Source organism: Streptomyces mirabilis (assembly GCF_039503195.1).
Taxonomy (GTDB): Bacteria; Actinomycetota; Actinomycetes; order Streptomycetales; family Streptomycetaceae; genus Streptomyces; species Streptomyces mirabilis_D.
The window spans coordinates 9,783,365-9,840,065 of the sequence record NZ_JBCJKP010000001.1 but is presented as its reverse complement, the minus strand read 5'-3'; the positions used below and the strand labels follow the sequence as shown (position 1 = coordinate 9,840,065).

48 protein-coding genes and 6 pseudogenes (2 of these 54 cut by a window edge) are annotated in these 56,701 nt (G+C 71.0%); 29 read left to right on the top strand and 25 right to left on the bottom strand.

Translation table 11 applies throughout. The features are described 5' to 3' along the window. Positions 1-1,205 carry the 3' portion of a cytochrome bc1 complex cytochrome b subunit gene (gene qcrB / locus AAFF41_RS44775; protein ID WP_343325873.1) on the top strand. Its footprint begins 343 nt before the window's first position, so only the last 1,205 of its 1,548 coding nucleotides appear in the window; its start codon lies off the left edge, out of view; its stop codon occupies positions 1,203-1,205. Here qcrB and AAFF41_RS44770 read toward each other — a convergent pair. Continuing rightward, positions 1,116-4,214, bottom strand: a complete 3,099-nt coding sequence (locus AAFF41_RS44770) for a glycoside hydrolase family 2 TIM barrel-domain containing protein (RefSeq protein WP_319750759.1) — start codon at positions 4,212-4,214, stop codon at positions 1,116-1,118. The two genes, qcrB and AAFF41_RS44770, sit on opposite strands and share 90 nt — an antisense overlap. A gap of 254 nt (positions 4,215-4,468) precedes the next feature. Here AAFF41_RS44770 and AAFF41_RS44765 point away from each other — a divergent pair, with 254 nt between their 5' ends. From AAFF41_RS44765 to AAFF41_RS44755, 3 genes are all read left to right on the top strand, one after another. Continuing rightward, a complete protein-coding gene (locus tag AAFF41_RS44765; protein WP_319750760.1) occupies positions 4,469-6,853 on the top strand; it encodes a SpoIIE family protein phosphatase in 2,385 nt (794 codons plus the stop codon). A gap of 98 nt (positions 6,854-6,951) precedes the next feature. Then, positions 6,952-8,208 carry an arsenic transporter gene (locus tag AAFF41_RS44760; protein WP_319750903.1) on the top strand — a complete coding sequence of 419 codons (1,257 nt, stop codon included), beginning with the start codon at positions 6,952-6,954 and terminating at the stop codon, positions 8,206-8,208. A 35-nt stretch (positions 8,209-8,243) separates the two neighbouring features. Next, on the top strand, positions 8,244-8,777 hold the full coding sequence (locus AAFF41_RS44755; protein WP_319750761.1) for a universal stress protein: 534 nt from the start codon (positions 8,244-8,246) through the stop codon (positions 8,775-8,777). Here the strand turns inward: AAFF41_RS44755 and AAFF41_RS44750 are convergent. Next, entirely contained in the window at positions 8,698-9,663 is a 966-nt protein-coding gene (locus AAFF41_RS44750) for a helix-turn-helix domain-containing protein (RefSeq protein ID WP_319750762.1), read from the bottom strand. The two genes, AAFF41_RS44755 and AAFF41_RS44750, sit on opposite strands and share 80 nt — an antisense overlap. Positions 9,664-9,727: 64 nt before the next feature. On the opposite strand from AAFF41_RS44750, the gene AAFF41_RS44745 reads away from it, so the two are divergent. After that, positions 9,728-10,546, top strand: a complete 819-nt coding sequence (locus AAFF41_RS44745) for a phytanoyl-CoA dioxygenase family protein (protein ID WP_343325872.1) — start codon at positions 9,728-9,730, stop codon at positions 10,544-10,546. A gap of 2 nt (positions 10,547-10,548) precedes the next feature. Here AAFF41_RS44745 and AAFF41_RS44740 read toward each other — a convergent pair whose 3' ends face one another. From AAFF41_RS44740 to AAFF41_RS44730, 3 genes are read right to left on the bottom strand one after another with little or no spacing between them, the layout of a single operon-like run. After that, a complete protein-coding gene (locus AAFF41_RS44740; protein WP_343325871.1) occupies positions 10,549-13,332 on the bottom strand; it encodes a helix-turn-helix transcriptional regulator in 2,784 nt (927 codons plus the stop codon). Then, positions 13,329-14,252: an alpha/beta fold hydrolase gene (locus tag AAFF41_RS44735; RefSeq protein ID WP_319750765.1), complete on the bottom strand. Its 924-nt coding sequence runs from the start codon at positions 14,250-14,252 to the stop codon at positions 13,329-13,331. The genes AAFF41_RS44740 and AAFF41_RS44735 overlap by 4 nt, the downstream gene beginning before the upstream one ends. A 21-nt stretch (positions 14,253-14,273) precedes the next feature. Continuing rightward, positions 14,274-14,879: an NADPH-dependent F420 reductase gene (locus AAFF41_RS44730; RefSeq protein ID WP_343325870.1), complete on the bottom strand. Its 606-nt coding sequence runs from the start codon at positions 14,877-14,879 to the stop codon at positions 14,274-14,276. A gap of 302 nt (positions 14,880-15,181) precedes the next feature. On the opposite strand from AAFF41_RS44730, the pseudogene AAFF41_RS44725 reads away from it, so the two are divergent. Both AAFF41_RS44725 and AAFF41_RS44720 read left to right on the top strand, forming a co-directional pair. After that, a pseudogene (locus AAFF41_RS44725) lies at positions 15,182-16,035 on the top strand (endo alpha-1,4 polygalactosaminidase). 114 nt (positions 16,036-16,149) lie between these two features. Beyond that, a complete protein-coding gene (locus AAFF41_RS44720) occupies positions 16,150-17,841 on the top strand; it encodes a phospholipid carrier-dependent glycosyltransferase (protein WP_388412904.1) in 1,692 nt (563 codons plus the stop codon). Between the two features lie 10 nt (positions 17,842-17,851). Here the strand turns inward: AAFF41_RS44720 and AAFF41_RS44715 are convergent. Then, positions 17,852-18,384, bottom strand: a pseudogene (locus AAFF41_RS44715) (flavoprotein). Positions 18,385-18,433: 49 nt separating this feature from the next. Beyond that, complete coding sequence (locus tag AAFF41_RS44710; protein ID WP_319750769.1) at positions 18,434-18,892, bottom strand: nuclear transport factor 2 family protein; 459 nt, start codon at positions 18,890-18,892, stop codon at positions 18,434-18,436. A 124-nt stretch (positions 18,893-19,016) separates the two neighbouring features. On the opposite strand from AAFF41_RS44710, the gene AAFF41_RS44705 reads away from it, so the two are divergent. Beyond that, the gene (locus AAFF41_RS44705) at positions 19,017-19,598 is read left to right on the top strand and encodes a TetR/AcrR family transcriptional regulator (protein ID WP_319750770.1); all 582 of its coding nucleotides are present in this window, start codon (positions 19,017-19,019) and stop codon (positions 19,596-19,598) included. A gap of 118 nt (positions 19,599-19,716) precedes the next feature. Here the strand turns inward: AAFF41_RS44705 and AAFF41_RS44700 are convergent, their stop codons facing one another. After that, complete coding sequence (locus AAFF41_RS44700) at positions 19,717-19,911, bottom strand: ferredoxin (RefSeq protein WP_054234301.1); 195 nt, start codon at positions 19,909-19,911, stop codon at positions 19,717-19,719. 19 nt (positions 19,912-19,930) lie between these two features. Then, entirely contained in the window at positions 19,931-21,118 is a 1,188-nt protein-coding gene (locus AAFF41_RS44695) for a cytochrome P450 (protein ID WP_319750771.1), read from the bottom strand. A gap of 405 nt (positions 21,119-21,523) precedes the next feature. On the opposite strand from AAFF41_RS44695, the gene AAFF41_RS44690 reads away from it, so the two are divergent. Both AAFF41_RS44690 and AAFF41_RS44685 read left to right on the top strand, forming a co-directional pair. Then, a complete protein-coding gene (locus AAFF41_RS44690; RefSeq protein WP_319750772.1) occupies positions 21,524-22,153 on the top strand; it encodes a LysE family transporter in 630 nt (209 codons plus the stop codon). 107 nt (positions 22,154-22,260) lie between these two features. Next, the gene (locus AAFF41_RS44685) at positions 22,261-22,704 is read left to right on the top strand and encodes a nitroreductase family deazaflavin-dependent oxidoreductase (protein ID WP_319750773.1); all 444 of its coding nucleotides are present in this window, start codon (positions 22,261-22,263) and stop codon (positions 22,702-22,704) included. Positions 22,705-22,770: 66 nt separating this feature from the next. Here the strand turns inward: AAFF41_RS44685 and AAFF41_RS44680 are convergent. Continuing rightward, positions 22,771-23,756: pseudogene (locus tag AAFF41_RS44680) on the bottom strand (cation diffusion facilitator family transporter). Positions 23,757-23,867: 111 nt separating this feature from the next. On the opposite strand from AAFF41_RS44680, the gene AAFF41_RS44675 reads away from it, so the two are divergent. Then, a complete protein-coding gene (locus AAFF41_RS44675) occupies positions 23,868-24,185 on the top strand; it encodes a DUF4235 domain-containing protein (RefSeq protein ID WP_343325869.1) in 318 nt (105 codons plus the stop codon). 44 nt (positions 24,186-24,229) lie between these two features. Here the strand turns inward: AAFF41_RS44675 and AAFF41_RS44670 are convergent, their stop codons facing one another. The 3 genes from AAFF41_RS44670 to AAFF41_RS44660 all read right to left on the bottom strand — a co-directional run bounded on the left by AAFF41_RS44670 (position 24,230) and on the right by AAFF41_RS44660 (position 25,921). Then, positions 24,230-24,622, bottom strand: a complete 393-nt coding sequence (locus AAFF41_RS44670) for a VOC family protein (protein WP_054234255.1) — start codon at positions 24,620-24,622, stop codon at positions 24,230-24,232. Positions 24,623-24,695: 73 nt separating this feature from the next. Next, positions 24,696-25,157 (bottom strand): pyridoxamine 5'-phosphate oxidase family protein, encoded by a 462-nt coding sequence (locus AAFF41_RS44665; RefSeq protein WP_319750776.1) that lies wholly within the window; start codon positions 25,155-25,157, stop codon positions 24,696-24,698. Next, the gene (locus AAFF41_RS44660) at positions 25,154-25,921 is read right to left on the bottom strand and encodes a TetR/AcrR family transcriptional regulator (RefSeq protein ID WP_319750905.1); all 768 of its coding nucleotides are present in this window, start codon (positions 25,919-25,921) and stop codon (positions 25,154-25,156) included. The genes AAFF41_RS44665 and AAFF41_RS44660 overlap by 4 nt, the downstream gene beginning before the upstream one ends. A 197-nt stretch (positions 25,922-26,118) precedes the next feature. Between AAFF41_RS44660 and AAFF41_RS44655 the strand changes: the two genes are divergently transcribed. Together AAFF41_RS44655 and AAFF41_RS44650 are read left to right on the top strand one after the other, a co-directional pair. Beyond that, a complete protein-coding gene (locus tag AAFF41_RS44655) occupies positions 26,119-27,612 on the top strand; it encodes an APC family permease (protein WP_343325868.1) in 1,494 nt (497 codons plus the stop codon). 12 nt (positions 27,613-27,624) lie between these two features. Further along, a pseudogene (locus AAFF41_RS44650) lies at positions 27,625-29,291 on the top strand (amidohydrolase). 60 nt (positions 29,292-29,351) lie between these two features. On the opposite strand, the gene AAFF41_RS44645 reads toward AAFF41_RS44650, so the two are convergent. Continuing rightward, on the bottom strand, positions 29,352-31,073 hold the full coding sequence (locus tag AAFF41_RS44645; protein WP_343325867.1) for a fatty acyl-AMP ligase: 1,722 nt from the start codon (positions 31,071-31,073) through the stop codon (positions 29,352-29,354). Between the two features lie 347 nt (positions 31,074-31,420). On the opposite strand from AAFF41_RS44645, the gene AAFF41_RS44640 reads away from it, so the two are divergent. From AAFF41_RS44640 to AAFF41_RS44630, 3 genes are all read left to right on the top strand, one after another. Then, positions 31,421-32,743 carry a PucR family transcriptional regulator gene (locus AAFF41_RS44640; RefSeq protein ID WP_319750780.1) on the top strand — a complete coding sequence of 441 codons (1,323 nt, stop codon included), beginning with the start codon at positions 31,421-31,423 and terminating at the stop codon, positions 32,741-32,743. 262 nt (positions 32,744-33,005) lie between these two features. Beyond that, positions 33,006-33,368 (top strand): DUF1304 domain-containing protein, encoded by a 363-nt coding sequence (locus AAFF41_RS44635; RefSeq protein ID WP_319750781.1) that lies wholly within the window; start codon positions 33,006-33,008, stop codon positions 33,366-33,368. Further along, the gene (locus tag AAFF41_RS44630; protein ID WP_343325866.1) at positions 33,365-33,919 is read left to right on the top strand and encodes a TetR/AcrR family transcriptional regulator; all 555 of its coding nucleotides are present in this window, start codon (positions 33,365-33,367) and stop codon (positions 33,917-33,919) included. The genes AAFF41_RS44635 and AAFF41_RS44630 overlap by 4 nt, the downstream gene beginning before the upstream one ends. A 4-nt stretch (positions 33,920-33,923) precedes the next feature. Here the strand turns inward: AAFF41_RS44630 and AAFF41_RS44625 are convergent, their stop codons facing one another. Further along, the gene (locus AAFF41_RS44625) at positions 33,924-34,778 is read right to left on the bottom strand and encodes a hypothetical protein (protein ID WP_319750784.1); all 855 of its coding nucleotides are present in this window, start codon (positions 34,776-34,778) and stop codon (positions 33,924-33,926) included. 112 nt (positions 34,779-34,890) lie between these two features. Then, the gene (locus AAFF41_RS44620) at positions 34,891-35,838 is read right to left on the bottom strand and encodes a GlxA family transcriptional regulator (protein WP_343325865.1); all 948 of its coding nucleotides are present in this window, start codon (positions 35,836-35,838) and stop codon (positions 34,891-34,893) included. A gap of 69 nt (positions 35,839-35,907) precedes the next feature. Here AAFF41_RS44620 and AAFF41_RS44615 point away from each other — a divergent pair, with 69 nt between their 5' ends. Next, positions 35,908-36,858 (top strand): NADP-dependent oxidoreductase, encoded by a 951-nt coding sequence (locus tag AAFF41_RS44615; RefSeq protein ID WP_319750786.1) that lies wholly within the window; start codon positions 35,908-35,910, stop codon positions 36,856-36,858. A gap of 70 nt (positions 36,859-36,928) precedes the next feature. On the opposite strand, the gene AAFF41_RS44610 is transcribed toward AAFF41_RS44615, so the two are convergent. Continuing rightward, entirely contained in the window at positions 36,929-38,035 is a 1,107-nt protein-coding gene (locus tag AAFF41_RS44610) for an NAD(P)-dependent alcohol dehydrogenase (protein ID WP_343325864.1), read from the bottom strand. A 32-nt stretch (positions 38,036-38,067) separates the two neighbouring features. Further along, positions 38,068-39,525 (bottom strand): aldehyde dehydrogenase family protein, encoded by a 1,458-nt coding sequence (locus tag AAFF41_RS44605; protein ID WP_343325863.1) that lies wholly within the window; start codon positions 39,523-39,525, stop codon positions 38,068-38,070. 105 nt (positions 39,526-39,630) lie between these two features. Between AAFF41_RS44605 and AAFF41_RS44600 the strand changes: the two genes are divergently transcribed. Together AAFF41_RS44600 and AAFF41_RS44595 are read left to right on the top strand one after the other, a co-directional pair. Then, on the top strand, positions 39,631-40,068 hold the full coding sequence (locus AAFF41_RS44600) for a MarR family winged helix-turn-helix transcriptional regulator (protein WP_319750789.1): 438 nt from the start codon (positions 39,631-39,633) through the stop codon (positions 40,066-40,068). 164 nt (positions 40,069-40,232) lie between these two features. Continuing rightward, the gene (locus tag AAFF41_RS44595; RefSeq protein ID WP_319750790.1) at positions 40,233-40,613 is read left to right on the top strand and encodes an anti-sigma factor antagonist; all 381 of its coding nucleotides are present in this window, start codon (positions 40,233-40,235) and stop codon (positions 40,611-40,613) included. A gap of 44 nt (positions 40,614-40,657) precedes the next feature. Here the strand turns inward: AAFF41_RS44595 and tuf are convergent, their stop codons facing one another. Together tuf and AAFF41_RS44585 are read right to left on the bottom strand one after the other, a co-directional pair. Further along, on the bottom strand, positions 40,658-41,851 hold the full coding sequence (gene tuf, locus AAFF41_RS44590; RefSeq protein ID WP_319750791.1) for an elongation factor Tu: 1,194 nt from the start codon (positions 41,849-41,851) through the stop codon (positions 40,658-40,660). Between the two features lie 114 nt (positions 41,852-41,965). Further along, entirely contained in the window at positions 41,966-42,919 is a 954-nt protein-coding gene (locus AAFF41_RS44585) for a ribose-phosphate diphosphokinase (protein WP_054234269.1), read from the bottom strand. A gap of 329 nt (positions 42,920-43,248) precedes the next feature. Here AAFF41_RS44585 and AAFF41_RS44580 point away from each other — a divergent pair. The 5 genes and pseudogenes from AAFF41_RS44580 to AAFF41_RS44560 all read left to right on the top strand — a co-directional run. Then, positions 43,249-43,417 (top strand): annotated as a pseudogene (locus AAFF41_RS44580) (GNAT family N-acetyltransferase); the annotation flags it as partial. Between the two features lie 59 nt (positions 43,418-43,476). After that, positions 43,477-43,614, top strand: coding sequence for a hypothetical protein (locus AAFF41_RS44575; RefSeq protein WP_319750792.1), 138 nt, complete (start codon positions 43,477-43,479; stop codon positions 43,612-43,614). A gap of 206 nt (positions 43,615-43,820) precedes the next feature. Further along, the gene (locus AAFF41_RS44570) at positions 43,821-45,305 is read left to right on the top strand and encodes a UDP-N-acetylmuramoyl-L-alanyl-D-glutamate--2,6-diaminopimelate ligase (RefSeq protein WP_343326452.1); all 1,485 of its coding nucleotides are present in this window, start codon (positions 43,821-43,823) and stop codon (positions 45,303-45,305) included. Positions 45,306-45,696: 391 nt separating this feature from the next. Beyond that, the gene (locus AAFF41_RS44565; RefSeq protein ID WP_319750793.1) at positions 45,697-46,005 is read left to right on the top strand and encodes a hypothetical protein; all 309 of its coding nucleotides are present in this window, start codon (positions 45,697-45,699) and stop codon (positions 46,003-46,005) included. Between the two features lie 21 nt (positions 46,006-46,026). Then, a complete protein-coding gene (locus tag AAFF41_RS44560; protein WP_319750794.1) occupies positions 46,027-46,503 on the top strand; it encodes a hypothetical protein in 477 nt (158 codons plus the stop codon). Positions 46,504-46,851: 348 nt separating this feature from the next. Here the strand turns inward: AAFF41_RS44560 and AAFF41_RS44555 are convergent, their stop codons facing one another. Together AAFF41_RS44555 and AAFF41_RS44550 are read right to left on the bottom strand one after the other, a co-directional pair. Next, positions 46,852-47,256: a nuclear transport factor 2 family protein gene (locus AAFF41_RS44555; protein WP_319750795.1), complete on the bottom strand. Its 405-nt coding sequence runs from the start codon at positions 47,254-47,256 to the stop codon at positions 46,852-46,854. A 212-nt stretch (positions 47,257-47,468) separates the two neighbouring features. After that, positions 47,469-47,877 (bottom strand): annotated as a pseudogene (locus AAFF41_RS44550) (alpha/beta hydrolase); the annotation flags it as partial. Between the two features lie 297 nt (positions 47,878-48,174). Here AAFF41_RS44550 and AAFF41_RS44545 point away from each other — a divergent pair. From AAFF41_RS44545 to AAFF41_RS44535, 3 genes are all read left to right on the top strand, one after another. Then, positions 48,175-48,729: a hypothetical protein gene (locus AAFF41_RS44545; protein ID WP_319750796.1), complete on the top strand. Its 555-nt coding sequence runs from the start codon at positions 48,175-48,177 to the stop codon at positions 48,727-48,729. A 544-nt stretch (positions 48,730-49,273) separates the two neighbouring features. Further along, positions 49,274-50,005: an SDR family NAD(P)-dependent oxidoreductase gene (locus AAFF41_RS44540; RefSeq protein ID WP_319750797.1), complete on the top strand. Its 732-nt coding sequence runs from the start codon at positions 49,274-49,276 to the stop codon at positions 50,003-50,005. A 478-nt stretch (positions 50,006-50,483) separates the two neighbouring features. Further along, positions 50,484-52,373, top strand: coding sequence for a hydroxysqualene dehydroxylase (locus AAFF41_RS44535; RefSeq protein WP_343325862.1), 1,890 nt, complete (start codon positions 50,484-50,486; stop codon positions 52,371-52,373). Between the two features lie 128 nt (positions 52,374-52,501). On the opposite strand, the gene AAFF41_RS44530 is transcribed toward AAFF41_RS44535, so the two are convergent. The 3 genes from AAFF41_RS44530 to AAFF41_RS44520 form a co-directional block, all read right to left on the bottom strand. After that, on the bottom strand, positions 52,502-52,705 hold the full coding sequence (locus tag AAFF41_RS44530) for a hypothetical protein (RefSeq protein ID WP_319750799.1): 204 nt from the start codon (positions 52,703-52,705) through the stop codon (positions 52,502-52,504). A gap of 357 nt (positions 52,706-53,062) precedes the next feature. After that, entirely contained in the window at positions 53,063-53,854 is a 792-nt protein-coding gene (locus AAFF41_RS44525) for a class I SAM-dependent methyltransferase (protein ID WP_319750800.1), read from the bottom strand. A gap of 93 nt (positions 53,855-53,947) precedes the next feature. Next, the gene (locus AAFF41_RS44520; protein WP_319750801.1) at positions 53,948-54,502 is read right to left on the bottom strand and encodes a transposase; all 555 of its coding nucleotides are present in this window, start codon (positions 54,500-54,502) and stop codon (positions 53,948-53,950) included. 413 nt (positions 54,503-54,915) lie between these two features. On the opposite strand from AAFF41_RS44520, the gene AAFF41_RS44515 reads away from it, so the two are divergent. After that, positions 54,916-55,515 (top strand): MepB family protein, encoded by a 600-nt coding sequence (locus AAFF41_RS44515; protein ID WP_319750802.1) that lies wholly within the window; start codon positions 54,916-54,918, stop codon positions 55,513-55,515. Between the two features lie 494 nt (positions 55,516-56,009). Then, on the top strand, positions 56,010-56,701 hold the 5' portion of the coding sequence (locus tag AAFF41_RS44510; RefSeq protein ID WP_319750804.1) for a trypsin-like serine peptidase. The gene runs 163 nt beyond the window's last position; only the first 692 of its 855 coding nucleotides appear in the window; the start codon lies at positions 56,010-56,012; its stop codon lies beyond the right edge, outside the window.

Genomic DNA, 56,701 nt, shown 5'->3' with positions numbered 1-56,701 from the left:
ACTGGGCCGCGCTGGTCTTCCTCGCCGCGATGCTGACGCACATGATGCGGCACTTCTTCACGGGCTCGTTCCGCAGGCCCCGCGAGGTGAACTGGGTGTTCGGCTGGACCCTGCTGCTCCTCGGTCTGTTCGAGGGCCTCTTCGGCTACTCGCTGCCGGACGACCTGCTGTCCGGGACGGGGCTCAGGTTCGTGGACGGGGCGATCCTGTCGGTGCCGGTGGTCGGCACGTACCTGTCGTTCTTCCTGTTCGGCGGGGAGTTCCCCGGCCATGACATCGTGGCCCGCTTCTACTCCCTGCACATCCTGCTGATACCGGGGATCATGGCGGCGCTCGTCGTCGCCCATCTGATCCTCGTCGTGTACCACAAGCACACCCAGTTCGCGGGCCCGGGGAAGACCGAACGCAACGTCGTGGGCACCCCGTTCCTGCCGGTCTACCTGGCGAAGGCGGGCGGCTTCTTCTTCCTTGTGTTCGGTGTCCTCGTGCTGATCTCGGCGGTCGCGACCATCAACCCGGTCTGGTCGTACGGCCCCTACCGCGCCGACCAGGTGTCGACGGGCGCCCAGCCGGACTGGTACCTGGGCTTCGCCGAGGGTCTGGTGCGGGTCATGCCGGGCTGGGAGATCAGCGTGGCCGGGCACACGCTCGTGCTCGGTGTGCTGATCCCCATCGTCGTCTTCCCGCTGCTTCTGGTCGCCATCGGTGTGTACCCGTTCATCGAGTCGTGGGTCACGGGAGACCGGCGCGAGCACCATCTCCTCGACCGGCCGCGCAACCGGCCGGTCCGTACGTCGATCGGAGCGGCCTGGATCAGCCTCTATCTGATCCTGCTCGCGGGTGGCGGCAACGACATCGTGGCGACGCGCTTCCACCTGTCGATCAACACCGTCACCTGGGCGGTACGGATCTCCCTGTTCGTCGTCCCGGTCGTCGTCTTCGTGGTCACCCGGCGCATCTGCCTGGGGTTGCAGTTGCGCGACCGGGAACTGGTGGCGCACGGCCGTGCGACCGGCGTCGTCAAACGCCTGCCGCACGGCGAGTACGTCGAGGTGCACCGCCCGCTCGGCCCGGCCGAACTCCACACGCTGACCGAGCACGAGCACCGGGACCGGTCAGACCACCGGGACCTCCAGACGGCTGATCCGCAGCCCGCCCTCGACGGCGCCGGGGTGCCCGCTCGCCATGAGGAGCCGCAGCCGTGAGCCGCGCACCCCGTCGAAGGTGATCACGGTCGGTGTGTCGGACGCGGTGGCCCAGTCGACGGCCGTTCCCTTCACCGGCACGTACCGCTTTCCGTCCCACACCGCGACCTCGACCGACGCAGGCAGGGTGTGCGTCGCGTCGACGGTGAAGGAGACCTCGACCCGGTCGACCGCGCGGGGGCGGGCCCAGGTGACCGAGACCCAGTCCTCGGGGCGGGCCCCGCTGAAGGCGGGCAGCAGGGCCGTCGCCGACTTGTAGAAGGCGTTGGACCACCCCGTGGCCGCGTCACCGTCGAGCATGGCGGCGGGCGGGGTGTCCGGGCGGCCGGAGTAACTGGCTTCCGCGAGCGGGTCGTTCGGGGCGCCGGGACCCGGGTCCGGCCGGAAGACCGCGGGCGGGGTGGTCGCCTTCGCGCGTGCCGAGGTGGTGCGTACGGTGAGGGTGGCACCCCGCACTCCCTCGGAGCGTGCCGTCACCTTCAGGGAGCCCGGCCGCGTGCCGGATCGTACGATCGCCAGTGCCTTGCCGTGGAAGGCCGTTCGGGTGCTCGCCTGATAGCGCTCGGCGCTCTCCTCCCTGCCGTTGTCGAGCCCGGCGAGCGAGCCGCCGTCGATGTCGAAGGCGATCAGGTGCTCCGCGTCGGGCACGACCACACCACGGGCGTCGACGACCTCGGCCGTCACGAAGAGAAGGGAACGGCCGTCGGCGGCGAGCGACGTGCGGTCCGGTGTGAGGCGTATCGCGTGCGGCGCCCCGGCGGTGCGCAGGACGTCCGTGGCGACCGTACGGCCGTCGCGGCGGCCCACCGCCTTCAACTCACCCGGCGCGTAGGGCACTTCCCAGGTGAGGTGGAGCTTGCCCGCGCTGCCGTTCGGACTGGTGTAACTGCCCGGGTAGGGGCCCGAGGTGAAGGTCTTGTCGTCGCCGGTCGCCTCGGTGGTCTCCAGATAGGTACGGCCGTCGGTGGTCGTCTTGGTGTCGAACCTCCGTGTGCCGAGGGACTTCCCGTTGAGGAAGAGCTCCACGGTGTCGACGTTCGCGTACGCCCAGACCTCGACCGTGTCGCCGGCCTCGTGGTTCCAGGTCATGGGCACCAGATGGACCATGGGCTCGCTCACCCACTGGCTTCTGAACAGGTGGTACATGTCCTTGGGGAAGCCCGCGGTGTCGACCGCGCCGAAGAAGGACGCCTTCACCGGGAACACGTCGTACGGCGTGGGCTCCCCGATGTAGTCGATGCCCGACCACAAAAACTCCCCCGCGAACCACTTGCGGTCCCGGTCCTTCTTGTGCCCGTACTCGCCGCTCATCGTCCAGGACGCGAGGTTGTTGTCGTACGAGGAGACCGCGCGCCGGCCCGGGGTGTGGTTCTCGCCGGTGTTGAGGTGCTGCGGCTCCTGATAGGTGGAGCGGGTCGAGGTCTCGGACGACGACTCCGACTCGAAGAGGAAGAGGTGCGGATAGGCGGCGTGCAGGGCGTCCACCGACTGGGCGGTGTTGTAGTTCAGACCGAGCCCGTCCAGCTTGGCGAGCATGAGGTCGGCAGCGGAGCCCTTCGTGGGCACGCGGCGGTATTTGTCCGAGCCGATGACCAGCGGCCTGGTGTCGTCCGCCGCCTTGATCGCGGCGATGATCCGGTCCGCCATCGCGAGGCCCGGGGTGGAGGTGGAGTCGGGGATCTCGTTGCCGATGGACCACAGCACCACGGCGGGCGAGTTGCGGGCCGCGAGGACCATCTCGGTGGCGTCCTGCTCGCACCACTCGTCGAAGAACCGGCCGTAGTCGTATCTCGTCTTGCCGGTCCGCCAGCAGTCGAACGCCTCCACCATCATCACGATGCCCAGTTCCTCGCAGACCTGGATCATCTGCGGCGAGGGCGGGTTGTGCGAGGTGCGGAAGGCGTTGACGCCCATCGACTTCATGATCGCCATCTGCCGGCGTACGGCGTCCACGCTGATCGCGGCGCCCAGCGCGCCCTGGTCGTGATGCAGGTCGACGCCCTTGATCTTGGCGTGGACGCCGTTGAGGTGGAAGCCCTCGTCCGGGTCGAAGCGGAAGGTGCGGATGCCGAAGGGAGTGCGGCAGGTGTCGACCCTCGCGTCGCCGACCCGCAGTTCGGTCTCCAGGGTGTAGCGGTGATCCGGGGTCGCGAAGTCCCACAACCGGGGCTTGGCGACGGTGAGTTCATGAGTCTCGTCCGCGCGGTCGGCAACCGCGACCCTGGTGGACGTACGGGCCGCCGTACGGCCGTCGGGGTCGACGATCCGCGAGATCACCTGGATCTCGGCGGCGGCACCGGACTCGTTGACGACGGTCGTCCGCACCCGTACGACCGCCCGTTCCGCCGTGATGTCCGGCGTGGTGACATACGTGCCCCAGCGCTGGACGTGCACGGGTTCGGTGACCACGAGCCGGGCCTCGCGGTAGATGCCACTGCCCGAGTACCAGCGGCTGCTGGGCAGTTGGTTCTGGACCTTCACCGCGATGACGTTCTCGGTGATGCCGTCCGTGTGCAGCAGACCGGTGAGGTCGAGGGCGAACCCCGTGTACCCGTAGGGGTGGCGGCCGACCTCCTCGCCGTTGCAGTAGACGTGCGAATCCATGTAGACGCCGTCGAACTCCACGGAGATCCGGCGGCCGGCGAGGGCGGTCGGCAGCGTGAAGGTGGTGCGGTACCAGCCGAGGCCGCCCGGGAAGAAGCCGGTGCCACTGGTGGTGCCGTGTTCCGTGGTGGGGGTCTGTTCGATGCTCCAGTCGTGCGGAACGGAGACTTCCCGCCACGCCGAGTCGTCGTAGCCGGGCCGCGCGGCACCCTCGTACGCGCCGGTGGGGTCGGTGATCCCACCCGGGTCGACCAGCGCGAAGCGCCAGCCGTCGCGCAGCTCGACCAGGCGGCGGCCCGCGGCACGCCCCGGCGAGTCGGCCCAGGCGTCGGCGGCGCCCAGGAGCGATCCGGCCGCGGGTGCGGCGGTTCCTGCGATCAATACCGATCTTCGAGTGACCGACATGGCGGCTCTCCCTACTCAAGGGCCCATAAGTCATCACAACTGATCGTGAACAAACAGATTCTGACGGGGTGACACACGGCCCCGTCAAGGGTGCGGCACCCACTTCCGCCTCGCGCATCACATCGGCCGGAACAACTCGTACCGATGTCCCCCTGGGGCCGCCCGTGTGCCGGGTGCGGAACGCGCGTACGCACTAGGCTGGAACCCGAGTGACGCGCCTGTTCACTGTGAGTGTCCGCAATGGAGTGGCGACGATGAGCCCGGTCCACCCGCTCGACGAGGCTGCCACGGCACGGGCGGTCATCGACGGGAACGGCACCCTGCTCCGATGGAGCGAAGGGGCCCGCCGTCTACTGGGTCATGCCCCGGAGGAGGTCGAGGGGCGCCCCGCCGCCGATCTGCTGGCCACGGACACGCCCGTACCGGCCGAACCGACCGGCAACCGCTGGAACGGCAGCGTCGATCTGCGCCACCGCGACGGGCACACCGTCTCCGTGTGGCTGCTCGCCCATCGCAGGAAGCCGCAGGACGGCGGCCCGGCCACCTGGCTGGTGGTCACCCCGCTGGAGGCCCGCGGCCCGCGCTCACCGGACGACCCGCTGACGACGGCGGTGCTGGCGCAGTCCCCGTGCCCGATGGCGGTCTACGACGACCGACTGCGCCTCTTCGGGGTGAACGACGCGATGGCCGACGTGATCGGCCTCCCCGAGTCCCGCATCCAGGGCCTGAGGTTCTCCGAGATCGGCGGCAAGGAGGAGAGCGAAGCCCTCGAGGCACAGCTGCACGAGGTCCTCGTCACCGGAACCAGTCGTGACGTGGAGACGTTCATGCAGACCGGCGGCGAGTACCACGCGCACGCCTGGCTCGCCCGGATGGCCCCGCTCACCGACGCCGAAGGCCAGGTACGGGGAGTGTGCCTGGCCGCGCACGACTTCACCGAGCAGTACAACGCCCGGGAGCGGCTGCAGCTCGTCAACGAGGCCAGCATGCGCATCGGCACCACCCTGGACGTCACCCGAACGGCCCAGGAGCTGGCCGACGTCTGTGTGCCCGCGCTCGGCGACTTCGTCAGCGTCGACCTGCTGGACCCGCCGGAGCACGGGGGCGAACCCCACCCGGAGCCGCCGACCTTGCCGATCAGGCTGCGCCGCACCGCCCACCAGTCGGTGAACCCGGGCTGCCCGGAGGCGGTCGTCAAACCCGGCCACGTCGATGTCTACCCCGTCCACTCACCGCAGGCGGCCTCCCTCACGGCCTCCCGGACCATCGTCGCCCCCGACGACACCGCCACACTGGCGGAGTGGCTCTCCTGGGACGAGGTACGCGGCGCCCGCATCGCCGAGTACGGCCTGCACACCAGCATGTCGGTGCCGATCAAGGCGCGGGGCCAGACCCTCGGAGTGGCCGTCCTCACCCGGTTCCGGCGCTCCGATCCGTTCACCCCCGACGACATACTGCTGGCCGAGGAGGTGACGGCCCGGGCGGGCGTCTGCATCGACAACGCCCGGCGCTTCTCCCGGGAACGGGAGACCGCCCTCGCCCTCCAGCGCAGTCTGCTCCCCCAGTCACTGCCCCGGACGGCCGCCGTGGAGGCGGCCTCCCGCTATCTGCCCGCCGCACGGGCCGGAGTGGGCGGCGACTGGTTCGACGTGATCCCGCTGTCCGGGATGCGGGTCGCCATGGTCGTCGGAGACGTCGTCGGCCACGGCATCGCGGCCTCCGCCACCATGGGCCGGCTGCGCACCGCCGTCCGTACGCTCGCCGACATCGACCTCGCCCCCGACGAACTGCTCACCCACCTCGACGACCTCGTCGTACGGCTCTCCACGGAGGCCGGCGCCGAGGGCACCACCGGCGAGGTCGGCGCGACCTGCCTGTACGCGGTCTACGACCCGGTCTCACGGCGCTGCGCGCTCGCCCGCGCCGGACATCCCCCGCCGGTCATGCTCCCGCCCGGCGGCCCGCCCCGGCAGATCGAGCTGCCGGCCGGTCCGCCGCTGGGACTGGGCGGACTGCCCTTCGAGTCCGTCGAACTCGCTCTTCCCGAGGGCACGGTGCTCGCGCTGTTCACCGACGGCCTGATCGAGAACCGCGAGCGGGACGTCGGGGCCAACCACGAGCTGCTGTGCCATGCCCTGGCGGAGTCCGCGGACTCTCTGGAAGGTGCCTGCCACGACATTCTGCGGACCCTGCTTCCGGTGGGCGGCGCCCAGGACGACGTGGCGCTGCTGCTCGCCCGGACCCACGGGCTCGCGCCCGCCCAGGTGTCGACCTGGGACATTCCCGCCGACCCCGCCCTGGTCGCGCCGATCCGCAAGCAGGTCGTCGAGCAGCTCGACGCCTGGGAGCTGAGCGCTGCGGCGTTCACTGCCGAGCTCGTGGTGAGCGAACTGGTCACCAACGCGATCCGCTACGGCGAGCCGCCCATCCGGCTGCGGCTCATCCACGACGCCGAGACGCTGATCTGCGAGGTCTCCGACAGCAGCCACACCGCGCCGCATCTGCGCCGGGCCAAGACCTATGACGAGGGCGGGCGCGGGCTGCTGCTGGTCGCCCAGCTCACCCAGCGCTGGGGCAGCCGCCACACGGCCGACGGCAAGACGATCTGGGCGGAGCTGACGCTCCTCGGGGAGTTCTGACGCCATCGGCGCAGGTCCGAAGGGTCGGTGAGCGGGGCGGAGTGCGGCGTCTGATGTGATGGTCGGGCACCACGACCTGTGTCCCGGAGGACCGAACCCTGAACACCCCGCTCGCCGAATCCCTGTCCGTCGTCCTGCTCGTCGCCGTCCTCGTCTGCGCGGTGGTCCGTCCCTTCGGCTGGCCCGAGGCGGTCGTCGCGGCCCCGGCCGCCCTGCTGGTGATCGCCATCGGCGCGATCTCCTGGGACCACGCGGGCGCGGAGGCGGGTCACCTCGGGCCGGTGATCGGCTTCCTGGCGGCGGTCCTGGTACTCGCCAAGTTCTGTGACGACGAGGGGCTCTTCCATGCCTGCGGCGCGTGGATGGCCCGCTGGGCGGCGGGGCGGCCGGGGCGCCTGCTGACCGCGGTCTTCGCGCTCGCCTCGGCGATCACCGCGGTGCTCAGCCTGGACGCCACCATCGTGCTGCTCACCCCGGTCGTGTTCGCCACCGCCGCCCGGATGGGCGCCCGCCCGAAGCCGCACGTGTACGCCTGCACCCATCTGTCGAACACGGCCTCGCTGCTGCTGCCGGTCTCCAACCTCACCAATCTGCTCGCCTTCAGCGCGAGCGGTCTCAGCTTCACCCGGTTCGCGGCGCTGATGGTGCTGCCGTGGCTGGTGGCCATCGGGGCCGAGTACGTGGTCTTCCGGCGCTTCTTCGCCGGTGACCTGGCAGCGGCCGTGCCCGAGCCGACGACCGGGGAGCCGCCGGAGCTGCCCCTGTTCGCGCTGGTCACCGTGGGCTGCACTCTGGCGGGGTTCGTCGTCGCCTCCGCGCTGGGCGTGGACCCCGCCTGGTCCGCCGCGGCGGGGGCGCTGGTGCTCGCCTCCCGGGCCCTGCTGCGTGGGCGCGCCACCCCGCTCACCGTGCTGAGGGCCGCCGCTCCGGCCTTCCTCGTGTTCGTCCTCGCGCTGGGCATCGTCGTCCGGGCTGTGGTCGACAACGGACTCTCCGACGCCCTCGGGCAACTCCTCCCGGACGGCAGCGGACTGCCCGCGCTGTTCGGAATCGCGGCGCTCGCCGCCGTACTGGCCAATCTCATCAACAACCTGCCCGCGGTCCTGGTGCTGCTGCCGCTGGCCGCCACGTCCGGCTCCGGCGCGGTGCTCGCCGTGCTCCTGGGGGTCAACATCGGCCCCAACCTCACCTACGCCGGATCCCTGGCCACCCTGTTGTGGCGGCGTATCGTGCAGGAGCACGACCACGGCGTCGATCTGCGGGAGTTCACCCGGCTGGGTCTGATCGCCGTGCCGGCGGCGCTGGTTCCCGCCGTACTGGCACTGTGGTTCTCGCTCCACGTCATCGGGGGCTGAGCCGTCGCACTAGTGAGGGCCGGAGGCTGATGCTCATGCGGGTCGTCGTCTGGCTCGTCGAGGGGACCTGGCCGGCCTGCGTGGACGCCGTGCGCACGCACGCGCCGCAGGCGACCGAGGTCGTGCTGCTCCACGTCAGCGAACCCGGGGTGCCCGGACTGGCGCACGGCGCCTTCGCCGGGCTGCTCGGCCGGGGGCACGCCGAGCGCGATCCCGGGAACCGGCTGGAGGATCTCGGCGCCCGGTCGGCGGCGCGGCTGCTCGACGCGGCGGCCGAGCGCCTCGGCCGCCCCTGCACCCGCCAGGAACGCCCCGGGCGCACGGAGCGTGAGGTGGTCGCCGCGGCCGAGGGCGCCGATCTGCTCGTGGTGGCCCGGGACGGCGACCGGGCCCGGCTCGGACCGCACAGCCTGGGCCGGGCCGGGCGGTTCGTCGTCGATCACGCGCCGTGCCCGGTGCTGCTGATCTGGCCCGAGGCCACGCCCGCCGTCACGACGATCCCGCCGCCTCCCCCGCATTCTCCGGATCCCCCGCATTCTCCGGATCCCCCGCATCCCCCGCACTCCTAGCGGTGCCCTTCCGGTAGGCGCCCGGTGGAGTCCCGTAGCGCTGCCGGAAGACCCGGCTGAAGTGGAACGCGCTGGTGAATCCGGAGGCCGCGGCCACCCGTTCCACCGGGAGCTCGGTGGCTTCCAGGAGCCGGGCCGCGTGCAGCAGCCGGGCCTCGCGCAGCGCCCGCATCGGGGAGCGGCCGAGTTGCTCGGTGAACAGGTGGGCGAACCGGGACGGTGAGAGCGCGACCGCCCCGGCCAGCGAGCGGACGGTGTGGTGCGCGCCCGGGTCCGCGGCGATCACCGCCTCCGCGTGACGGACGCGGGCGTCGAGATCGGGGCGGCGGCGCTCCACGCGGGCTGCGGCGAGCAGCACGACCTCCTCCAGGGAGCACAGGGCCAGCTCCCGGGCGGCGGTGCCGTGCGCGACCGCGACCTCGCCAGGGGCGGGCTCCGCGGCCTCGGGCGGCGGCCCGTCTCCCGTCCAGCGGGCGTCGGCGAGCATCCGGCGGAACGCCGCTTCGATGCGTTCCCGGGCGGGCGCGGGTCCGACGGCGTACAGGCCGTCGTCGAGTGCGTGGGGCCGCAGCCATCCGGTCCAGGACGGGCGGGCCTGGCAGTGCGCCCACCAGAACGCCCAGTGTCCGGCGCCGGGTTCGACGGCGTAGCGCTGCGGCACGCCGGGCCCCAGAACCACCAGATCTCCGGCGCCGGCCACCGTCCGGGCCGCTCCCTGCCGGAGCCGTCCCCCTCCGCCCGTCGTCCAGGTGAACAGCCAACTGTCGCTGCCCCGAGGCCGGTTGACGCGGTATCCCGGTCCCTGGTCGAAACGACCGACGGTCACCAGGCCCGGCGGCGGGGACGGGGCAGCAGGCTCGGGCAACTCCTCAGCACGCACGGGCATCCCCCAGGAAGGCTCGTCGACCTAGCGTGAAACACCTGGGACTCCGGTGGGAAGGGACGGTCGGATGACAGTCACGGACATGGGCGGGCCGCGGTGGTCGGACTTCGAGGAGAACGGGTTCGTGGTGATGCGCGGGCTGTTCACCGTCGCCGAGATCGACGAGCTGTGCGCGGAGTTCGCGGCCCTGCACGCCGCCGGGCCGGTCCCGGGGCACTTCGAACCCCGGGCCACCGGGGCCGCCGGGACCGGCGGTCCGGAGGATCCGCTGGCCGCCCATCCACGGGTCATGCATCCGCACCGCATCAACGAGCTGTCCCTGCGTCGCCTCCTCGATCCCCGGTTGCGGCGGATCCTGGAGACCCTGCTCGGCGAGGAGGTCCTGGCGGCTCAGAGCATGTTCTACTTCAAGCCGCCCGGGGCCCGGGGGCAGGCGCTGCACCAGGACAACTTCTATCTGCGGGTCGAGCCGGGCACCTGCGTGGCAGCCTGGATCGCCTGCGACACGATCGACCGGGAGAACGGCGGCCTGGAAGTGGTGCCGGGCACGCACCGCATGGACCTGTTCTGCCCGAAGGAGGCGGACGCGGAACTGTCGTTCGTACGGGAGTACGTCCCGCCGCCGGCCGGTCTGGCCGTCGTGCCCGTCGACATGGCACCGGGCGACGTGCTGTTCTTCAACGGCAGTCTGGTGCACGGCTCCGGGCCCAACCGCAGCGCCGACCGCTTCCGCCGCTCCTTCATCGGCCATTACGTCGGCCGCTCCACCCATCACATCGGCCGCCACTACCCCACGCTGACGATGGGCGGGGAGCCCGTCGCCCTGCCCGAGAGCGAGGGCGCGGGGCCGTGCGGCACGGAGTTCGCCCCGGCGGCACCGCACTGATGTCATTCCCCCGGCTCGGGCAGCGCGTCGCGGAGTTGGGCACGAGAGGTGATGCCGAGCTTGGGGAAGATCCGGTAGAGGTGGAAGCCGACCGTACGGGGCGAGAGGAAGATCCGTTCGCCGATCTCCCGGTTGGTCAGGCCCGCGGCGGCGAGGCGGGCGATCTGCAGCTGCTGCGGGGTGAGTTCGGCGAGGCTGTCCGCGGAACCGACCGACGGGCTCGCCGGAGTGACACCCGCGGCGCGCAGTTCGGCGCGGGTGCGGTCCGTCCAGGGGCGGGTGCCGAGCCGTTCGAAGACCTCCAGCGCCGCGGCGAGCAGGGGGCGCGCCTCCACCGCGCGGCGCCGGCGGCGAAGCCACTCGGCGTAGTCGAGGCGGACCTGTGCCCGTTCGAAGGGCCATCGGTCGCCCGCCGGGTCGGCCAGGGCCGCCGTGAAGTGCCGTTCGGCGTCGTCCGGTTCGGCGAGCAGGGCGTCGGCCCGGTGCACGATCGCGGTGAGTCGCGCGGACGTCTCGCCCTCGGCGAGGCGCCGCCTGGTCGTGTCGAGGACGAGCCGTGCGTCCTCGGCCCGGCCGGTGCGGACGGCGGCTGCCACGAGGTCGGCCAGGTAGTAGTCGGAGGCGTGGAAGTGCAGGGGCTCGGGCTCCGGCTGCCGGGTGTAGACGGCACGGAAGCGGTCGTAGGCCGCCGCGTGGTCGCCCTCCGCGAGTGCGGCGGCGCCCAGCGCGTAGTGCGTGCGCACCTGGAGGCTGCGGCAGTTGGGCAGGTCGATGCCGTGCACGGCGCGTTGTACGGCGGCGCGGGCCTCTTCGGTGTCGCCGCGCAGGGCGAGCAGGGTGGCGCGGAGCACGGGCGCTCCCACCACCACGTTCTCCAGTCCGCCTTCGGCGGCCAGGCCGTACGCCTCGTCGAGAGCCGCACGGGCCTCGGTCCAGGACCCGCTCTCGTAGAGGGCCAGCGCGAGGGCCTGAGCCACGGTGGCGTTGGCCCCGGAGGTCGGGGAGCGGCGCAGATGGTCCATGGCCGCGCCGAGCAGCCGTATCGCCTCGGCGGTCTCGTCCAGGACCCAGGCCGTCCCGCCCAGGACGACCATCCGGGCCAGCGGGAGGTCCAGTTCCGGGCGCGCTCTGGGCTCCGCGAGGGGATCGGTCCAGGCGCGCGCGAACATCGCGAGGGCTCGCGCCCGGTTCCGCAGCGGATCACAGCCGGCGAGGGCCCAGAGCCGGCCGATCTCGTCTTCCTGCGGCGGCACTCGCTCCGCGATCCGCAGGATCTTCTCGCGGTGCTCCGGGGCGCCGGAGTTGTACGCGGGTGTGGTGGCCGTCGTCAGGGCGTCGAGGGTCAGTACGGGGTCCTCGTCGACGGCGGCCTCGGCGACCGGCAACAGGAAGCCGAGCGAGCCCGCGAACCGGGTGGTCACGGCGAGCGCCCAGCCCGCCCGGAGCGAGGCCTCGGCGAGGAGGGCCGGTTCGTCGGTGAGGGTGGCGACCTGGGTGCTGAGTTCGCCGACCCACCGCGGGTGACCGGCGTACATCGCCATGGTCGCGGCCCGTACCAGGCGCCCGGCGCGGACGGTGGGGTCGGGACTGAGCCGCGCCGCGCGTTCGAGGGCCGTCGCGGCGGCCGCGTAGCCGCCGCGACGCTGTGCCCGGGCCGCGCTGTCGTCGAGTTCCCGGGCGGCCTCCTCGTCGACGCCGGAGGCGGCGGCCGCGTGGTGCCAGGCACGGCGGTCGGGATCGCCGACGAGGACGTCGGCGAGCGCTCGGTGGGCTGTGTGGCGTTCGGCGTAGGTCGCGGACCGGTAGACCGCGGAACGTATCAGCGGATGGCGGAAGCGGACCCGGTCGGCGTCGACGCGGACGAGTCCGGCGCGTTCGGCGGGCAGCCAGTCGTCCGGGGTCGCCCGGTCTCCCACGGCCGAGAGGATCACGGGCAGCTCGGCACTCTCCGCGGCCGCCGCGTAGAGCAGCAACTCACGGGTGACCGGTGGAAGTTCGGGAAGGTCCGCGGCGAAGATGGCTTCCAGCCGGTCGGTGAGGGGCAGCGCGTCCTCGTGGGCGGCGGCCGGGTCGCGCGCCACGGCCCGGGCGAGTTCGACGAGGGCGAGCGGGACACCCGCCGCCTGTTCGAGGACGCGGGAGCGGGCCCGACCCGCGGGTGGCCGGGGCTGATGGTCGAGGAGCCGTCCGGCTGCGGCCGGGTCGAGCGGCTCGATCGACAACCGATCGACCTGACCGTCGAGTTGCGCGGGTACGGCGGTGTCGCGCGCCGCCAGGAGCAGGGCGACCGGCTCGCCTTCGAGGCGTCGGGCCATGAAGGCCAGAACGTCGAGGGTGCCCAGGTCCAGCCAGTGGGTGTCGTCGATCACCAGGAGGAGCGGGCCGTGCTCCGCGACGTCGGAGAGCAGGGTGAGCGCGCCGAGCGAGGTCAGCAGGGGGTCGGAGACCGTCGGCGTGCCGTCGTCGAGTCCGAACACGCCGAGCAAGGCGGCCCGCTGGCGTGCGGGCAACCCCTCGGCCAGGTCGAGGAAGGGTCGCAGCAGCTGGTGCAGTCCGGCGAAGGGGAGGCCCGACTCGCCCTCGCTCCCCCGGCAGCGCAACACCCGTACCCCGGACCGGCGGGCCATGCGGGCGGCGGCGTCGAGGAGGGCGCTCTTGCCCGCGCCGGGGCCTCCCGTCATCAGCAGGGCCCCGGTCCGCCCCGTCGTGAGAGCGTCCACCAACCGTGACAGCAGAGCCAGTTCGTGGTCCCGGCCGACGATCCACTCGTCACCGAGCGGCGTCATGACTCGGACCCGGGGAACGCCTCGGAGGTGAAGGCGAGGAGGGCATGGGCGACCGCGCCGGGACTCTCCAGGAGCATCTCGTGCGTACCGTCGATCCCGACGACCCGCACGGTGGTCCGCCGCCCGGCCAGTTCGGCGAGGTCCCTGGCGAGCCCCTTCCCGTACGCCGTCATCAGTTCGTCGAACCAGGGCAGGCCGGGGGCGGGCGGTACGGGTCGCGCGGCCCGTCCGAGCAGCAGTGGGCGCCGCGTCCGCGCGAAGGCGTCGAACAGGTCGAAGAGGTCGAGTGCGTCGACGGCGGCCAGCATCTCCAGCACGAGCGCGCGTTCGGGGTGCACCACCAGCCGTCCGTCGGGCGCGGGCCGCACGCTGCGCAGCAGGCCGGCCTCCAACAGCTCGTAGGGAATGCCCAGTCGGTCGGAGAGTGCGCGCTGCTCGGCGAGCAGGTCCTTGAGGCCGTCCGCCGGCAGCGGTCCGCCGGACACCGTCGCGGTCGCCGACTCCCGCACCTGGGTGAGGCGCTCCTCGACGTACACCGGGTCGAGGCCCACGTACTGGTCGGGGCGGCCCCAGCCGTATCCGTCCAGGTTCACCGCGCCGGGCGTGACGTCCGGATGCTCCAGCCCGTACCGTACGGCGATCATCCCGCCGAGCGAGTGCCCGACGGGCAGCGCGCCGGGCAGGTCGTACCGTTCGAGCACCGCCTCGATGTCGTCCAGTACCCGGGGAAGACTCCAGGTCCCCGACGGTGAGAGACCGTGTCCGCGCAGGTCCACGGCGAGCACCCGGTGCCGGGGGACGAGGAGGGGGGCCACGGCGGCCCAGTCGGCGAGCGTACGCCTGGCTCCGTGCAGCAGAAGCAGGGGTGGGCCGTCACCACCGTGGTCGTGTACGGCCAGTTCGATGCGGTCTCCGGTCATGTCCTGACAATACGGCGTGGGTCAGGGCTCCAGGAGCAGATTGAGCGTCGGCAGGGGGCCGCCCGGGAACTGCTGCAGCCGTCCGCCGGACGCCAGCGGGCCCAGATTGATGACCGCCCACCCCACCCGATCCGCCAGCCGCGTGACGCGCTCGTTGGCCCCGGGGTGGTTTCCCGAGAGGAAGATCACCCGCCGTCCGACAAAAGTGCGCGGATCGGAGCCGAGCACCGCCGGCGTCAGGGTGTTGAACGCCTTCACCAGCCGTGCTCCGGGGACGAGTTCGGCGACGACCTCGCTGGAGGTGCGGCCGTCGAGGTCGGCGACCTTGAAGTCGGGCGGTCCGAGCGGGTTGGTGGTGTCGATGACGATCCGCTCCTGCCAGTCGAGGACGTCCGCGGCGGCCACCGCCTCGCTCAGCCGTCGCCACGGCACGGCGAGGACGACGATCTCCTCCTTGGCCGACTCCGCGACGGTGGCGGGCGTCAGGGCCGGGCCGATCGAGGCGGCGAGGTCCCGCAGTGACTGCGGTCCCCGGCTGTTGCTGATGACGACCTGCTCGCCCGCCGCCACGAACCGATAGGCGAGGGCCCGGCCGATGGCTCCGGCACCGATGATTCCGATGGGCATGAGGTGTCCTCCTCCTTGAGTTCCGCGGCTACGACAACAGGGTGACGGTCAGCATCACGCCGCAGGTCACGGCGGCGCTTCTGTCATGTGACTGGGCCGGGTCCGCGACCCACGCGGGTGTCGCGGGGGCCGCCTTGACGCGGGTGTCGTCCAGACGATGTGATCCTGAGGTGCCCAGGCGCCGCGCCGGGCACGCAGAGGTGCGCCCAGCCGGTAGCGGACACCGTTCGAGTCCGGCCAAAGTCGCCAGGACCGCGGGAGCGTCCGAGGCGGGGTCGTACCCGCGATCGAATGGAGCCGACATTCCCGCCCAACGTGTTTCCCGCGTCACCGGCCTGGGGGCGGCCGCCGCCCTGGTGGCGCTCGCGACGCTGGTGAGCTGTACGACCGGGTCTGACGAGGGGACGCCACCCCAGCAGGGTAAGGCCTCCCCGTCGAGCCCGGGGACCGTACAACTCCCCCGCTCCACGCGGGCTTCGACTACCAGATCGGCGGCGCCTATCCACCACCGTCCGACGTCCGTATCGTCAGCCGCGATCGTTCGGACTCGCCCGCGCCCGGCGTGTACAACATCTGTTACGTCAACGCCTTCCAGGCCCAGCCGGACGAGTCGAAGGCGTGGCCGGCCGATCTGCTGCTGCGGGATGCGCACGGCACGGTCGTCGTGGACCACGACTGGAACGAGGCGCTCCTCGACCTCCGCACGCCGGCCAGGCGCAAGCGGGTGGCCGCGCGGGTCAACCGCTGGATCGACGAATGCGCCGACAAGGGATTCGACGCCGTCGAGCCTGACAACTACGACAGCTACACCCGTTCCGGCCATCTGCTGACGGCGAACGACGCCACCGCGTTCATCACGCTCCTCTCGGCCCACGCACACGCCCGGGGGCTGGCCATCGGGCAGAAGAACACCTCGGAACTGGCCGGGCTCAGGTCGAGGACCAAGCTCGACTTCGCGGTGGCCGAGGAGTGCGGCCAGTACGACGAGTGCGGCACGTACGCAAAGTCGTTCGACGACCGGGTGATGGACATCGAGTACACCGACAGCGGTCTGCGCAAGGCCCTCGCGAGCTACGGGGGCCGGCTGAGCATCGTGCGGCGTGATGTGCAGGTGTCGACGCCGGGCAGTGCGGAGTACGTCCGCCGGACGCGCTGACGGACGCCGCCGCGGCCCGCGAGGGATCACCGTGCATACTCGCACCGAAGCCGGGTGGATTCCGGATGAGCGGGTGCGCACGGAGCGGACGTATCAAAGGGCATGTCGACATCCATGGCCAGCAGGCAGGGCGACCACCTGCCCACGAGCACCGTCAGACCGCCGGTCCGGTTCGAACGGCTCCGGCGGCACCGGCGGTGGCTGCTCGCGCTGGCGGTGATCGCCCTGCTGGCCCAGATGGCGGTCGCGATGGTCACGGCGGCCGCGCAGCAGACGCCGACGATCGACGAGCCGGTGTACGTGGGCACGGCGGAGACCTATGTGCGGGAACACAGCCTGCACTTCAACCCCGAGCATCCCCCGCTGGGCAAGCTCATCATCGCGACCGGACTGGTGTTCGCCCATCCGCATCTGGATGCCCACTTCACGGGTGATCAGACCGCGCTCGGGCGGCGGCTGCTGTACGAGTCGGGCAACGATCCCTGGCGGGTGATGCTGTGGGCGCGGCTGCCGGTGATCGTGCTGACGCTGCTGTTCGGTCTGGTCGTCCTCGCGTTCGCCCGTGAACTCGTCGGCGCCGTGGGCGGGTTGGTGGCGCTCGCGCTGTACGCGTACTCGCCCGACGTCATCACCAACGGCTCGCTCGCCACACTCGACGTACCGGCGGCCGGATTCCCGCTGACGGCGGTGTGGCTGGTGTGGCGGGCCCGACGTCGGCGGCCCCTGCTCCACCTCGCTCTCGCGGGGGCGGCGCTCGGCGCGGCGCTCGCCACCAAGATGAGCACCCTGCCGGCGGTGCCGGTGCTGCTGCTCCTGGTGTTCCTCTCCTTCTGGCAGGCACGCCGCACGCCGGGCCTGGGCCTGCGCGCGCAACCGCGGCTCGTCGGCCTGGGTGTGGCGATGGCGGCCGGTACGGCACTGGTGGCGCTCGCCGTCCTCTGGGCGACCTATCTCGTCGTCGACCCGCACCTGCGTTGGACGGCTCCCGCGAACCTCCCGGCCGTGCACGGTCTGCGTGGGCTCGTCATCGACTGGCTGCCGGTGCCCCGGCCGTACCGCGACGGGATGCGGATCCAGTTCGGCTTCGAGAACGACGTGTGGACCGGCTTCCTGTTCGGACGGCTCTACCACGGCTCGCTCTGGTACTACCTGCCGGCCGCGCTGCTGGTGAAGACACCGCTCGGCATGATCGCGCTCTGGCTCATGGGCCTCGGCGTGATGGCCGCCCTGCCCCGGCTGCGGCCCGCCGCCCCGTACGTCCTGCTCCCCCCGGCCGCCCTGCTGGCCGTGGCCATGACCGGGTCCCGGGACCTCGGCGTCAGATACGCCCTCTTCGTCCCGGTGTTCCTGGCGGTGGCGGCGGCCGGGGTCGTCGCCCTGCGCCGCCGCTGGGCCCACCTCGTCACGGCGGCGCTGGTCGGCTTCGTCGCGATCAGTTCGCTGCGCGCGTTCCCGTACTACCTGCCGTACTCCAACGAGGCGTTCGGCGGACCCTCGCAAACCCGTCTGCGGCTGCACGACTCGAACGTCGACTGGGGGCAGGACCTGGGCCGCCTCGCCGACCGTCTGTCCGAGCGGTATCCGCACGAGCGGGTCTGGCTGGTCTACAAGGGCAGTGGTGTGCCCTCGTACTACGGGATCGAGGCGGCCGATCCGCGCAAGGTGCCGCCGAGCGAGGTGCACGGACTGCTCGCCGTGTCGGACACCGCCGTCGCGAAGGCCGACGGCCGTCTGGCGGCGCTGCTCCACGGCGCCACGCCCGTCGACGACGTCGGCCATTCGATCACGATCTACCGCCGCGCGTGACCCCCAGGTGTCACGCGCGAGAAGCGAGCAGGTCCAGGGCCGCTCCCCAGGGGAACTCCGCGCGCAGACCGTCCTGCCCCGGCTCCCCGGAGTAGCGGCCGCCGAACCGGACACCCATCCCGCGCAGCCGCTCGACGCTCCCCGGTACGCGGGGTGTGCCGCCAGCGCGTCGCTCACACAGGGGAGTACAGCGATGGGGACGTGGAGACCGTACGCCTCGTTCAGCGTGCCGAGCGCGAGGGTGTCGGATACCCCGGCCGCCCACTTGTTGACGGTGTTGAAGGTGGCCGGGGCGACGGCCACCGCGTCGGGGGCCGGGAAGGGGCGCGGGTCGCCCGGGGCCCGCCAGGCGGACCTGATCGGGCGACCGGTCTGCGCCTCGACGGCCGGCGCGTCGAAGAAGCCCAGCCCCTGCGGGGTGGCGATGACGCCGACCTCCCAACTCCGTTCCTGTGCCGTGGTGATCAGTTTGCTGATGTCCCGCGCGACAGCGGCCGCGCACACGACGACGTACAGGAAGGGCCTTTCGGCGTGTTCGGTCACGAGGGAACCCTAGTGAACACACGGGATCGCCGGTGGACGCCCGGGGTGCCTAGTGGACCGGGAAGGTGTCCCCGCGTTCGGCATCCGGGCGCGGGCCGAAGATGCGGCGCTCGTGCTCCTCGATGCGTACGTCGTTGATGCTGGCCTCGCGCCGGGTCATCAGCCCGTGCTCGTCGAACTCCCACAGCTCGTTGCCGTACGACCGATACCACTGCCCGTCGGCGTCGTGCGACTCGTACTGGAAGCGGACGGCGATGCGGTTGCCGCCGAAGGCCCAGAGGTCCTTGCGCAGGGCGTACTCGTGTTCGCGCGCCCACTTGGCGGTGAGGAGTTCGACGATCTCGGCGCGGCCGGTGACGAAGGTGTCGCGGTTGCGCCAGACCGAGTCCTCGGAGTAGGCGAGGGCGACCTTGTGGGGATCACGGGTGTTCCAGGCGTCCTCGGCCGCCTGGACCTTCTGGACCGCGGTCTCGCGGGTGAAGGGCGGGAGGGGCGGGCGTCCGTTCATGGGGGTGTCCTTTCAGGTACACGCGCATCCGGTCCACGCGCATCACATGAGTGGAGAACGCGCGTTCTCACTCATGACTGCTAACGTAGAGAACGTTGGTTCTCACGTCAAGGAGCAGCCCCGCATGGACAGCACAGCCGCCCGCGAACAGGCTCTCGCCGCCGCCCGGGAACAGGCGTTGGACGCCGCGGAGGAGCTCTTCTACGCCCGTGGCATCCAGACCGTCGGCATGGACGACATCCGCGGCGCCTCGGGGGTCTCCCTCAAGCGGCTCTATCAGCTGTTCCCGGCGAAGGAACTCCTCGTCGAGGCGTACCTCGAGCGGCGCGACGTGCGCTGGCGGCAGCGGCTGGCCGAGCACGTCGACAGGTACGAGGAGCCCGGACGGCGGATCCTGGCGGTGTTCGAATGGCTGGGGCAATGGTTCGCCGAGCCCGGCTTCCGCGGGTGCGCCTGGATCAACTCCTACGGCGAACTCGGCGCGACCTCACCCCTCGTCGTCGCCCAGGTCCGCGGTCACAAGGGAGCGTTCAAGGACTACCTGGGCGGCCTGGTGACCGACTCGGGACTTCCCGGCGCCCTCACCGACCAGCTGTTCCTGCTGGCCGAGGGCGCCATGGTCACCGCGGGCATCACACGAAGCACGGCGCCGGCCGAGCAGGCGGCCGACGCGGCACGGGCACTCGTCGAGGCCCAGCGGCGATAGAGCCGACGCTCGACGGGGACGGCGGGCTCGCGCCCGCCGTCCCCGCCCAGTGGTCTCGGTGCTCGTCGAGTGGTCCTCGGCGTTCGTCGAGTCGTTCTCAGGTCTCGTCGTGTGCTCCTCAGCTCTCGGAGACGGTGATGGCGCCCACCGGGCAGGCCCGCGCGGCCTCCCGGACCAGCGGGTCGCCGCCGCCGTCCTCTCGGCCCGGCAACAGCGCGCTGAAGCCGTCGTCGTCCTGGGTGAAGACGTTCGGCGCGGTCAGCGCGCACTGTCCCGCGCCGATGCAGACGTCCTTGTCGATGGCGATCTCGATGCTCATGGCCGCCAGCCTCTTACCAGGTCACGGGGAGTTCCAGCATCCCCTGGATCGTGTCTCCCGCTTTGAAGGGGATCTCGTCCGCCGGCACGGCCAGACGCAGTCCGGGCAACCGGTCGAAGAGCGACAGCAGGGCGATCTCCATCTCGGCGCGGGCGAGGTTCTGGCCGAGGCACTGGTGGATGCCGAAGCCGAACGCGACGTGATGACGGGCCGAACGGTGCCAGTCCAGGGCGTCCGGCTCAGGGAAGGTGCCCGCGTCACGGTTGATGACGGAGGTCGAGAAGACCACGCCCTCGTCGGCGCGGATCGTCGCCCCGGCCACCTCGATGTCCTCGGTGGCCACCCGCAGCAGCCCGTCGGCGATGGACAGGAAGCGCAGCAGTTCCTCCACGGCGGCGGGCATGAGCGTCGGCTCGGCCCGCAGTTCCGCCAGCTGCTCGGGGTGGTGCAAGAGGGTGAACGTACCGAGAGAGATCATGTTCGCGGTCGTCTCGTGCCCGGCGACCAGCAGGATCGTCGCCAGGCTGATCAGCTCCTCGCGGTCCACCTTCCCCTCGCGCAGCTGTTCGTGGATGAGTTCGTCGAGGAGCCCGTCCCCCGGGTCCTTCCACTTACGGTCGATCAGTGCCCCGAAGTAGGCCTCCAGCTGGTCGCGCGCGTCCTGGGTGTCCGCGGCGGTCGGGCCGCGCAGCAGCCTGCGGGACTGCTCCTCGAAGAAGTCGTGGTCGGCGTACGGGACGCCGAGCAGCGCGCAGATCACCATCGAGGGCACCGGCAGCGCGAAGGCGCTGACCAGTTCGGTGGGCGGACCCTGCCGCTCCACGGCGTCCAGCAGCCGGTCGACGGTTTCCTGGATGCGCGGGCGCAGGGCCGCGGTCCGTTTCAGGGTGAAGCTCGGCACGAGCATGCGGCGCTGGGTGTGGTGGGCCGGATCGTCGAGCCCGAGCAGCGCGACCCGCCGGTTGCGGGACTGGGCGAACCGTTCCGTGGGCATCGGGAACGCGGGGCGGGTGCGGTCGGAGGAGAGCCGGGGATCGGTGAGCAGTTCACGGGCGGTGCCGTGCCCGGTGACGACCCACACGTTGCGCCCGTCGAACAGGGAGACGCGCGACAGCGGGTGCGCCTCGCGCAGGGCGTCGTAGGCGGTGGGCGGCTGGTAGGGACACGTACGGTCCTGGGGGAAGGCAACGGGTTCTGTCATGAGTGACCTCGCAAGCGATGGTTCCCTCTTGCCGATCTTCATTAGATGCCCCAGGCACCTATAGGAGCCACGCAAAGTTCGGCCAGATGCCCCGGACGGACCATCTGGCCGATCACCGTCGTCGGTCGGGGCGGTCGCCGGGCTCCCACGGGCCTCGGTCGCCGCCCAGGTGCCGTCCGTACGGCGCGTGTGTGGCTCGATCCAACCGCTACCTCCACGGTACACACCCGCTTTCGGTGGCTCGGTGACGTCCTCGCGTAATTCGCTTGCACGGGCGGCTCGACGGCCCCAGGATCTGCCCATGCCCACGATCGAAGCCCTCCTGCCGCCGACCTCCGCCGCCGCTCGTCCGGTGCGGGTCCAGCAGCAGCCCGGCCGCCCGCGGAGGCCCTCGCTTCCCCGGTCGTGACCGCCGCGCTCGTCGCGGGGCTTCTCGCGGGCTATGGCATCGCCATCCCCGTCGGAGCGGTCGCGACCTATCTCGTCTCCCTCACCGCGCGTACGTCCCTGAGAACCGGCGGGAGCGCCGCGCTGGGCGTCGCGACCGCCGACGGGTTGTACGCCCTGGTCGCCGCCCTCGGGGGCGCCGCGCTCGCCGCCGCGCTGCAACCGGTGCTCGCGCCGTTGCGCTGGACCTCCGCTCTGGTGCTGCTCGCCATGGCCCTACGGGGCGCGGTCGGCGCGGTGCGCCAGTACCGCGAACAGCGGCTCGCGGCCCGGTCCGTACGGGACCCGGTGCGCCCCGCGCGGGCGTACCTGACCCTGCTCGGGATCACCCTTCTCAATCCCACCACCGTGATCTACTTCGCGGCCCTGGTCCTCGGCAGCCGGACGGCCGAGGCGGTGCGCCCCCTGGAGCAGGGGGTGTTCGTGCTCGCCGCGTTCCTCGCCTCCGCGAGCTGGCAACTCCTGCTCGCCGGCGGCGGCGCGCTGCTCGGCCGGGCGCTGACGGGACGACGGGGGCGGCTGGTCACGGGGCTCGCGTCGAGTGCCGTCATCGTGGTGCTGGCGGTACGGATGCTCGTCGCACCATGAGGAGTGGACCTCGCGCACCGGCGGGCCGGGTGCGGATGATGCGCGTCCGTGCTGGTGTTGAATCATGCCGAGACAGGACCAGTACGAGCGACGATGGGACGGAAGTCATGCCTCTTGAGGGTGAGTACGAACCCAGCCCGACGCAGTGGGTGCGTGACCAGGTGGAGCTGTACGAGGGCTCCGGCGGCACCAAGGGGACCACGCTGCTGGACACGGGACTGCCGGTCATCATTCTCACGACCCGCGGTGCCAAGAGCGGCAAGATCCGCAAGACCCCGCTGATGCGGGTCGAGCACGACGGACGTTACGCGGTGGTCGCCTCGCAGGGCGGCGCCCCCAAGCACCCGGTCTGGTACTTCAACGTGCAGTCCGATCCGCACGTGGAGCTCCAGGACGGCGCCGAGCGCCAGGACATGACGGCGCGTGAGGTCACCGGTGAGGAGAAGGCCCAGTGGTGGGAGCGCGCGGTCGCCGCGTTCCCCCCGTACGCCGAGTACCAGAAGAAGACGGACCGCGAGATCCCCGTCTTCGTGCTGGAACCGACGGACTGACCGACCCGGACCGAGATGCCTCGGACATCGGTGCGCATGATCCCTCGCGCGCCGGGCACCCGTGCCTCAGGCCCCGCCGCGCTCCCCCGTCGCGGCGGGGCTTTCCGCTGCCACGTTCCCGCCCGCCGCGTCCTGTAGCGCACCCGCGTCGGTGACGTCCAGGAAGATCTGATCGGCCTCCGGGACGGTGTGGGCGACGGAGCGTTTGATGCGGACGGCGACCTCCTCGACCTCCTCGCTGTCCAGGCCCGGCACGAGGTCGATCCGGGCGGCGACCAGGGTCGAGTCGAGGCCGAGCTGCATGGTGAGCAGCGCCTCCACGCTGTCGATCTCGGGCTGCGCCTCCAGCAGGGCCCGATCCGACGGCTCGCCTCCTCGTCGGCGGCGCGCCCGATGAGCTGTTCGCGCGCGTCCCGGCCGAGCCAGTAGGCGACGCACACGAGGAGCACCCCGATGGCGAGGGAGGCGCAGGCCTCCCACACGACCTGGCCGGTGACCATGTGCAGCACCATGCCGGCGATCGCGAACATGACACCGAGCACGGCGGTGCCGTCCTCGGCGACCACCGTACGCAGGGCGGGGTCGCGCATCCCGTCCGCGCCGCCGCCCTGCCGGCGCACCTGGTGCATCGCCCTGAGCAGGGAAGCTCCCTCGGCGAGCAGGGCGACACCCAGGACCGCCAGTCCGGCCACATAGCCGTGGAAGGACTCCTCGGCGCCGTTCCTCAGCGCTTCGACGCCCTGGAAGAAGGAGAAGCAGCCGCCCATCACGAAGATGCCGACGGCCGCGAGAAGCGACCAGAAGAACCGTTCCTTGCCGTAGCCGAAGGGGTGTCGGTGGTCGGCTGGGCGGCGGCTGCGGCGCAGCGCGGCGAGGAGGAACACCTCGTTCATGCTGTCGGCGACGGAGTGAGCCGCCTCGGAGAGGAGCGCGGGTGAGCCCGCGAGGAGGCCGCCCACCGCCTTGGCCACGGCGATCAACAGGTTGGCGCCCAGGGCGACCAGCACGGTGAGGCGTGTCCTGCGGTCCGACGTGTTCGGTTTCCGGTTCACCTCGGCCGGTTTCCCCGGAGTACCCGCCTCACACTTCGGCGTACACCCACGCCCTCTACCCCGCGCCCGGATTCGGTGACACCGTCGGCCTCGACCGAGAAGGAGGACCAGGTGTCCAAGAAGGTGTCAAAGAAGCCGAGGAAACTCAAACTCCCCCTCGCCTACAAGCCCCTCGGCTTCGCGCTGGGCTGGGCGAGCGGCGCGCTGGCCGGGATCGCCTTCCGGGCGACCTGGAAGGTGATCCGGCACGAGGAGGACGCGCCCGACGCCCTGGACAGGGACCGTGGCTGGGGCGAGGTGCTGCTCGCCGCGGCCCTTCAGGGCGCCTTGTTCGCGGTGGCGCGCAGCGCCGCGGACCGGACGGGCGCCAAGGCCGTCGAACGCTCGACGGGGGTCTGGCCGTCCTCGGACAAGGGCGGGCGGGACTGAGGACCGGCGACCCGCGCGAGCGCGACGTGGCGCGGGTGGGGCCCTCACCCCTGTTTGGGTGTGGTCGACGGCAGGAGGCGGAGGGTGAAGGAGTGTCCTGACGGGTCGGCGTAACCGCGTTCCTCGAACGGACCGGACGGGTCCTTGGTCTCGATCGGGCGCCCGCCGAGGCCGACGATCCGGCGTTCCGCCTCGTCCAGGTCGGCCACCTGGAAGTCCAGGTGCACCTGGAGGGAGTTCTCGGGCCGCGGCCAGCTGGGCGGCGTCGCCATCACGTCGCGGCGGAACGCCATCCGGATGCCGTCGACGCCCCTGATCTCCACACGGTTCGCGGTCGCGTCCGTCTCCTCGGCCTCGATCAGCTCGCTGTAGAAGGCGGCGAGCTTCTCGGGCTCGGCGCAGTCCAGTACCACGACGCCTGCGGTGACCAGTGCCATGTGTCCTCCGTACGGGGTTCCGGGCGCGGGCGGCGGCCGCCCGCTGTGGTCCCGGTTACCCCGTAGGACGAATTCAGTCCGCCAGGAGCCACTCCCCGTCGCGCATGAGGTCGCGCCCGGTGAGTTCGTCGGCCTCGCGCCAGGCCTGCACGCGCCGCGGGCTGATACGGAAGTAGAGGTACGCCGTGGTGAGTCCGCGCGGGTCGAAGCCGGTCTTCTCGGCGAAGGCGTCGCCGACCCCGTCCGGCAGCGCGGCGGACTCCAGCGCCTCGGCGGTTCCCTCGACGAGCACCACGTCACGGGTCGGGCCGATGCCCAGACGCACCTTGCCGGTCGCACGCAGGTTGCGGCCGGTCGGACTGGCGGCCGGGGTGGCGAGCAGCAGGGTCGTGCCGTCCCAGAGGAAGGACAGCGGGATCAGGTACGGCGTTTCCCCGGCGCCGTCGGCCGTGGACACCCAGCAGTCGACGTCGTTCTCCAGCCGGTGGAGGGTGTCGTGCGTGCGTTGCTTCAGGGAGCGGGCGGGCGGGTTCATGGGCGGGCGGACTCCTGATCTTCTGCTCGGGCGTGGGAAGGATCGGCGTGACCGGCGCGCTCGGTGACCTCTTCCAGGCAGGCCGCCGCCGCGGTCAGCAGCATGTCCAGCGCCACCGGATAGGCGCTGCGGCGCATGTCCACCAGCAGATGGCGGGCGGTCGCCGCGATGTGCGGGTGGGTGTCGGCGGGCAGCCGGGCGTACGTCGCCCGCCACACGCCCGCCTCCGCGTCGCGCGCGGCGCGCGGAAGCGCGAGGCTCGCCGCGTCGAGGGCGGCGAAGGCCAGGGACTGGTCGACGAAGGCGTGGTAGATCCGCACCGCGTCCGGGTCCGGGAAACCGGCTCGACGCAGCACGCCGAGGATGGTTTCCACGGCCTCGATCTCGTGGACCCGGCCGGTGACGCGGTAGGAGCTGAGCACCGCGGCCTGCGGATGCGACAGCGCCCCGGCGTGCATGCGCAGGCCGAGGTCCCGCAGGTCGGCGCGCCAGTCCCCGGCGGGGCGCCAGGTGCGCAGGGTGCGGCCGATGAGTTCGTCGGCGATGGCGAGGAGCAGGTCGTCGGTGTCGCGGAAGTACCGGTACAGGGCGGTCGGGTCGGCGCCGAGGGCGAGGCCGAGGCGGCGGACGGTGAGGGCGTCGGCGCCGTGCTCCTTGAGCAGCCGCAGCGCGGTCTCGACGATCAGCTCCTCGGAGAGCACGACTCCGGCCTTGGTGGGGCGCCTGCGCCGCCGGGCGGCGGGCGGGACGACCCGGTCGTTCATGGACGTCATGGACGCTCCCTCCGCTGCCGCGCGGGCTCCGCGCCTCCGCTGCCGCACGGGCTCCGCCTCCGGTGCCGCGTTCCGACCTCCGGTGCGGGCACCTTATGTCAACGGCGTTGACCTGTTAAGCCCTCGGGCAGTTTCATTTCCGGTCATCGGGCCGGAATCAGGCCCCCTGGGTGCGATCGGAGCAGGCCATGACGCAGCAGCCCTACGGTGAGGACCCCCCGTCCCTGCGCAAGTCGCTCGGCGTCGTGGACGGCGTCGCCATCGCCGCCTCCAGCACGGCGGCGACCACCAGCATCGGCATCGGTCTGGGCGTGACGGCCGGCGTGGTCGGGCTGCGTCTGCCCGCCATCATGCTGCTGGCCTTCCTGCCGATCCTCGGGATCGCGGGCGCCTACAGCCGGCTGAACCGGGTCGAGCCGAACGCGGGCAACGGCTATGTGTGGGTGGGCCGTTCACTCACCCCCTGGCTCGGCTTCCTGGTCGGCTGGGTGAACATCGTGGCCACGGTGGCGTTCCTCGCGTACACCACGGCCGTGACCGGCTCGGCGATGCTCCAACTGGCCGGTGAGGCCGGGCTGCACACGGTGGCGGGACTGGTGCTGGACCCGGGTTCCACCGCCCAGACGACCGCGGTGGGCATCGTGGTCCTCGTCGCCGTCACCCTCACCGCGGTCACCGGGGTCAGGACCGCGGCCCGGTTGCAGAGCGGGCTGCTCGTCTTCGAGTACGTCGTGCTGCTGGGCTTCTGCGGCTACGGCATCGTCACCGGTCCGCACCCCTTCCGGCTGAGCTGGTTCGACCCGTTCGCGATTCCCTCGGCGTCGGCGCTGGCGCAGGGGCTGCTGCTGTCGGTGTTCTGCTACTGGGGCTTCGAGGCGGCGTTCACCGTGAACGAGGAGGTGCGCGACCCGCGCGACGCCTCACGGGCCGGGCTCATCACGCTGGTCACCATGCTGGGGCTGTTCCTCCTCGGCTCGATCGCCTTCCAACGCGTGCTGTCCGAGCAGGAGTTGGCCGGGCACGGCGCACAGGGGCTGGCGTTCTTCGGTGACCGGCTCGCCTCCCAGCCGCTGGCCGCGTTGCCCCTGGCGGCCCTGATGTTCTCGGCCGTCGCCTCACTGCAGGCCGGGGTGATCCCGACGGCTCGCGGGATGTTCGCGATGAGCCGGGACCGCACGCTCGGACCGGTGTGGTCCAAGGTCAGCGCCCGGTACGGGACCCCGGCGACCGGAACGCTGCTGATCGGCGCGCTGGCGACGGTGGTCGCCGCCCTCGCCCTGGTGATTCCCCGTCTCGCCGACATGATCATGGCGACGGTGAACGCGGTCGGGATCGTCGTCGCGCTGTCCTACGCGCTCACCGCCCTCGCGGCCGCCGCCCGCTTCCGGGGCCTGCTGCGGGAGGACTGGCGGCAGGGGATACGGGCCGTGGTCCTGCCCTCCTTGAGCGCGACGGCCCTGCTCGCGCTCGGCGGCTATCTCGCCTGGTCCTTCTACACCTCCACCGACCACTTCGAAGTCAGCGCGGACAACGGCTGGTTCCTGCTGCTCACCCCCGCCCTGATGATCGCCTCCGGTTTCCTGGCCGCCGCGTGGGCGAAGTGGGTCCGTAAGTCCCCTTACTTCCGTACGGGACACGGCACCGACGCCGACGCGCCCCAGCTGCTGGCCACATTCAACTAAGGAACGATGCACATGCACGCCGATCTCCTCTTCACCGGCGGCCCGGTCCTCACCCTCGAGAACCACGAGGGTCCCGGGGGCCCCAGGGGCCCCGAAGGCCGCGGCGCGACAGCCGTCGCCGTCACCGGCGACCGGATCACCGCCGTCGGAAACTCCGAGGTCCACGACCTGGTCGGCCCGAAGACGGAGGTGGTCGACCTGGCGGGACGGCTGCTCCTGCCGGGCTTCCAGGACGCCCACGTCCACCCGGTCCCGGCGGGGCTCGAGCTCAGTCAGTGCGACCTCACGGGGGCGAAGACCGCCGAGGAGACCCTCGCCGCCGTACGGGCCTACGCCGACGCACACCCGGAACGGGAGTGGATCACGGGCGGCGGCTGGTCCATGGAGGCCTTCGCCGGCGGTACGCCGACCAAGGAACTGCTGGACGCGGTCGTACCGGACCGGCCGGCGTACCTGCCGAACCGGGATCACCACGGCGCCTGGGTCAACAGCCGCGCCCTCGAGCTCGCGGGCGTCACCCGGGACACGCCCGACCCGGCCGACGGGCGCTTCGAGCGGGACGCCTCGGGCGAGCCGAACGGGATGCTCCAGGAAGGGGCCATGCACTACGTCGGCCGGCACACTCCCCGGGCCACCGCCGCGGACCGGCTCGCCGCACTGCTGCGTGCCCAGCGGGAGCTGCACGCGCTCGGCATCACCGCCTGGCAGGACGCGCTGGTCGGCGCGTTCGTGGGGATGGAGGACCCGTCGGACGCCTATCTGACGGCCGCCCGCGACGGTTCGCTGACCGCACGGGTCGTCGGCGCGCTGTGGTGGGACCGGGAACGTGGGGCGGAGCAGATACCCGAACTCGTCGAACGGCGGGCCGCGTTGAGCCACGGCGGGTTCCGCGCCGACAGCGTCAAGCTGATGCTGGACGGGGTCGCCGAGAACGGCACGGCCGCGCTGCTCGACCCCTATCTGGACCGGTGTGGCTGCGCCACCGCGAATCGGGGAAGAGCTTCATCGATCCGGCTCGACTTCCGTCGTACGTCACGGAGTTGGACGCGCTCGGCTTTCAGTGTCACTTCCACGCGCTGGGCGACCGGGCCGTACGCGACGCCCTGGACGCCGTGGAGGCGGCGCGGAGGGCCAACGGGCGAAGCGACACCCGTCCGCACCTCGCCCATCTCCAAGTAGTGCATCCCGACGACGTACCTCGCTTCGCGCGCCTCGGCGCCACGGCCAACATCCAGCCCCTGTGGGCGGCGCACGAACCGCAGATGGACGAGCTGACCCTGCCCTTCCTCGGGCCGGAACGGGCCTCCTGGCAGTACCCGTTCGGAGCGCTGCTGCGTTCCGGGGCGAGGCTCGCCGCGGGCAGCGACTGGCCGGTCAGCAGCGCCGACCCGCTTCAGGGCATCCACGTCGCGGTCAACCGGGTGGCCCCGGACGGGACCGAGCCGGTGTTCCTGCCGGACGAGCGCATCGACCTGACGGCCGCCCTCATGGCGTACACGGCGGGCTCGGCGTACGCCAACCACCTCGACGACACCGGGAGCGTACGGGCCGGGGCGCTGGCCGATCTCGTGGTGCTGGACCGCGACCCGTACGCCGGTCCGCCGGAGGAGATCGCGTCCGCGAAGGTCGCCCTGACCTATGTGGGAGGTGAGCGCGTCCACACCGCGTCGGGAGCCTGACGCCCCTCGCGGCCGTACGAGTGCGGTCCGGCTCCGGGCGCCAAACCGTACCCGTGGGGCTCACCAGGGATCGAACCCCCCGTCGAGGAAGCGGGCCCGGCAGGCCGCACGGGCCACCTTGCCGCTGCTGGTGCGGGGCACGGAGCCGGGCGGGACGAGCAGCAGGGCGGCGAGCCGCACTCCGTGGCGGGCGGAGACCTCGGCGCGTACGTCGCGCTCCCTCGCGCGGACCTCTTCCTCGGTGGGCTCGATCTCGCGGCGGTGCTCGGCGACCACGACGAGTTCCTCGCCCGTGTCGTCGGCGCGGGTCACGCCGAAGGCGGCCAGCCTGTCCCGGCGGACGAGGTCCACGGCGCTCTGGACGGTCTCCTCGATGTCCTGGGGGTAGTGGTTGCGTCCGTCCACGATGATCACGTCCTTGAGGCGGCCGGTGACCAGCAGCCGTCCGTCGAACAGAGCGCCGTAGTCGCCCGTGCGCAGCCAACCCCCGGGGTCGCGCAGAGTCCGATCGGCGCGCTTCCAGTAGCCGCGCCCGATGTTGGGACCGCGCAGCTCGATCTCACCGACCCGCCCCTGAGACAGCGCGGCGCCCTCGGCGTCGACGATCCGCACCTCCTGGCCGACGGGCGCGCCGCAGGACACGAGCACGGCCGCCGCGCCCGCCCCGTCCTGTGCGCTCTCGATCCGCCCCTCGGCGAGCGCGCCCGCGTCGCACGCCACCGTCGTGGGCTCCGCCGCGGGCGCGTCCGCCGTCACGAACACGGTGGCCTCGGCGAGCCCGTACGCGGGACAGTGCGCCGCCGGGTCGAGGCCCGCGGGTGCGAAGGCGGCACGGAAGCGGTCGATGGTGCCCGGCCGCACCGGCTCGCCGCCGTTGATCAGGGCGCGTACGCGGCCCAGGCGCAGCTCGTCGGCCAGGGCGGGGTCGGTGCGGGCCACGCAGTAGTCGTACGCGAAGTTGGGGGCGGCGCTGATCGTGCCGTCGTACGCGCCCAGCAGGCGCAGCCAGCGCCCAGGGTTCTCCAGGAAGGCCGCCGGGTCCATCAGGACGGAGGGGAAGCCGCCGAGGACGGGCGCGGCCACGCTGAGGACCAGCCCCATGTCGTGGAAGAGGGGCAGCCAGCCGACGGTCGTGGTGGCGCCGGGATCGTCGAGGTCGCCCGCGAAGGCGTCGATGGCCTGGCGGGCGTTGGCGACGACGTTGGCGTGGCTGATCATCACACCGGCGGGGTCCCGGGTGGAGCCCGAGGTGTACTGGAGATAGGCGATGTCGTCGGGGACCGGCGCGGACTCGACCTCGTCGAAGGCGAAGCGCTGGAGGGGGAGCCGGTCGACGGGGACGACCGGTACGGCGGGCAGCGCGTGGTCCAGGACGAAGGCGTCGACCGCGATGACGGTGGCCGAGTCGGTGAGCAGGCAGCCGGGTTCGCAGTCGGCGAGGACGGCCGCCAGTGCGCCCGCGTGACCGGGGAGCCGGGGGCTGAAGAGCGGTACCGCGATCACGCGTGCGTAGAGGCAGCCGAGGAAGGCCGCCACGTAGTCGAGTCCTTGGGGCATGAGCAGTGCGGCCCGGTCGCCGGGCGCGGCGAGGGTCACCAGCCGGTCGGCGACGGATCGGGCACGGGCGTCCAGGGCCCGCCAGCCGAGGGTGCGGTGCTCTCCCGGGGACGCCGTGTCGGGGAAGTCGACGTGACTGAAGGCGCGTTGCTGCGGGCGGTGGCGGGCCCAGTACCGCAGGTGGTCCGTCAGTGGTGCGTCGGCGGGCGGCCGGGCGGGGGTCATGGGGTGGCTCCAACTCGTGCGGACTGAGGGGTTGTTGCCTGGCGGGGTGGGCAAGCAAGGGGGACGGGCCCAGCGTCCGCCGAGGAGTGCCGGTCGGGTTAGACGACGTGTTGACAGTTCGTCACCCGGCTTCTGTCAGTCGGCTGACAAAGACCGGGCCCCGATTCGGCGCCCGGGGCCAATCCGCGGGGGTTCCGGGCCGTCGACCGCCGGTGCCGTCGGGTCCCCGTTGTCACCGAGTGACCATCCACACAGCCACGTCTGTCCGTCGTTGACGGGGCGCGGCTCGTTACTTGCCGGTATCGTCTCCGAGCCCCCGACCGCGCCCGCCGAAGGGAGCCGCAGAGATGACCGGACTCGACACCTCGGAGAGCGAGGACGCGGGCCGCGGAGCGGTCGAGGCGACAGACTCCGTGGCGGACGTGGCGGCCGCTACGGACGTGACGGACGCGGTGGCCGTCCAGGAGACGGACGACGAGCCCAACGGCCCCTTCAAGGCGATCCCTTCGGGCCTGCACCACCATCTCCGGCCGTTCTTCACCGACATCAGGGAAGAGGTAATACGGGCGATCAAGACCGAGATCCCGGAGTACGCGCGCCCGACGGACGACACGTACATGCAGGTCGTGCAGCGGGGTGTCGAGCACGCCCTGCAGGGGTTCCTGGAGCGGATGGCGCAGCCGGACACCGACTGGGAGCCGGTGAAGGAGACCTACCGGCGGATCGGGCGGGGCGAGGCGGACGAGGGGCGCAGTCTCGACTCGTTCCAGTCCGCGCTGCGGCTGGGCGCGCGGGTGACGTGGCGTCGGATCAACGCGCTGGTCGACGCCGAACTGCTGCCGCGCAATGTGCTGGCCGCCTTCGGCGAGGCGCTGTTCCTGCATCTGGACGAGATGGCGGCCGCGACGACCGCGGGCTACACGGAGGCACGGCTGCACCGGGCGGGCGAGTTGCAGCAACGGCGGGCCCGGCTCCTCGATCTGCTCACCGCCGATCCGCCGGCGTCGGCCGAGGCCATCAGCGAGCTCGCGCACACCGCGGGGTGGCCGGTGCCGAGGGCGCTGGCGGTGGTCGCGATCGACCGTGGGCCGCGGCCCACGGCGGCGGCCCGGCCCATCGTGCCACCGGAGTTCCTCGCCCGGTTCGACGTCCGGCCGGCCGTCCTCGTCGTGCCGGACCCGGAGGGGCCGGGGCGGGCGCGGGCGGTCTCCGGGGCGCTGCACGGGTTACGTACGGCGATGGGGCCCACCGTGGCGCTGCACGAGGGCGCCCGGTCGCTGCGCTGGGCGGCCGAGGCGCTGGAGCTGGTGCGGCGGGGCATCCTGCCCGACACGGAGATGGTGCGCTGCCAGGAGCACCTGGCCACGCTCCTGCTCTTCCGGGACGAGGCGTTGGTGGACGCGATGGCCGAACGCCGGCTGAGCCCGCTGGATCGGATGCGCTCGCCGCAGCGCGAGCGGCTCGCCGAGACGCTGCTGACCTGGCTGCAGAGCGGCCACAACGCGAGTGAGGTGGCGGCGCGGCTCGCCGTGCACCCGCAGACGGTGCGCTATCGGATGCGGCAGCTGGACGAGTTGTTCGGCGAGCGGCTCCACGATCCGACGGCCCAGTTCGAGATGCAGCTCGCGCTGCGGGCGCTGACGCTGCGGCGGGCCGCCGGGTCCGGGTGACGGTCATGCCCTGCGGAGTGTGCGGTTGGCGCTCGCGGCGACCGTCGTCGCGAGCGGCCGGCCGAGGCAGACCAGGACCGAGGCCGCCCACCGGAGTCCGCGCGCGGTGAAGCCGTCGCAGTCGCTGCCCCAGGGGCGCCCGGGGCAACCTGAGGCGCCCCGTGACTTCCTGGACAGTCGTCCAGCTATAGTGGACACCTGTCCAGGAAACATGGGTCGAGGGGCACAGTGGGACAACGGTGCCCGAGGGAGCTTGCTGACGATGGAGACGGTCGCGAACGTGCTGGTGGGCCTGGTGGCCGCGCTGCACGCGTACATACTCGTGATGGAGATGTTCCTCTGGGAGAAGAAGCCGGGGCGAGGCTTGCACGGCTTCGACCCGGAGATGGCCCGGGCGACCGCGCCGATGGCCGCCAACCAGGGGCTCTACAACGGGTTTCTCGCGGCGGGCCTGGTGTGGGGGCTGATCGCCGCTGATCCGACCGGGTTCCGCGTCCAGGTCTTCTTCCTGGTGTGCGTCGTGGTCGCCGGGGTGTACGGGGCGCTCACCGCCAACCGGCGCATCCTCTTCGCGCAGGCCCTGCCCGGCGCGCTCGCCCTGGGCGCCGTCCTGCTCGCGCGGTGACGCCCGAGGACCCGCGGGCCGCCCGCACCCGCGAGAAGCTGCGCCAGGCGCTCCTCGCGGAGTGCGCCGAGCACCCGCTGGAGGAGGTCGGCGTCGCCGCGCTGGTGCGGCGGGCCGGGGTCGGCCGGGCCACCTTCTACGTGCACTACGCCGACCTGGAGGCACTGGCCGTCGACGCCTGCGCCGATGTCGTACGGGAGGCCGTGGAGGCGCTGCACGCGTGGCGCGGGCGGCCCGACCCGGTGTCCGCGCCACCGGCCCTGCTCGCGTTCTTCGCCGACCTCGCCCCGCACGCCGGCCTCTACCGCGCGCTGCTCAGCCCGGGTGGGGGCGGCCCGCTCGGGCATGTCCTCCATCGCGACCTGCGCGCCCGCAGCCTGGCCGAGCGCACCCTCGCGGGCGCCGCGGACGCCCCGCTGGTGGCCTCCGCGGTCGCCGCCACGTTCGCGGGGGTGCTCGCCGACTGGCTGCACGGACTCCTTGAGGGCACCCCGGAGGAAGTCGCCGACCAGGTCTGGCAGTTGCTGGTCACCCTGCACGTGAGCCGCTGAGGTCTCACTTGCAGGCCACCCGCTCCTTCGTGGCGGGCCATGCCTCCACTCCGTGGTTCGTGCGTACGTACGCCGTGGCCTTGTCGTCCGTCAGCCAGAGCGCCCAGTCGTGGAAGCGGTATCCGGTGTCGTGCGCGCCTGCGGGCATACGGACGTCCCCCTTGTACGCCGCGGTGAGCAGGTGGCTCCCGAGCACCCCGTGCGGATCGCGGGCGTATTGCCTGACGTCCTTGCGCCCGCCCAACGCGAGGAAGTGGACGCTCTCCCAGTCGCAGTGCTCCGGCCCCGTCGAGCTGCTCACCGTCGTGGTGGGCAGGCGACGGCCGTCCCGGTCGGTCCAGATCTCGAACCTGCTGTCCGTGAAACTCGCGGGGAGTTCGGCCGGGTCGCAGGAGGCGTTGGTCTCCGGTCCCCAACCGGGGCGGTGCGGCTGGTCCTTGGCGACGACTACGGCGACCTTGGTCCTGCCGTCGACGTCGTACGAGAACAGGACGCGGCCCGCCGCCCTGCGCTCCACCCGGTAGCCGTGATCGGGCAGTTCGGGCTGGTCCATGTCGAAGTACGCGTTCAGGCCCTCCTCCGGCGTCGAGCCGCCGTCACGCTCGGCCCACCCGTCGCCCCCGCCACCCGAGTAGATCGGGCCGTCGCACTCCAGGGCCCGGCCTGCCGCACCCGAGCTCTCCTCGAATTCTCGGGCGCTGCCGTCCGCGCTCTCCCTGAACGGCAGGTCCAGCCGCCCCGCGTACGGCGTTGCCGGGGGCGTACCGGTGACGACGAGGTCCTCGCGCACCCCGTCGTCGTCGCAGCCCACCGCCGCCAGTCCCACCAGTGCCACCGCCGCCACGATCCCTCTGCGCATCCCGCCCCCTGTTCGACGCACACTCGCTGTCCCTCCTCCGACGCACGAGGGACCGTGATCGTTCGTACGGGGGACGGTGAGGGATCGTACGGGGACGGTGAGGGATCGTCGCTCAGCGAGCCGCCTGGAACGTGCGCCGGTAGGCCCCCGGCGAGACGCCGATCGCCGCGTGCAGGTGCTGGCGGAGCGAGGTGCCCGTCGCGAAGCCGACCTCGCCGGCGATCTGGTCCACCGAGAGGTCGCTGGACTCCAGCAGATGGCGGGCCCGGGCGACGCGCTGCTGGATGAGCCAGCGGCCGGGGCTCATGCCCACCTCGTCGTTGAAGCGGCGGGCGAAGGTGCGCAGGCTCATGCGGGCATGTCCGGCCAGATCGGCCAGGGTCAGTGGGTCACCCAGTCGGGCGAGGGCCCACCCACGGGTCGCCGCCGTACTGGTCGCCGCCGCGTCCGGCACGGGCTGCTCGATGTACTGGGCCTGACCGCCGTCGCGCCAGGGCGGCACCACACAGCGCCGGGCCACCTTGTTGGCCAGCTCACTGCCGTGGTCGTTGCGCAGGATGTGCAGACAGACGTCGACGCCGGAGGCGGCACCTGCGGAGGTGAGGATCGTGCCGTCGTCCACGAAGAGCACGTCCGCGTCCAGGAGCACCTCCGGGAACAGACGCCGGAAATCGTCGGCCAGCTGCCAGTGCGTGGTCGCCCGCCGCCCCCGAAGGAGACCCGCCGCCGCCAGCACGAACGCGCCCGTGCAGATGGAGACGATGCGGGCGTCCGGGCGGATGAGCGCGAGCGCCGCGGTGACCTCGGCGGGGAGCTCCGCGGTCACGGCCGCCGGGTCGATGGCGGGGATCACCACCGTGTCCGCCGTGCGCAGCACCTCGGGGCCGTGCTCGACGGTGACCGAGAAGTCCGCGTTGCAGCGCACGGGGTGGCCGTCGACGGTGCAGGTCAGCACCTCGTACCGGCCGTCCGCGGCGCCGAAGATCCGGCTGGGGATGCCCAGCTCGAAGGGGTAGACGCCGTCCAGTGCCAGGACGACCACGCGCTCCACTCGGTTCATGGCACGATCTTATCGAAGGTTGGCAATCTTGCCATGTCGCGGAGCGCGCCGGCCCGGCACGCTGGGTCCATGAGCACTGCGAACACGATGCGCGCGATCAGTCAGGACGTCCTCGGCGGGCCCGAGGTACTCAAGGAAGTGGAGACGGAGCGGCCGGCACCCGGGCCGAGCGAGGTACTGGTGCGGGTGCGGGCGGCCGGGGTCAACCCGACCGACTGGAAGCACCGGGCGACGGGTGGGTTCCTGGGGCAGCCGCCCTTCGTGCTGGGCTGGGACGTCTCCGGAGTGGTGGAGGCCGTCGGGGTCGGCGTCACCCTGTACGAGCCCGGCGACGAGGTCTTCGGCATGCTGCCCTACCCGTTCGGGCACGGCTCGCACGCCGAGTATGTGACCGCGTCCGCCCGCTCCTTCGCGCCCAAGCCGGCCGGGATCGACCACACGGAGGCGGGCGCCCTGCCGCTGGTCTCGCTGACCGCATGGCAGGCGCTGGTCGACACGGCCGATCTGCGGCCGGGACAGCGGGTGCTGATCCACGCCGCGGCCGGCGGCGTCGGGCATGTGGCCGTGCAGATCGCCAAGGCACGCGGCGCGTATGTGATCGGCACGGCGAGCGCGGGCAAGCACGAGTTCCTGCGCGGTCTCGGCGCCGACGAGCTGATCGACTACCGGGAGACCGACTTCACCGAGGCGGTCCGGGACGTCGACGTCGTCCTGGACACGATCGGCGGGGAGAACACCTTCCGCTCGCTGCGCGTGCTGCGCGAGGGCGGGATCGTGGTGTCGATCCTTCCGATGGGCCGTGAGGAGCTCTACAAGGAAGCCGCGGCGCTCGGGGTGCGGGCGGCGCGGATGCTGGTCGAGGCGGACCACGCGGGCATGCGGGCGGTCGCGGACCTCGTCGACGCGGGCAAGCTGCGCGCGACGATCGCCGGGACGTTCCCGCTGGCCGACGCCGCCGAGGCACACGCGCTCGGCGACACCGGCCGGACCACGGGGAAGCTCGTGCTCACGGTCGACTAGAAGGCAAGTACGGGTCGTCACCTGGAAGGCAGTACGGGTTGTCGACCAGAAGGTCAGTACAGGTTGCCGACTAGAAGGTCAGTACGGGCTTGATCGTCTTGCCCGCCTTCACGTCCCGCACCGCCTGCTCGATGTCCGCGAACGGATAGTGGCTGATCAGGCGGTGCAGCGGGAGCCGCCCCTCCTTCACGAGCTGGACCAGCGCGGGGATGAAGGTCTGGGTCTCGCCGTCCCCCAGGGTGAGGCCGACGATCCGCCTGCCGGGGATCAACCCGTTGACGTCCAGGGCGACTTCGGTGCCGAAGGGCGGCGCGCCGACCACGACGAGGGTGCCGCGCGCGGCGAGCGCGTCGGCGCCCCGGCGCAGTACGGCGACGCTGCCGGTGGTCTCGACGACACCGTCGGCACCGTGACCGTCCGTCAGCAGCGCGACGGCCTCGCCGAGGTCGGTCTCGCCCGCGTCGATCGTGTGCGTCGCACCCAACTCCTTGGCCAGGGTGAGGCGTTCGGCGACCCGGTCGACCGCGATGATCCTCGTGGCGGGGGTCAGGGCGGCGGCCATCACCGCGGACAGGCCGACCGCTCCGGCGCCGAGCACGACGAGGGTGTCGCCGAGCCTGGGCTTCAGCACGTTCCAGACCGCACCGACCCCGGTCTGCACCCCGCAGCCCAGGGGGGCGATGGACTCCAGCGGCACATCGGGGTCGACCTTCACCAGGCTGCGCGTGTCGACCAGCGCCCGCTCGGCGAAGGAGGACTGCCCGAAGAAGTGCCCGCCCAGCGGGACCCCGGCACGGCCGATGGTGCTGGTGCCGTCGGCACGCCGGCCGCCGATGAGGTTCAGCGGCAGCCAGGTGGCGCAGTAGGCGGGGTGCCCGTCACGGCAGTTGTGGCAGCCGCCGCAGGAGGTGAAGGACAGGACGGCGTGGTCGCCGGGGGCGACGCCGGTGACGTCCGGTCCGACGGCCTCGACGACGCCCGCTCCCTCGTGGCCGAGGACGCCGGGCAGGGGGAAGGGCAGACCGCCGCTCGCCACACCGAGGTCGGTGTGGCACAGGCCGGTCGCCACCATGCGGACGAGGACTTCGCCGGAGCCGGGCTCGTCGAGTTCGACATCGGCGAGCGTGAACGGCGCACCTGAGGACTCGACCACGGCCGCGCGGGTGGGGGTGGGCATCGTGCGAGCTCCCTTTGGTGATGGTGCGCGGCTCAGGCGAGCGAGACGACGACGGACTTGACCTTGGTGTAGGAGGCGAGGGCCTCGGGCCCGTACTCCCGGCCGAAGCCGGAGTCCTTGACCCCGCCGAAGGGGACCGCGGGGTCGAGCATCGCCCAGTCGTTGATCCAGACGATGCCCGCCTGGAGCCGGTCGGCGACGCGGTGCGCACGGGTGAGGTCGGTGGTCTGGATGCCCGAAGCCAGGCCGTACGGAGTGGAGTTGGCCAGTGCGACGGCCTCGTCCTCGGTGTCGAAGGGCTGGACGGTGAGGACCGGGCCGAAGATCTCCTCCTGGATCACGCGGGAGTCGTTCGGCAGGCCCGCGAGGACCGTGGGCTTGTAGTAGTAGCCGCCGTTCAGGTCGAGCCGCTCGCCGCCGCAGACGATGCGGGCGCCCTCCTTGCGGGCCAGTTCGACGTACTCCTCGACCTTCCGGAGGTGCCTCTCCCCCGCCATCGGTCCCACGACGGTCTCGGGGGCGCGGGGGTCGCCGACCGGGACGCCGGGAACGGCGTCGGCGAGGATGTTCAGCAGGGTGCCGTACACCGAGCGTGCCACCAGCAGCCGCGGGCCACCCATGCAGAACTGCCCGGTGTTGAAGACGAATCCCTTGATGACCGCGCCGACCGCCTTCTGCAGGTCGGCGTCCTCGAAGACGACGTGGGCGGCGTTGCCGCCCAGTTCCATGGTGACCGGCTTGAGCGCCTCGCCCGCGACGCTCGCGGCGTGACGGCCGACGGCGGTCGAACCGGTGAAGGCGAGCTTGTCGATGCCGGGGTTGCGCAGCAGCGCCTCGCCCGCGACCGGTCCGCTGCCGGTGACGACGTTCACCACACCGTCCGGGACCCCGGCCTCCTGCAGCAGGCGGGCCATGTACAGGGCGCTGAGCGGGGTCTCGTCGGCGGGCTTGTGCACCACGGTGTTGCCGGCTGCGAGAGCGGGGGCGAGCTTCGAACTGGAGAGGATCAGCGGGAAGTTGAAGGGCGTGATCGCGGCGACCACGCCGAGCGGTCCCCGGCGCGTGTAGGCGAAGGCGCCCAGCGGGGTGTCGCGGGTGGCGCCGTCCAGGGTCTGAGCGAGCGCGGCGCAGTACTCGTACTCGTCGGCTGCCGTGAGCACGTCGACGGGGCGGCACAGGGAGATGGGCTTGCCGACGTCGAGGCTCTCCAGGGCGGCGAGCTCGTCGGCTTTCTCGCGGATGAGCTCGGAGACGCGGTGCAGCACCCTGCCCCGCTCGCGTCCGCTCAGGCCGGCCCAGGGGCCGTGGTCGAAGGCCTCCCGTGCGGCGCGTACGGCGGCGTCCACGTCCGCCGCACCCGCCTCGGCGACCGTCGTGACCACCTGGCCGGTGGACGGGTCGATCACGTCCGTACGCGCTCCGTCGGCCGCCTCGCGCCACTGTCCGCCGATGAACAGCCGCCCGGGCCCGCTCTCGAAGGTGGTCGCCATTGTCCACTCCCCAGCCTTGGTCGCCAAGCTTTCAACCAACAGGATTCCTGTTGGTTCGCAGTCTCATTACGGACAGGATTCCTGTCAATGCCTTAGGCTGAACCCATGGTCGGCACCCAGGTAACGAAGGCACCTCCGTCCCTGCTCTACATGGTCAAGCAGGTGGAGCTCGTCGTGCGCTCCCACCTCGACGAACTGGTGAAGCCGGCGGGGATCACCGCACTGCAGTACACGTCACTCACCGTGCTGGAGCGACACGACGGCCTCTCGGCGGCACAGCTCGCGCGGGACTCCTTCGTGACCGCACAGTCGATGGCCGACCTGGTGCGCTCACTGGAGAACCGCGGACTGATCCGCCGCGAGCGCAATCCGCACAACCGGCGCGAGCTGCTGATCCTGCTCACCGACGAGGGGCGCGCGCTGCTGGCGCGGTACACCGACGCGGTACGTGAACTGGAGGAACGCATGGTGCGCGAACTCAGCCCACACCAGACGGATCAGTTCCGCCAGGCCCTGTCCAAGGCGTGGCACGCCCTGTCGTGATCCGCGTGACCGCCCCCAGGGGCAACTCGCCCGCCAAATCGCAGACATATGTCAATCGAACATGCTGGAATTCACTCCAACGAGGGTAACTTGCAGAGCAGGGAACGGTTTTGCGGGCCCTGCCACCAGGAGTGGGTCAGCAGCCGGTTGGAGGCGATGTCGCCGTGACGTACGACCCCGCACCGCCCACCCGCCATCTGCGCGTCCGCCTGGACCGGGGTCACACGGTGCTGGAGTTCCACGGGGAGATCGACATCGTCGCGGCGCTGGAGATCACGCCGTACCTGGACGCCGTGACGGGGCACCCGGAGCCGCGGATCGTGATCGACCTGCGGCCCGTGGAGTTCTTCGACTGCTCCGGGCTACGTCTGCTGTACCGCGCCAGGAGCCGCGTTCTCGACCGGGGCGGCCGGCTGCACCTGGTCTGCACCCGGCCGCTGACGCTGCGCGTCCTCAAGGTGACCGGCCTGGCCCGGCTCCTGCCGCCCTCGGCGTCGCTGGACGCGGCGCTGGGGCAGCCGGAGGCCACGTCGGGCACGTTATGACCGCCGCCGACCGGACAGTCCGACCTCGGCCGGCTCCCCCTCGCTCACTGCAGGATCTTGGTGACCTGCCCCGCCCCCACCGTCCTGCCGCCCTCCCGGATGGCGAACTTCAGGCCCTCCTCCATGGCGATGGGCTGGATGAGCTGCACGTTCATGGTGGTGTTGTCGCCCGGCATGACCATCTCCGTGCCCCTGGGAAGGGTCACGACGCCGGTCACGTCCGTCGTGCGGAAGTAGAACTGCGGGCGGTAGTTGTCGAAGAAGGGCGTGTGCCGTCCGCCCTCGTCCTTCGACAGGATGTACGCCCGCGCCTCGAACTGCGTGTGCGGGGTGACCGAACCCGGCCTGATCACGACCTGCCCCCGCTCCACGTCGTCGCGCCTGACCCCGCGCAGCAGCAGGCCGACGTTCTCCCCCGCCCTGCCCTCGTCGAGGAGTTTGCGGAACATCTCGATGCCCGTGACGGTGGTCTTCGTCTTCTGCTCGTGGATGCCGATGATCTCGACCTCGTTGTGGACCTTCAGCACCCCGCGCTCGATCCGACCGGTGACGACCGTGCCGCGACCCGTGATGGTGAAGACGTCCTCGATCGGCATCAGGAAGGGCCGGTCGACGTCCCGGACCGGCTCGGGCACGAACTCGTCGACGGCCGCGAGCAGTTCGAGAACGGAGGCACTCCACTTCGGGTCGCCCTCCAGCGCCTTGAGCGCGGAGACCCGGACGACCGGAACGTCGTCGCCGGGGAACTCGTACTCGGTGAGCAGCTCACGCACCTCGAGTTCGACGAGTTCCAGGATCTCCTCGTCGTCGACCATGTCGGTCTTGTTGAGGGCGACGACGATGTACGGGACGCCGACCTGCCGGGCGAGCAGCACGTGCTCCTTGGTCTGGGGCATCGGCCCGTCCGTCGCGGCGACCACCAGGATCGCGCCGTCCATCTGCGCGGCTCCGGTGATCATGTTCTTGATGTAGTCGGCGTGCCCCGGGCAGTCGACGTGCGCGTAGTGCCGGGCTTCCGTCTGGTACTCCACATGGGCGATCGAGATGGTGATGCCGCGCTGGCGTTCCTCGGGCGCCTTGTCGATCTGGTCGAACGGGGTGAAGGGGTTCAGGTCGGGGAACCGGTCGTGCAGTACCTTCGTCACGGCCGCCGTGAGTGTCGTCTTCCCGTGGTCGATGTGCCCGATGGTGCCGATGTTGACATGCGGCTTGGTCCGCTCGAACTTCGCCTTCGCCACTGCGAGCCCTCCTGATCACCTGGGTGACGCCGAGCGTTGCTGCGCCGCTTCCTGGCTGGGGGCCGAGCGAGGTTCCGAGCACTGAACGAGGTCAGGAAGGGTCGCTCTTCCTGTTTATTCGCTCGGAGGCGCGTCGAACAGGGCGCTGACGGACTCACCGTTGTGAATGCGGCGCACGGCCTCGGCGAGCGCCGGGGCGATGGACAGGATCCGCAGCTTCTCGGTGTGCTCCTCGTCCGGCACCGGCACGGTGTTGGTGCACACGATCTCCAGGATGTCCTCCTGCTCGCTCAGCCGCTTGAGCGCGCCCGCCGCGAACAGCCCGTGGGTGCAGGCGACCCGGATGGATCGCGGCCCCAACTCGCGCAACCGTTCCAGGAGTTCGAGGACCGTACTGCCCTTGGCGATCTCGTCGTCGAGGACGATGACATCGCGCCCGGTGATCTCGCCGATGACGGAGCTGATGCTCACCCGGTCGTCGGCGAACCGCTGCTTGGCACCGGCGGCCACCTGGGCGCCGATCAACCGGGCGAAGGCCGCGGCCTCCTTGGCGTTGCCCAGGTCCGGCGACACGACCGTCGTACGCGAAAGATCGTGACCGCGGAAGTGCGCGGCGAGCTCCCGCAGGGCGTGCAGATGGTCGACCGGCACCGAGAAGAACCCGTGGACCTGCGGGGAGTGCAGCGTCATCGCGAGGACGCGGCTGGCCCCGGCCGCCACCAGCAGGTCGGCGACCAGCCGCCCGCCCATGGAGATCCGCGGCATGTCCTTCTTGTCCGAACGTGCGTACGAATAATGCGGCATGACCACGGTGATCCGCCCGGCGGAGGCACCACGCGCCGCGTCGCACATCATCAGCAGTTCGACGAGGTGCTCCTGCACGGGGGTGACCAGCGGTTGCACGAGGAACACATCGCGCTCGCGACAGTTGGCCTGGAGCTGGACCTCCAGGCAGTCGTTGGCGAACCGGCTGACCCGGGTCGGGCTGAGGGGCACGCCGAGATGGGCGCAGACCTCTGCCGCCAGCTCGGGATGGGCACTACCGCTGAACACGGCGATGTCACGCACGACCGCTCCTCGCAAGATCGATCCGGGTGCGCCGCCGGTTGGCATGATCGACCCGGGATGCGTGCCTCATGCTACTGGGCCCCGCCCGAGTACTCCCACCGGGGGAAATTCGGTTGCGCACGGTCACGGGGCACACGCCAGGGCGGTCCCGCCAGCGCCCCTGCCCCACGGGAGGACGACAGGCGCGGTGTACGAGAGACAGAAGCCGGAGGACGCCGCCCATCGCGGCCTGATCGACGCGAGGGTGATCGTGCCGTGAAACACATATGCGCGCACCTGGGAGGCGGCGGCGCCCTCGACACCACATTCGCCGGTACCCCGGCACTGGCCGCCTGATCCTGCCGGTGGCCCCCGGCATCCGTGCGCGCGCCGAGAGGCCTTTCCTGGACACCTCCGCGCACCGACACCATCCGGCTGTACGAGTCGATGGGCTTCCGGCTCCGCCACCGCACGGCATTCCTCGCGGCGCGGGCGCCGGAGACAGCGCGGCAGCAGTAACGCAGATGTGCGAGCGAGCGGTGGACGATCGCCCCCTCGGCTGGACGTACACTCCACACATGGGACGCACATGCGCAGTGAGGGAGTGCCTGTTCCAGGCCGCTCATGCCCTGTGCCCGTCCGCCGCGTGCGCGACGGCCGTCGACCCGGTGAACGCGTCGGCGATCCACTGTCGCGCGTTGCACGGCCACGGCTAGCGATTCAGGACAGCTCTCGGCATTTCCCAGGTCATCCACCCCTGCGGGCGGAGCCTTTTCTGCGCGGGCGCCCCTCCCCACCTCTGTGACCGCACGGCAGCGGTCCTCGCCGTAATTTCCTGCTTTGTCATCCCTTGGTGCCCTGGCGCCGCCTGCGCGCCGACCGCCGGACGACCGGCGGCCTGCGCATCTTCGAGAGGACCCTTGTGAAGTTGAGCGAGCTGCTCGCCGGGCACGATCATGAAGTCATCGAGGGCGATCCGGAGACGAGGATCACCGGAGGCACCTGCTTCGACGCCCACCGCGCCGCTCCGGGATCCCTGTTCATCGCGGTACCCGGCCATCGCGAGGGCGGCCCCGAGTCCGTCGGACCGGCTCTCGCACGCGGCGCGGTGGCGATACTCATCGACTCCGCGACGGCGCAACTTCCGGTCGCGACCTGGGCGTCGGCAGCTGGGGTATGCGTCGTAGCCGTCGCGGACACGCGCAAGGCGGCCGCCGTCGTCGCCTCCCGCTACCACGGGGAGCCAGGTCGGCAGATGAAGCTGGTGGCCGTCACGGGCACCAACGGAAAGACGTCCGTTTCCTCCATGGTGGAGTCGGTGCTGAGGGTCGCCGAACACGCCAGGGTGGGGGTCATCGGGACGGGCGGCAGCCGGATCGGCGACGAACTGATCCCGATGCCGATGTCGGTACTGACCACACCGGAGTCGCCGGACTTCCAGTATCTGCTCGGGTGCATGCGTGACCGCGGTGTCGGCACCGTGGCGCTCGAAGCCACGTCGATGGGCCTGCTGACCCACCGCCTCGACCACTCGTTCATCGACGTAGGGGTGTTCACCAACCTGACGCAGGATCACCTGGACGACCACGGCACCATGGAGAACTACCGGGACGCCAAACTGCGTCTGTTCCAGGGGCTGTGCCGGCGTGCCGTGGTCAATGCCGACGACCCGGTCGCAGCCTGCATCGGGGCGATGATGCCCGGCGCGGTCGTCACGTACGGCATCGACGCGGAGGCGGACTACCGGGCGACCGACCTCACCATGGACGCCGTCGGCACCCGCTTCACCCTGCATCACGCCGGCCACAAGTATCCGGCGGCGATCCCCGTGCCTGGACGGTTCTCCGTCTCCAACGCACTGGCCACTGTCGCAGCCTGCCACCTCATCGGGCACGATCTGGCCGCACTGGTCGCCGCACTCGAGCAGATGCCCCCGATTCCGGGAAGGTTCGAACGCTACGAGACCCCGGACGGCACGTCCGTCATCGTGGACTATGCGCACTCCCCGGATTCACTGGAGAAGGTGCTGACCACCATCCGCGGCTTCGCCTCCGGCCGGGTCGTCACGGTCTTCGGCTGCGGCGGGGACCGGGACGTCACCAAGCGCGCCCGGATGGGGGAGATCGCCGGCACCTACTCCGATCTGTGCGTTCTCACTTCGGACAATCCCCGGAACGAAGACCCCCGGGCGATCATGGATCAGATCGTCCCGGGCCTGCTCGCGAGCGGCACCACTTTCGAGCGGTTCACCGACCGCCGCCGCGCCATCTCCTTCGCCCTGTCCGCCGCAGGGCACGGCGACGTCATCCTGATCGCGGGCAAAGGCAGCGAGCCCTACCAGATCGTCAACGAGGAACTGCTGCCGTTCAGCGACATGGCGACGGTACGCGAACTCGCCACGCGGTAGGCGTACCGGGCTTCTTGACGCCCGGCGCTGGTTGCAGTGCCGGGCACGAGGACGTGAAGCTGCTCCAGACGCCGACCTGCTGCCTGATGCGTCCCGGTCGATCCCTCAGTCCCGGCGAGTCACGATTTCCCTGACCAGCTGGGTGTCCCGCACCGATGGAAGGAGCATCCTGCACCAGCGTCAAGACGGTCGCCCAGCTAGGCGGGGCACGCCTGGCGCTTGACCTGCGACTTCACGAAACTGCGGTCAGAGCCAATTTCGGGTTCGGGAACTGCTGGATCGTGGCCGGCCTCGTGGTCACAGTCCCGTTCTCCGCCCGCCCGGTGTGCCTGCCCGTGCCGGCTGGGCTGTGGCGGCCACGTCGCACCGGGAAGATTGCCCAGCCCGCGAGATGACCGAACTCATCGCCGCCCACTTCCCCGACCGCACCGTCCGCACCGTCGGCGACGCCGCCTACGTCGGCGAACACCTGCGCGGCCTGGCACCGGCCCTCACCTGGACCAGCCGCCTGAAGACCACATCCGTCCCGCACGAACTCCCGCCACAGCGCACCGGCCGCAAGGGACGCCCTCGCACCCGTGGCCCACGCCTGGACACCCCGGCCGAACTGTCGCAACTCCTCGACTGGCGACGCGTCAAAATCCCACGCTACGGCCGCATCGACACCGTCCTGATCGCCGACCGCAGCTGCCTGTGGTAGGGCTCCTTCCCCAGCCAACCTGTGCGCGTCGTACTCGCGGGGGACATGAACTGCGGACCGGGCACCTCGCTGGACCGTGGCTACGGCGCGGCTCTGGTCACCAACGACCTGACCACCACCCCCGAGCAGCTCGTGGAACGCGACGCGGCCCGCCGGGCAGTCGAGGCCGCCTTCCACGACGCACGCCAGACCCTGGGCGTCGGGGAAGCCCGCAACCGCGCACAGCACGCCCCGGAACGCACCATCCCCTTCGGCCTACTCGCCTACACCGTGGTGATCGTCTGGTCCACACTGACCGGCCACCACCCCGCCGACACCGACGAAACACCGCACCCGGGCCCGCTGGTACACCACCAAGACCCAGCCCGCCTTCGAGGACATGACCGCCAAACTCCGCCGCGTCATCATCGCCCACAGATTTCGCGACCCACGCCCCCACCAGCCACAACCGGAGAAATTCAGGCCGTCCTCACCGCCTGGGCAATCGCCGGAACATGACCACCGAGAACTGGGAAACACGAGAGCTCTTGTCACGGGCCGGGCAGACACCGGCCTGCACCGGTTGGCGAAGGACGCGCGCATCCCGCTGGAGTCCCTGTAGGACCCGGCTGTCCTCCACCTTCGCACGGGAGCGCCGACGCGCGCGGCGGTCGGCCGGCGTGAAGGTGTTCGGCGCGAGCCTGTGGGGAGCGCCTTGACCGTACGCGCCACCCAGACGGTGCTGACCGCCGCCGAGGCGGCCGGGGTGAACGGAGCCTGGCGCGGCGGCAGGACCGGCACTCGGCCCGGACCCGTCCGGGAGCAGATCGGCACGCGCGAGCGCCTGCTTTGCGACCCGTCCCAGGATCAAGCCCTGGCAATATCCCTGCCCGGCATCGGCTCCGCGAGTGCTGTCCGCCATTCAGGCGCACCGAAGGCGTCGGCGAAGTACTGCGTCTCGTGTACCACCTGCCCGTGCGCGAATTCCATAATGCTCACTGAGTAGCTGGGCACGCCGTCGTATGTGATGACGCACTCACTCACCCAGAGATCCCCGCCGCCGACGATTCGGTGGACGGTGAAGTGCCGACTGGCAGGGTGCCCGCCGCGTTGCGCCGCGATCGTCGCGCGGCCTCGGAACCTTTCACCTGACTGCGGGTAGTCGAGGATCGCGTCCGCGGCGTAAATGGCGTGCTCGGCTTCGGTATCCCCGCGTTCCGATGCCCGCCAGTGTTCCTCGACCGCGGCCCTGGTCCGGCTATCGGGATCCATCGTTTTCTCCCTTCAGGACGCAGAGTTCGCCGCTCTGCGCCGACGGCGTCTCCTCAGTTGGCCCGCGCGGTCTTGAGCGCGTCGATGGCCAGGTGGCGGGCGACCCTGGTGCCGTGGGTGTCACGCAGGCTGTCGATCACGAGGATGTCGTGCACCATCCCGAGGGCCCGCACCGCGGTGACATCCACCCCCGCTTCGCGCAGCCAGGCGGCGTGCTTCGCCTCGGGTGCCAAGTCGTATACAGGGAACACAGCGACCGCGCAGGAGCCGACCACCAGCTCGCGGACCATCCGGTCGTGGGTGTCGGTGTCGCCGAACACCCAGCCTCCCCCCCCGTGGATGTACCTGAACACCGGCAGCGTCCCGGTCGCGCCCTTCGGTCGCGCCCTTCGGTCGCATGATGCGTGCACGCACCGTTCCCCACTCCCCCGCGTCGACACTGACCCACTCCTCGTCGGCCTCGGGCTTGGCCACAGCTTGGCCGGCCTGCAGTTGGTCGAGAAGGGGCCGGCCCTGGTCCGGAGACATCTCGTAGATCCGCGGACGCGGGGAGGTGGCCTCGGCCAGTTGCTTCGCGGCCGCCTCCAGCACAGGAGCGCGCGGGGTGGACACAGCAGCCATGATCAAGTCTCCTGACGTGCGCTGGAGCAGGGCCGCGGGCCGCTCACGCAACAGCGACGCCCGCGTGCGGCTCTTTCGACCCAACACTCGAACCGCGCACCGCCGGACGCAAACGCACAGCGGCGAGTCAGTGGCGATCCTCGGGGTCACGAGACAACGCGGCCGTCACCCCGCGACTTCCTACCCCGAATTGTGCCGTGATGGTGTGCGTGTGAGCATGCCTAGGAGGAGATGTCGGGTCGCGGGACGTCGCGCTTACCGGCCCCGTATCGCCAAGACCAGCAGGAGCGTTGCAGAATGCGCACTCCGAAGCAGTTGACTCCGCTCGACGCGATCGCGTCGGGTCTGGCCGCCGGCCTGGTCGGCACCGCGTGCATGGACACGGTTCGGTTCCTGCGGCAGCGCCGGTCCGGTGGTGAGCGCAATCCCCTGCGGTGGGAGTTCGCTCCCTTCCGCACCTGGAAGGAGGCTCCGGATCCCGGGCAGGTCGGCAAGCGCCTGATCGAGGGCTTCACCCAGCGCGAACTCCCGGATGCCGCGGCCTGGCCGGTCAGCACGTTCATGCACTGGTCGTACGGCGCGCTCTACGGGGCGCTCTACGGCGTGGTCGCCGGCTCGGTGCGCAAGCCGCCCTCTGGGGTCTACGGCGTACCGTTCGGCGCGGTCGTTTGGATCAGTGGCTACATCAGCTTGCCGATCGCGGGGCTCTACGAGCCCATCTGGAAGTACGACCGCAAGACCCTCGCGGACGACCTCGGCCCCCACCTGGCCTACGGCGCCGCGACCGGGATCGTCTTCTGGATCCTGGGCAAGGCACACACCGTCCGCGTCCGGACTCATCCGAACGGGTGAACGCGCCCCGCGGCCCGGATCCCGCTCCATCTGGTCGGTGCGGTCCGCGGCTCAGCGAAGGGATGTCGTATGGCCACGCTGCAGGCTCATCATGTCGACGGTCGGGGTTACGCCGTTCGACGTCGCGACCGCTACCTCGTGACCGGCGTCCGTGAGGATCTTCTGTCGTTGGCGCCGCCGACCCTCTCGGGGCTCGCCGTGAACGTCGGCATGCCCAAGGACGTGGCCTGGCATGGCAAGACCATCCGCACCGGCGTCTCGAAGCCCCGTGGCGGGGTCCCTGATGGCGCGGTTGAGTTGGAGGCCATCATCCGTTCCGCGGGGACGATGCGCCGGCCACCGCAGCTGTCGGACGGCAGAACCCGGCTTCGTCCGCGGTCCTGGGAAAGCGGATGCCGGAAATCCTCAAGTGACCCCGTCCCGGGGCGCGGTGGGACGGGGATCGGTCACCTGTCGAGTGAGCCATGGTCAGGGGGCCGGGTCGCGGGGCGAACCAGAACCGTCACCGGCCTGATCCATACTGATCAGGCGAAGGAAGTGAAGCATGAACGACACGACAGGTGCGAGCACCGCCCAGAAGGTCGCGATCATCACCGGTGCCAACGGGGGCATCGGCTCTGCCATCGTCACCGCCTACCGCAGTCTCGGGTACGCGGTCGTGGCCACCAGCCGTTCCATGCCGCAGTCCGAGGACCCGCAGGTGCTCGCCTTCAACGACGATCTGGTTGAGTCCGGCGCGGGAGCGCGGATCGTGGCGGCGGCGATGGACGGGTTCGGTCGGATCGACACCGTGGTCAACAGCGCCGGCGTCTACATCGGCAAGCCGTTCACCGCATACACGGACGCGGATTTCGACCTGATGGTCGGCGTGAACCTGCGCGGCTTCTTCAGCGTCTCGCGCAGCGCCCTCGGAGCCATGCTCTCCCGCCGTGAGGGAGGCGGTCATCTGGTGAACATCTCCACCTCCCTGGTCGACCAGCCGAATGCGCAGGTACCCTGCGCGCTGGCGTCACTCACCAAAGGCGGGCTGAACGCCGTCACCAGGGAACTGGCGATCGAGTACGCGGCGCACGGCATCCGGGTCAACGCCGTCTCGCTGGGCGTGGTGCGCACCCCGATGAACCCCGACGCGACGCCCGAGCTCGCCGCCCGCCACCCGCTCGGGCGGATGGAAGAGGTCGACGACGTCGTCCAGGCCATCCGGTATCTGGAGCAGGCCTCCTTCGTCACGGGCGAGATCCTGCATGTGGACGGCGGCCAGAGCGCCGGTCACTGAAAGCGGCAGCTGTCGCCTCGTGAGGAACCGCGCCTCCGGCGTTGACGTGTGAGGTCGCTGTCGGGTGATCACGACTCATGATTCGCGCCTTGTCGACGCCTCCCGCCATGTCCTCCGGTGTCATCTCCGGGTCCCCTCAGCCCGTGCTGGCCGCCGCCCAGGGTCTGCTGCTGCGGCCTTGGGGGCCCGGCTGGCGTTCCGGCCCTCCCATCCGCGAGCTGGGTGGGGTTGACGAATTGCACGAATCCGGGCTCACGACCGCCGACGTCGAATGCCAGATGATCTCTGTCGTGCCACAACCACATCACTTCGTGCGGGCGCACGGGTGGTCCAGGGCGATGAACGGGGCCTTGCGGCGGCAGACGACGTGCCGCAAGTCGGCGTGGAGTATCTCGGGGAGCACGTCCAAGTGATGCTGGTCGCCGCCGGGTAGCCAGCGCTGGTGCCGCAGGCAGACCCCTTTGTGGGGATGCTGTGGGTGACAGGTAAGAGGGCTTCCGGCTTTCGGAGCCCCTCCCTACCCTCCGGTGTTCATGACAGCAGAACACGCGCAGCAGTCCCACGGGCACAACGGACACAGCCGCAGACGCTTCCTGACGGCGACCGGGGGAACGGTCGCCGGATTCGTCGGCGGGGGGCGGTCGGCGGCTTAGGGGCTGCCGGCAGCGCGGCCGCGGCCTCCTCCGGCAAGCGCGTCGCCGTCCTCGGCGGCGGAGTCTCCGGCCTCAGCGCCGCCCACGAACTCGCCGAACGCGGCTACGAGGTCACGGTCTACGAGTACTACGACGCCCTCGGCGGCAAGGCCCGCTCAATGGACGTCCCTGGGACCGGAACGGGCGGCCGCAGGCCGCTTCCCGGCGAGCACGGCTTCCGCTTCTTCCCCGGCTTCTACCGGAATCTGCCGGACACCATGCGCCGCATCCCCTTCCCCGGCAACGTGAACGGTGTCCACGGCAACCTCCGCAGCGGTACGGAGGCCTTGTTCGCGCGCGGCTCCGGCCGCCCGGACCTGCACTTCCCACTCCGCCGGGTCACCACCCCGCCCGCCCCCGGCGACCTCACCCCGTCCTGGATCCGCGACCAGATCCTGTCGGTGCTGGACCTCGCCACTCACCTGCCCGCCAATGAGGCCGCCTACTTCGCCGACCGCCTCCTGGTCCACCTCACCAGCTGCGACGCCCGCCGCGAGGACCAGTGGGAGAAGGTCGCATGGTGGGACTTCATCCGGGCCGGCGAGATGAGCCGCGAGTACCAGGTACTCCTCGGCATTGGCCAGACCCGCAACCTCGTCGCCACCCGCGCCGAGATCGCCTCCACCCGCACCGTCGGCCGCGTCATCATCGAGGCCCTCATCCTGTGGGGCCTGCTCGGCCGCGGCATGGACGGCGACGCGGACATCGACCGGGTACTGAACGCCCCGACCAGCGAGGCCTGGATCGACCCCTGGGAGACACATCTGCGCTCCCTGGGCGTCGAGTTCGTGCTCGACACCGAGGTCCGGGAGGTGGTGTACGGCGGGGGCCAAGTGACCGGCGTACGGGTGGCGGCGCGCGACGGCAGTCGGCAGCGCACCCTCACCGCCGACCACTACGTCTCCGCCCTCCCGGTCGAGCACGCGCGCGTGACCTGGGGCCCGGCCCTGCGCGCCGCCGACCCGCAGCTCGGGCGGTGCGACGCGCTGAAGACGGACTGGATGACCGGCGTGATGTTCTACCTGCGCACGCCCACCCCCGTCGTGCACGGCCACATCAACTGCCTCGACTCACCGTGGGCGGTCACCGGAATCGGCCAGATGCAGTTCTGGGACGTACGGGACTTTTCGCGCGACTACGGAGACGGGCAGGCCCACGAGTGCCTGTCCACGATCATCTCCGAGTGGGACAAGCCCGGCATCCTGTACGGCAAGACGGCCCGTGAGTGCACCAAGGACGAGATCGTCGCCGAACTGTGGGCCCAGCTGAAGGACGGGCTGAACGACTCCGGCAAGACAACGCTCAGGGACGAGGACCGGCTCGGCTGGTTCATGGACCCGGCGGTGACCGGCCTCGGCGGCCCCCATCCCCAGAACCGCGAACAACTCCTCATCCACCCCACCGGCACCCTCTACCACCGCCCGTCGGCGAGGACAGCGGTGCCGAACTTCTTCCTCCCCGGCGACTACGTCCGTACGGACGTGGACCTGGCGACCATGGAGGGCGCCAACGAGTCCGCGCGCCGCGCCGTCAACGCACTCCTGGATGCGGATAATTCGGGCGCCGAACGGTGTCACATCTGGGAGTTGTTCCGGCCGCCGGAGATGGAGCCCCTGAAGCGGGTCGACGAGGTGCGCTACCAGCTGGGGCTGCCCAACACCTTCGACCTGGGATAGCACCTGGCACCGACTTGCGCCGGAAGGGCCGCCGCCCGAGCGGCTGTGGCCCTTCAACCGAAACGGCGTGCTGATGCTGGAGCATCCGCACCGCGCCGGACGGCGGGTCGTGCGACAGGGGCTTCCGCTCAGTACAGGCGTACGGCCACCGCTTGCCCTGCCCCGTGTGCGCGGCAGGCGGCGACGACCTTGTGGGAGAAGTGCGCGGAGTCGGCGCGGACGATGATCTGGGCGGTAATGCCCATCACGCGGATCGTGGCCAGGGCCTCGCGCAGCAGCGACGCGGCGCCCCTGCCGGAGTTGGCCGAGCCCTTGCGCAGCCTCGTTGCCACGATCTCCGGCGCGCAGGTGGACGTCTTGACGGTGACGACTCGGCCGGCCCGTACACGGGCTTGACCGAAGCATCGCCCGCCATGCTGTGGCGTCGCCGTGCTGGCACGCCCGCCGATTCGGTCAGCTGACTCCCGTCGGCAACTCCGCTGACCAGGTAGAGCAATGTCTGCAGTAGGGCCACTTGCCCGGCGGAGAAGCCTCGCTGCTGAAGGAAGAGGAGGAATACGCCGCGCTGGAACAGCGGGTGGGAGAGCACGGCGTATACGGGCTCAGCGAAGTTAGTGGGGGTCGGGCTGGCACAGCGCTCCACTTGGCCATTCGGAGACACGGTCGTCTCGGCCGGCCCCACGGCTGGGTCAGCCCGGCTTGACCGCCAGCGTCGCAAAATAGTGCGACATGTGTTGAGCGGATGCGTTGGATTGGTGCGGCGCTTCCGCGAAGCCGGTGAGGACGAACCCCGCGGCGAGTTGCCCGCCGATCTGGTCGGTGAGGGTGTGACTGTATTCAAGTGCGGCATCCGCGCCGAACTTCGTGGCGCGTTCCTCGGCGGAGTACTGCGTGACATCGCTGTAGGGCAGCTTGTGCACGACGATCAGCTCGCCGCGCTCGTCGAGCGCCTCGTGGTCGAACAAGTACACATCAGGGTTGAGGAAGCCCACGAGCAGAGTGCCGCCCGGTCGCAGGACGCGGAAGCACTCACGCCACACCGGTGCCAAGTCTGGTACGAATAGGTTGGAGACCGGATGGAATACGACGTCGAATGTTGCGTCGTCGAAGGCGCTGAGGTCGCGCATGTCGCCTAGGACGGTGCGCAGCTCGAGTCCGTCGCGCGCCGCCACCATCTGGTCCTGGCCGAGCTGGCGGGGTGAGTTGTCGAATACGGTGACCCGCGCCCCTGCGGCGGCGAGGATCGGACCCTGCTGGCCACCGCCGGAGGCCAGGCACAACACGTCCTTGCCGGTCAGGTCCGTCGGCAGCCAGGAACGGTTGACTGGCTCACGCCCGATGAGAACAATCGACCAGTCGCCCATGCGGGCGCGCTCGACATCCTCAGTACTCACCGGCCTCGACCACTCGTTGCCCTCTTGGACATACTTGTCCCAGGCTGCCCGATTGTGGGCAACGGGGTCGACACCAAGGTCCTGCACGTTTAACTCCCTGCTACAGCCAAGCGGGCACCTGCGGTACTGACAGTTCGGTGCCGCTAGCCAACACGATGGCAGGGCGCGGGCTCAACGAAATTAGCGGGCATCGAGGTGTCCACGGACTCGACGGGTGCTCGCGCAGCGGGTGCGTAAGCGCTGGTTGCCGGGGGTGCGGAAGCCGTAGGCGTGGCGGGTGATGGTCTTGACGACCCGGTGGGTGCCTTCGGAGCCGACGTTGGTGATCCCAGTGTGCAGGAACGCAAGGATCTCCGGCCACCATGTCTCGACGGTCGTGGCTAGGCGCCGCAGTTCGGGAAGGTCGGCGTCGGCGCATCGGCGGGAGAACCGGTACAGCAGATCGCGGACCTGTTCCCGGTCTGGGCGGGTCCGGGCGGTGGCAAGCAGGTCCAGGAGGTCTTCCTTGGCGTTCCACGCAACGGTGATCGGCGCGCCGATCACCCTGGGCAGGTTGGACAGCTCGTCGAGGAGAGCGTCGACGTGCTCGCCGCGCATCCGGGCGGCGGAGCGGGTGAGCCGGTTGCGCAGTTCCCACTCGCGGCTGCCCTTGCGGCCGCGGTGGGTCACGGTGACCCGGCGGCGGACCTCGGTGAGGGTCTGGTTCGCCGGCTGCACCAGGTGGAAGTGGTCCACGACCAGGGGTGGCCTGCGGCAGGAGGACGCCCTACTTGGTTCATCTTGTCATGGCCACACATTGTGGCGTAACCATGAAAACCGGGAGGGTGTGTGCCACGACAGCCGAGCCCCTTCATGGCTGCACAGCCGAACGCGGTTCCATGTGCCGCCGTGCCAGAGGCGCCAGCGACTGCGGCAACGGGGTCGGCGGATGCTTCATGGCCCCACCCTTGTCGCTCAAGCGGCATGCGGCCATCGGCCATCGGCCACAGCACCCGATTCGCAGCGGGCTCGGCCATGTAGACGGCGCAGGAGATGGGTGTCGTCCACTGCCCGTTCCTTGACCCAGATTCGGCTCCCGGGGCAGACCACACAGCGGTCACCCCCCGGTCAAGACGGCTGCGTCCAACTGCCCGTGACAGAGTGGGCAAATGACCACGGACCGCGAGCACTCAGCCGATCTCCGCCCCGAACCCTGGTTGGACACCTCCCCGGCCCACGGAGATCTCATCGCGGCGAAGGTGCTCGTCTACGACCGCTGCGGGTTTGCCTGCTCGCAGCCAGTCCCCGAAGCCGAGAGTGCCGAGTACGCCGCCCACGAGTTCACCCTCAACGGCCTCGCCGTCCGGTTTCGCGCGGCCAAGACGACCCCCATCAAGGCGGGCCAGTTCGTCACCGTCTGGAAGAGGTCGCCGGCCGGGCCCATCCAGCCCTTCGATGCCACAGACCCCGTCGACCTCTTTGTCATCAGCACCCGCGACGATCACCACTTCGGCCAGTTCGTCTTTCCCATGGACGCGCTCCGCCAGCATGGCGTCGTATCAGCAAACGGTTCCGGGGGGAAACGAGCCTTTCGCGTCTACCCGCCCTGGGTAAGCCCTGCCAACCGCCAGGCCGGCCGTGCTCAAGCGTGGCAGCTGGGCTTCTTCCTGCACCTGCAGCAGGACGGGCCCATCAACCTGGCCCGCGCCCAAGAGCTCTACCACCCGCAGGGCAACACCGGCATCGGCCGGCCGTCACACCACCGCTGATCACCTACGACCCAACTCCTACGCTGCTCACGTGACTCCGGAGCCCGTCGAGCCTTGCGGTGTCCCCGCGCCGATCCACCCCAAACCGGCCGCAGCGGACTCGTTCCGCGGCCTGTGCGCCCCCCGGTGGCGGCCGGGGAGTTCATCGGCCGGATGCCCCGTCCGCGAGGACTATCTATGGTTCGGGGTGCTCCCTGCAGGTCAGATGGGGTGCTCCGGCTTCAGGCACGTTGGGCGCGTAGGACGTCGGAAGTGTTTCGACCGAAACACTTCCAGGACTTTTGTTCGAGGCGCGGCAGCACGTCTACGAAGTGGTTCGGCCGAACCACGTCCTGGATGGCCGCTCGACGGCGACGGGCCGGCGCCTCTGTCGAATCCGTACCGCTGCCGGGTGCGCCCGCTCGGTGGCCGCCCTGCGTAGGGTCGGGGACCGGTCAGCCCGTCTGCCACCCCGGGCTGACCAGCATGCCCGGACTGGGCTACCGTTTCGCTCCATGAAGGCTGGCATAGCACTGACGCTGGTCATCGTGGGGGCAGCCACAGTGGTGGGTTCCGCCGCGGAGGAGACCGATCCGAGCAGAAGCAGCGGTCGCAGCAGCTACGGCAAGTCCGGCGAGCCGGGCCAGACCGCTCAGGACCAGGACCCCTCGGCGAATGCCCCCGCCCAGGACGGCACCGCGTACACCCCGCGCAGGACCGATGAGAACGCCCGGATCGGCACGGTCTTCGAGAAGGACGACCACGGCGCCCACTTCTGCACCGCGAGCGTGGTGCAGAGCCCCGGCCGGAACATGCTGATCACCGCGGCCCACTGCGCCTTCGACGCCGACGCCGGGAAGCCGGTGAACGACCTGGTCTTCGCCCCCGACTACCGCAACGGCAACGAACCCACCGGCCTGTGGAAGGTCAACAAGGTCGTCGTCGACGACCGCTGGGCCAAATCGCAGGACGAGGACCTCGACGTCGCCTTCCTCACGGTCGACCCGAAGGACGGCAAGAACATCCAGGACGTCCTGGGCGGCAACAGCCTCGGCACAGACCGCGGCTTCAACAACGAAGTCAAGATCACCGGCTACCCCACCAGCCGTGACACCCCGATCTCCTGCCAGAACCGCACCACGAAATTCAGCGACACCCAACTGCGCATCCAGTGCACCGACTTCGAGGGCGGAACGAGCGGCAGCCC

Coding starts and splice junctions, on each gene's coding strand:
- AAFF41_RS44770 (WP_319750759.1), bottom strand. CDS start 4,214: ATGTCGGTCACTCGAAGATCGGTATTGATCGCAGGAACCGCCGCACCC.
- AAFF41_RS44765 (WP_319750760.1), top strand. CDS start 4,469: ATGAGCCCGGTCCACCCGCTCGACGAGGCTGCCACGGCACGGGCGGTC.
- AAFF41_RS44755 (WP_319750761.1), top strand. CDS start 8,244: ATGCGGGTCGTCGTCTGGCTCGTCGAGGGGACCTGGCCGGCCTGCGTG.
- AAFF41_RS44750 (WP_319750762.1), bottom strand. CDS start 9,663: ATGCCCGTGCGTGCTGAGGAGTTGCCCGAGCCTGCTGCCCCGTCCCCG.
- AAFF41_RS44745 (WP_343325872.1), top strand. CDS start 9,728: ATGACAGTCACGGACATGGGCGGGCCGCGGTGGTCGGACTTCGAGGAG.
- AAFF41_RS44740 (WP_343325871.1), bottom strand. CDS start 13,332: ATGACGCCGCTCGGTGACGAGTGGATCGTCGGCCGGGACCACGAACTG.
- AAFF41_RS44735 (WP_319750765.1), bottom strand. CDS start 14,252: ATGACCGGAGACCGCATCGAACTGGCCGTACACGACCACGGTGGTGAC.
- AAFF41_RS44730 (WP_343325870.1), bottom strand. CDS start 14,879: ATGCCCATCGGAATCATCGGTGCCGGAGCCATCGGCCGGGCCCTCGCC.
- AAFF41_RS44720 (WP_388412904.1), top strand. CDS start 16,150: ATGGCCAGCAGGCAGGGCGACCACCTGCCCACGAGCACCGTCAGACCG.
- AAFF41_RS44710 (WP_319750769.1), bottom strand. CDS start 18,892: ATGAACGGACGCCCGCCCCTCCCGCCCTTCACCCGCGAGACCGCGGTC.
- AAFF41_RS44705 (WP_319750770.1), top strand. CDS start 19,017: ATGGACAGCACAGCCGCCCGCGAACAGGCTCTCGCCGCCGCCCGGGAA.
- AAFF41_RS44695 (WP_319750771.1), bottom strand. CDS start 21,118: ATGACAGAACCCGTTGCCTTCCCCCAGGACCGTACGTGTCCCTACCAG.
- AAFF41_RS44685 (WP_319750773.1), top strand. CDS start 22,261: ATGCCTCTTGAGGGTGAGTACGAACCCAGCCCGACGCAGTGGGTGCGT.
- AAFF41_RS44670 (WP_054234255.1), bottom strand. CDS start 24,622: ATGGCACTGGTCACCGCAGGCGTCGTGGTACTGGACTGCGCCGAGCCC.
- AAFF41_RS44665 (WP_319750776.1), bottom strand. CDS start 25,157: ATGAACCCGCCCGCCCGCTCCCTGAAGCAACGCACGCACGACACCCTC.
- AAFF41_RS44660 (WP_319750905.1), bottom strand. CDS start 25,921: ATGAACGACCGGGTCGTCCCGCCCGCCGCCCGGCGGCGCAGGCGCCCC.
- AAFF41_RS44655 (WP_343325868.1), top strand. CDS start 26,119: ATGACGCAGCAGCCCTACGGTGAGGACCCCCCGTCCCTGCGCAAGTCG.
- AAFF41_RS44645 (WP_343325867.1), bottom strand. CDS start 31,073: ATGACCCCCGCCCGGCCGCCCGCCGACGCACCACTGACGGACCACCTG.
- AAFF41_RS44640 (WP_319750780.1), top strand. CDS start 31,421: ATGACCGGACTCGACACCTCGGAGAGCGAGGACGCGGGCCGCGGAGCG.
- AAFF41_RS44635 (WP_319750781.1), top strand. CDS start 33,006: ATGGAGACGGTCGCGAACGTGCTGGTGGGCCTGGTGGCCGCGCTGCAC.
- AAFF41_RS44625 (WP_319750784.1), bottom strand. CDS start 34,778: ATGCGCAGAGGGATCGTGGCGGCGGTGGCACTGGTGGGACTGGCGGCG.
- AAFF41_RS44620 (WP_343325865.1), bottom strand. CDS start 35,838: ATGAACCGAGTGGAGCGCGTGGTCGTCCTGGCACTGGACGGCGTCTAC.
- AAFF41_RS44615 (WP_319750786.1), top strand. CDS start 35,908: ATGAGCACTGCGAACACGATGCGCGCGATCAGTCAGGACGTCCTCGGC.
- AAFF41_RS44610 (WP_343325864.1), bottom strand. CDS start 38,035: ATGCCCACCCCCACCCGCGCGGCCGTGGTCGAGTCCTCAGGTGCGCCG.
- AAFF41_RS44605 (WP_343325863.1), bottom strand. CDS start 39,525: ATGGCGACCACCTTCGAGAGCGGGCCCGGGCGGCTGTTCATCGGCGGA.
- AAFF41_RS44600 (WP_319750789.1), top strand. CDS start 39,631: ATGGTCGGCACCCAGGTAACGAAGGCACCTCCGTCCCTGCTCTACATG.
- AAFF41_RS44575 (WP_319750792.1), top strand. CDS start 43,477: ATGGGACGCACATGCGCAGTGAGGGAGTGCCTGTTCCAGGCCGCTCAT.
- AAFF41_RS44565 (WP_319750793.1), top strand. CDS start 45,697: ATGACCGAACTCATCGCCGCCCACTTCCCCGACCGCACCGTCCGCACC.
- AAFF41_RS44555 (WP_319750795.1), bottom strand. CDS start 47,256: ATGGATCCCGATAGCCGGACCAGGGCCGCGGTCGAGGAACACTGGCGG.
- AAFF41_RS44545 (WP_319750796.1), top strand. CDS start 48,175: ATGCGCACTCCGAAGCAGTTGACTCCGCTCGACGCGATCGCGTCGGGT.
- AAFF41_RS44540 (WP_319750797.1), top strand. CDS start 49,274: ATGAACGACACGACAGGTGCGAGCACCGCCCAGAAGGTCGCGATCATC.
- AAFF41_RS44515 (WP_319750802.1), top strand. CDS start 54,916: ATGACCACGGACCGCGAGCACTCAGCCGATCTCCGCCCCGAACCCTGG.